The sequence below is a fragment of the Sphingopyxis macrogoltabida genome, assembly GCF_001314325.1.
Lineage (GTDB): Bacteria > Pseudomonadota > Alphaproteobacteria > Sphingomonadales > Sphingomonadaceae > Sphingopyxis > Sphingopyxis macrogoltabida.
Window position 1 is genome coordinate 1 of record NZ_CP009429.1, and the last position, 54,804, is coordinate 54,804.

General features: G+C 66.1%; 61 protein-coding genes (1 of these 61 only partly in view). 22 read left to right on the plus strand and 39 right to left on the minus strand.

Annotation, left to right across the window (positions count from 1 at the left end):
* Window positions 1–485 precede the first annotated feature (485 nt).
* Window positions 486–1,847 carry a chromosomal replication initiator protein DnaA gene (gene dnaA / locus LH19_RS00005; RefSeq protein ID WP_054723816.1) on the plus strand — a complete coding sequence of 454 codons (1,362 nt, stop codon included), beginning with the start codon at window positions 486–488 and terminating at the stop codon, window positions 1,845–1,847.
* 110 nt (window positions 1,848–1,957) lie between these two features.
* Here the strand turns inward: dnaA and LH19_RS00010 are convergent, their stop codons facing one another.
* The 4 genes from LH19_RS00010 to secB form a co-directional block, all read right to left on the minus strand.
* Complete coding sequence (locus tag LH19_RS00010; RefSeq protein ID WP_167346260.1) at window positions 1,958–2,641, minus strand: DUF4136 domain-containing protein; 684 nt, start codon at window positions 2,639–2,641, stop codon at window positions 1,958–1,960.
* Between the two features lie 127 nt (window positions 2,642–2,768).
* Entirely contained in the window at window positions 2,769–3,785 is a 1,017-nt protein-coding gene (trpS, locus tag LH19_RS00015; protein WP_054723818.1) for a tryptophan--tRNA ligase, read from the minus strand.
* A gap of 3 nt (window positions 3,786–3,788) precedes the next feature.
* Window positions 3,789–5,396: a murein biosynthesis integral membrane protein MurJ gene (gene murJ, locus LH19_RS00020; protein ID WP_054723820.1), complete on the minus strand. Its 1,608-nt coding sequence runs from the start codon at window positions 5,394–5,396 to the stop codon at window positions 3,789–3,791.
* A 27-nt stretch (window positions 5,397–5,423) separates the two neighbouring features.
* Complete coding sequence (gene secB / locus LH19_RS00025) at window positions 5,424–5,942, minus strand: protein-export chaperone SecB (RefSeq protein ID WP_054586353.1); 519 nt, start codon at window positions 5,940–5,942, stop codon at window positions 5,424–5,426.
* A gap of 266 nt (window positions 5,943–6,208) precedes the next feature.
* On the opposite strand from secB, the gene LH19_RS00030 reads away from it, so the two are divergent.
* The 3 genes from LH19_RS00030 to LH19_RS00040 are packed head-to-tail and all read left to right on the plus strand — an operon-like array spanning window position 6,209 to window position 8,822.
* The gene (locus LH19_RS00030; protein ID WP_145923304.1) at window positions 6,209–6,877 is read left to right on the plus strand and encodes a Tim44/TimA family putative adaptor protein; all 669 of its coding nucleotides are present in this window, start codon (window positions 6,209–6,211) and stop codon (window positions 6,875–6,877) included.
* Window positions 6,878–6,896: 19 nt separating this feature from the next.
* Complete coding sequence (locus LH19_RS00035; protein ID WP_054723822.1) at window positions 6,897–8,240, plus strand: murein transglycosylase A; 1,344 nt, start codon at window positions 6,897–6,899, stop codon at window positions 8,238–8,240.
* Window positions 8,241–8,246: 6 nt separating this feature from the next.
* Entirely contained in the window at window positions 8,247–8,822 is a 576-nt protein-coding gene (locus LH19_RS00040) for a Smr/MutS family protein (protein WP_054723824.1), read from the plus strand.
* A gap of 9 nt (window positions 8,823–8,831) precedes the next feature.
* Here LH19_RS00040 and dapE read toward each other — a convergent pair whose 3' ends face one another.
* On the minus strand, window positions 8,832–9,965 hold the full coding sequence (gene dapE / locus LH19_RS00045; protein ID WP_054723826.1) for a succinyl-diaminopimelate desuccinylase: 1,134 nt from the start codon (window positions 9,963–9,965) through the stop codon (window positions 8,832–8,834).
* 96 nt (window positions 9,966–10,061) lie between these two features.
* On the opposite strand from dapE, the gene LH19_RS00050 reads away from it, so the two are divergent.
* Window positions 10,062–10,529: a cupin domain-containing protein gene (locus LH19_RS00050; protein ID WP_054723828.1), complete on the plus strand. Its 468-nt coding sequence runs from the start codon at window positions 10,062–10,064 to the stop codon at window positions 10,527–10,529.
* Between the two features lie 6 nt (window positions 10,530–10,535).
* Here the strand turns inward: LH19_RS00050 and LH19_RS00055 are convergent, their stop codons facing one another.
* The 25 genes from LH19_RS00055 to LH19_RS29605 form a co-directional block, all read right to left on the minus strand.
* Complete coding sequence (locus LH19_RS00055) at window positions 10,536–11,180, minus strand: hypothetical protein (protein ID WP_054723830.1); 645 nt, start codon at window positions 11,178–11,180, stop codon at window positions 10,536–10,538.
* A gap of 73 nt (window positions 11,181–11,253) precedes the next feature.
* Window positions 11,254–11,925, minus strand: coding sequence for a glutathione S-transferase family protein (locus LH19_RS00060; RefSeq protein WP_054723832.1), 672 nt, complete (start codon window positions 11,923–11,925; stop codon window positions 11,254–11,256).
* Between the two features lie 46 nt (window positions 11,926–11,971).
* Window positions 11,972–12,616, minus strand: coding sequence for a ribosome biogenesis GTP-binding protein YihA/YsxC (yihA, locus tag LH19_RS00065; RefSeq protein WP_054723834.1), 645 nt, complete (start codon window positions 12,614–12,616; stop codon window positions 11,972–11,974).
* A 105-nt stretch (window positions 12,617–12,721) separates the two neighbouring features.
* Window positions 12,722–14,479, minus strand: a complete 1,758-nt coding sequence (gene yidC, locus LH19_RS00070; protein ID WP_054723835.1) for a membrane protein insertase YidC — start codon at window positions 14,477–14,479, stop codon at window positions 12,722–12,724.
* Between the two features lie 41 nt (window positions 14,480–14,520).
* Window positions 14,521–14,733 (minus strand): membrane protein insertion efficiency factor YidD, encoded by a 213-nt coding sequence (gene yidD / locus LH19_RS00075; protein WP_054723837.1) that lies wholly within the window; start codon window positions 14,731–14,733, stop codon window positions 14,521–14,523.
* A complete protein-coding gene (gene rnpA, locus LH19_RS00080; protein WP_082395348.1) occupies window positions 14,730–15,077 on the minus strand; it encodes a ribonuclease P protein component in 348 nt (115 codons plus the stop codon). The genes yidD and rnpA overlap by 4 nt, the downstream gene beginning before the upstream one ends.
* A gap of 29 nt (window positions 15,078–15,106) precedes the next feature.
* The gene (gene rpmH / locus LH19_RS00085; RefSeq protein WP_054586364.1) at window positions 15,107–15,241 is read right to left on the minus strand and encodes a 50S ribosomal protein L34; all 135 of its coding nucleotides are present in this window, start codon (window positions 15,239–15,241) and stop codon (window positions 15,107–15,109) included.
* 101 nt (window positions 15,242–15,342) lie between these two features.
* Window positions 15,343–15,654, minus strand: a complete 312-nt coding sequence (locus LH19_RS00090) for a PGPGW domain-containing protein (protein WP_234716034.1) — start codon at window positions 15,652–15,654, stop codon at window positions 15,343–15,345.
* Window positions 15,655–15,830: 176 nt separating this feature from the next.
* The gene (locus LH19_RS27595; protein WP_145923598.1) at window positions 15,831–15,965 is read right to left on the minus strand and encodes an entericidin A/B family lipoprotein; all 135 of its coding nucleotides are present in this window, start codon (window positions 15,963–15,965) and stop codon (window positions 15,831–15,833) included.
* Window positions 15,966–16,109: 144 nt separating this feature from the next.
* Window positions 16,110–16,901, minus strand: coding sequence for a hypothetical protein (locus tag LH19_RS00095; RefSeq protein ID WP_054723840.1), 792 nt, complete (start codon window positions 16,899–16,901; stop codon window positions 16,110–16,112).
* A gap of 95 nt (window positions 16,902–16,996) precedes the next feature.
* A complete protein-coding gene (locus LH19_RS00100; protein ID WP_201258400.1) occupies window positions 16,997–17,650 on the minus strand; it encodes a glutathione S-transferase family protein in 654 nt (217 codons plus the stop codon).
* Window positions 17,650–18,102: a hypothetical protein gene (locus tag LH19_RS00105; RefSeq protein WP_054723842.1), complete on the minus strand. Its 453-nt coding sequence runs from the start codon at window positions 18,100–18,102 to the stop codon at window positions 17,650–17,652. Before LH19_RS00105 ends, LH19_RS00100 begins: the two co-directional genes overlap by 1 nt.
* Complete coding sequence (locus tag LH19_RS00110) at window positions 18,089–18,586, minus strand: VOC family protein (RefSeq protein WP_054732750.1); 498 nt, start codon at window positions 18,584–18,586, stop codon at window positions 18,089–18,091. Before LH19_RS00110 ends, LH19_RS00105 begins: the two co-directional genes overlap by 14 nt.
* Window positions 18,586–18,999, minus strand: a complete 414-nt coding sequence (locus tag LH19_RS00115) for a VOC family protein (RefSeq protein WP_054723844.1) — start codon at window positions 18,997–18,999, stop codon at window positions 18,586–18,588. Before LH19_RS00115 ends, LH19_RS00110 begins: the two co-directional genes overlap by 1 nt.
* A 23-nt stretch (window positions 19,000–19,022) precedes the next feature.
* Window positions 19,023–19,730, minus strand: coding sequence for a DUF899 family protein (locus LH19_RS00120; RefSeq protein ID WP_054723846.1), 708 nt, complete (start codon window positions 19,728–19,730; stop codon window positions 19,023–19,025).
* A 34-nt stretch (window positions 19,731–19,764) separates the two neighbouring features.
* Entirely contained in the window at window positions 19,765–20,574 is an 810-nt protein-coding gene (locus LH19_RS00125; RefSeq protein ID WP_054723848.1) for a VOC family protein, read from the minus strand.
* Window positions 20,571–21,296 carry a DUF899 family protein gene (locus LH19_RS00130; RefSeq protein WP_054723850.1) on the minus strand — a complete coding sequence of 242 codons (726 nt, stop codon included), beginning with the start codon at window positions 21,294–21,296 and terminating at the stop codon, window positions 20,571–20,573. Before LH19_RS00130 ends, LH19_RS00125 begins: the two co-directional genes overlap by 4 nt.
* A 21-nt stretch (window positions 21,297–21,317) precedes the next feature.
* Window positions 21,318–21,878 carry a GFA family protein gene (locus LH19_RS00135; RefSeq protein ID WP_054723851.1) on the minus strand — a complete coding sequence of 187 codons (561 nt, stop codon included), beginning with the start codon at window positions 21,876–21,878 and terminating at the stop codon, window positions 21,318–21,320.
* Window positions 21,879–21,992: 114 nt separating this feature from the next.
* Window positions 21,993–22,712 (minus strand): DUF1428 domain-containing protein, encoded by a 720-nt coding sequence (locus LH19_RS29905; RefSeq protein WP_054723853.1) that lies wholly within the window; start codon window positions 22,710–22,712, stop codon window positions 21,993–21,995.
* Window positions 22,713–22,744: 32 nt separating this feature from the next.
* On the minus strand, window positions 22,745–23,419 hold the full coding sequence (locus tag LH19_RS00145; RefSeq protein WP_054723855.1) for a glutathione S-transferase family protein: 675 nt from the start codon (window positions 23,417–23,419) through the stop codon (window positions 22,745–22,747).
* A 39-nt stretch (window positions 23,420–23,458) separates the two neighbouring features.
* Window positions 23,459–24,133, minus strand: a complete 675-nt coding sequence (locus LH19_RS00150) for a glutathione S-transferase family protein (RefSeq protein WP_054723857.1) — start codon at window positions 24,131–24,133, stop codon at window positions 23,459–23,461.
* 2 nt (window positions 24,134–24,135) lie between these two features.
* Window positions 24,136–24,354, minus strand: coding sequence for a DUF4287 domain-containing protein (locus LH19_RS00155; RefSeq protein ID WP_054723859.1), 219 nt, complete (start codon window positions 24,352–24,354; stop codon window positions 24,136–24,138).
* Complete coding sequence (locus tag LH19_RS00160; protein WP_054723860.1) at window positions 24,351–24,767, minus strand: DoxX family protein; 417 nt, start codon at window positions 24,765–24,767, stop codon at window positions 24,351–24,353. The genes LH19_RS00155 and LH19_RS00160 overlap by 4 nt, the downstream gene beginning before the upstream one ends.
* 23 nt (window positions 24,768–24,790) lie before the next feature.
* Window positions 24,791–25,234: a VOC family protein gene (locus tag LH19_RS00165; RefSeq protein WP_054723862.1), complete on the minus strand. Its 444-nt coding sequence runs from the start codon at window positions 25,232–25,234 to the stop codon at window positions 24,791–24,793.
* 42 nt (window positions 25,235–25,276) lie between these two features.
* Window positions 25,277–25,978, minus strand: a complete 702-nt coding sequence (locus LH19_RS29605; protein ID WP_082395349.1) for a TetR/AcrR family transcriptional regulator — start codon at window positions 25,976–25,978, stop codon at window positions 25,277–25,279.
* A gap of 174 nt (window positions 25,979–26,152) precedes the next feature.
* On the opposite strand from LH19_RS29605, the gene LH19_RS00175 reads away from it, so the two are divergent.
* Together LH19_RS00175 and LH19_RS00180 are read left to right on the plus strand one after the other, a co-directional pair.
* Window positions 26,153–27,661, plus strand: coding sequence for a YifB family Mg chelatase-like AAA ATPase (locus LH19_RS00175; RefSeq protein ID WP_054723864.1), 1,509 nt, complete (start codon window positions 26,153–26,155; stop codon window positions 27,659–27,661).
* Window positions 27,662–27,666: 5 nt separating this feature from the next.
* Complete coding sequence (locus LH19_RS00180; protein ID WP_054723866.1) at window positions 27,667–27,960, plus strand: DUF1905 domain-containing protein; 294 nt, start codon at window positions 27,667–27,669, stop codon at window positions 27,958–27,960.
* Between the two features lie 191 nt (window positions 27,961–28,151).
* On the opposite strand, the gene LH19_RS00185 is transcribed toward LH19_RS00180, so the two are convergent.
* Both LH19_RS00185 and LH19_RS00190 read right to left on the minus strand, forming a co-directional pair.
* On the minus strand, window positions 28,152–28,550 hold the full coding sequence (locus tag LH19_RS00185; RefSeq protein WP_054723868.1) for a bactofilin family protein: 399 nt from the start codon (window positions 28,548–28,550) through the stop codon (window positions 28,152–28,154).
* Between the two features lies 1 nt (window position 28,551).
* Window positions 28,552–29,754 carry a M23 family metallopeptidase gene (locus tag LH19_RS00190; protein WP_054723869.1) on the minus strand — a complete coding sequence of 401 codons (1,203 nt, stop codon included), beginning with the start codon at window positions 29,752–29,754 and terminating at the stop codon, window positions 28,552–28,554.
* A gap of 241 nt (window positions 29,755–29,995) precedes the next feature.
* Between LH19_RS00190 and LH19_RS00195 the strand changes: the two genes are divergently transcribed.
* Complete coding sequence (locus LH19_RS00195; RefSeq protein ID WP_145923599.1) at window positions 29,996–31,408, plus strand: methyltransferase family protein; 1,413 nt, start codon at window positions 29,996–29,998, stop codon at window positions 31,406–31,408.
* Window positions 31,409–31,511: 103 nt separating this feature from the next.
* Here the strand turns inward: LH19_RS00195 and LH19_RS00200 are convergent, their stop codons facing one another.
* Window positions 31,512–33,788, minus strand: coding sequence for a TonB-dependent receptor (locus LH19_RS00200; RefSeq protein WP_054723871.1), 2,277 nt, complete (start codon window positions 33,786–33,788; stop codon window positions 31,512–31,514).
* 260 nt (window positions 33,789–34,048) lie between these two features.
* Here LH19_RS00200 and LH19_RS00205 point away from each other — a divergent pair, with 260 nt between their 5' ends.
* The 4 genes from LH19_RS00205 (at window position 34,049) to LH19_RS00220 (ending at window position 37,854) form a co-directional block, all read left to right on the plus strand.
* On the plus strand, window positions 34,049–35,641 hold the full coding sequence (locus tag LH19_RS00205; RefSeq protein ID WP_054723873.1) for a helicase HerA-like domain-containing protein: 1,593 nt from the start codon (window positions 34,049–34,051) through the stop codon (window positions 35,639–35,641).
* Between the two features lie 7 nt (window positions 35,642–35,648).
* Window positions 35,649–36,098, plus strand: coding sequence for a hypothetical protein (locus LH19_RS00210; RefSeq protein WP_054723875.1), 450 nt, complete (start codon window positions 35,649–35,651; stop codon window positions 36,096–36,098).
* 67 nt (window positions 36,099–36,165) lie between these two features.
* Complete coding sequence (locus LH19_RS00215) at window positions 36,166–37,452, plus strand: cytochrome P450 (RefSeq protein WP_054732763.1); 1,287 nt, start codon at window positions 36,166–36,168, stop codon at window positions 37,450–37,452.
* A gap of 168 nt (window positions 37,453–37,620) precedes the next feature.
* Window positions 37,621–37,854 (plus strand): hypothetical protein, encoded by a 234-nt coding sequence (locus LH19_RS00220; RefSeq protein WP_145923305.1) that lies wholly within the window; start codon window positions 37,621–37,623, stop codon window positions 37,852–37,854.
* 75 nt (window positions 37,855–37,929) lie between these two features.
* Here the strand turns inward: LH19_RS00220 and LH19_RS00225 are convergent, their stop codons facing one another.
* Both LH19_RS00225 and queF read right to left on the minus strand, forming a co-directional pair.
* A complete protein-coding gene (locus tag LH19_RS00225; RefSeq protein WP_054723879.1) occupies window positions 37,930–38,340 on the minus strand; it encodes an acyl-CoA thioesterase in 411 nt (136 codons plus the stop codon).
* Window positions 38,341–38,410: 70 nt separating this feature from the next.
* Window positions 38,411–38,881: a preQ(1) synthase gene (queF, locus tag LH19_RS00230; RefSeq protein ID WP_054723881.1), complete on the minus strand. Its 471-nt coding sequence runs from the start codon at window positions 38,879–38,881 to the stop codon at window positions 38,411–38,413.
* A gap of 405 nt (window positions 38,882–39,286) precedes the next feature.
* Here queF and LH19_RS00235 point away from each other — a divergent pair, with 405 nt between their 5' ends.
* The 4 genes from LH19_RS00235 (at window position 39,287) to LH19_RS00250 (ending at window position 43,862) form a co-directional block, all read left to right on the plus strand.
* Window positions 39,287–40,615 (plus strand): hypothetical protein, encoded by a 1,329-nt coding sequence (locus LH19_RS00235; protein ID WP_234716035.1) that lies wholly within the window; start codon window positions 39,287–39,289, stop codon window positions 40,613–40,615.
* Window positions 40,616–40,815: 200 nt separating this feature from the next.
* Entirely contained in the window at window positions 40,816–41,658 is an 843-nt protein-coding gene (sseA, locus tag LH19_RS00240) for a 3-mercaptopyruvate sulfurtransferase (RefSeq protein WP_054723884.1), read from the plus strand.
* A gap of 60 nt (window positions 41,659–41,718) precedes the next feature.
* Complete coding sequence (metC, locus tag LH19_RS00245) at window positions 41,719–42,924, plus strand: cystathionine beta-lyase (protein ID WP_054723886.1); 1,206 nt, start codon at window positions 41,719–41,721, stop codon at window positions 42,922–42,924.
* Complete coding sequence (locus LH19_RS00250; RefSeq protein ID WP_082395350.1) at window positions 42,921–43,862, plus strand: mechanosensitive ion channel family protein; 942 nt, start codon at window positions 42,921–42,923, stop codon at window positions 43,860–43,862. The genes metC and LH19_RS00250 overlap by 4 nt, the downstream gene beginning before the upstream one ends.
* On the opposite strand, the gene ppa is transcribed toward LH19_RS00250, so the two are convergent.
* The 3 genes from ppa to LH19_RS00265 all read right to left on the minus strand — a co-directional run bounded on the left by ppa (window position 43,859) and on the right by LH19_RS00265 (window position 47,186).
* Window positions 43,859–44,395 (minus strand): inorganic diphosphatase, encoded by a 537-nt coding sequence (gene ppa, locus LH19_RS00255; protein WP_054723890.1) that lies wholly within the window; start codon window positions 44,393–44,395, stop codon window positions 43,859–43,861. The genes LH19_RS00250 and ppa overlap by 4 nt on opposite strands.
* A 134-nt stretch (window positions 44,396–44,529) precedes the next feature.
* Window positions 44,530–46,455 carry a M61 family metallopeptidase gene (locus LH19_RS00260; RefSeq protein WP_054723892.1) on the minus strand — a complete coding sequence of 642 codons (1,926 nt, stop codon included), beginning with the start codon at window positions 46,453–46,455 and terminating at the stop codon, window positions 44,530–44,532.
* 92 nt (window positions 46,456–46,547) lie between these two features.
* Window positions 46,548–47,186, minus strand: a complete 639-nt coding sequence (locus LH19_RS00265; RefSeq protein WP_054723894.1) for a DUF1345 domain-containing protein — start codon at window positions 47,184–47,186, stop codon at window positions 46,548–46,550.
* A gap of 77 nt (window positions 47,187–47,263) precedes the next feature.
* On the opposite strand from LH19_RS00265, the gene hisS reads away from it, so the two are divergent.
* The 6 genes from hisS to LH19_RS00295 all read left to right on the plus strand — a co-directional run bounded on the left by hisS (window position 47,264) and on the right by LH19_RS00295 (window position 54,753).
* Window positions 47,264–48,511 carry a histidine--tRNA ligase gene (gene hisS, locus LH19_RS00270; protein WP_054723896.1) on the plus strand — a complete coding sequence of 416 codons (1,248 nt, stop codon included), beginning with the start codon at window positions 47,264–47,266 and terminating at the stop codon, window positions 48,509–48,511.
* Window positions 48,511–49,578: a peptide chain release factor 1 gene (gene prfA, locus LH19_RS00275; protein WP_054723898.1), complete on the plus strand. Its 1,068-nt coding sequence runs from the start codon at window positions 48,511–48,513 to the stop codon at window positions 49,576–49,578. Before hisS ends, prfA begins: the two co-directional genes overlap by 1 nt.
* Before the next feature lie 96 nt (window positions 49,579–49,674).
* Window positions 49,675–50,508, plus strand: coding sequence for a peptide chain release factor N(5)-glutamine methyltransferase (gene prmC, locus LH19_RS00280; RefSeq protein WP_054723900.1), 834 nt, complete (start codon window positions 49,675–49,677; stop codon window positions 50,506–50,508).
* Between the two features lie 270 nt (window positions 50,509–50,778).
* A complete protein-coding gene (locus LH19_RS00285) occupies window positions 50,779–51,654 on the plus strand; it encodes a DUF4167 domain-containing protein (protein WP_407696748.1) in 876 nt (291 codons plus the stop codon).
* A 76-nt stretch (window positions 51,655–51,730) separates the two neighbouring features.
* A complete protein-coding gene (locus LH19_RS00290) occupies window positions 51,731–53,164 on the plus strand; it encodes a DUF4139 domain-containing protein (RefSeq protein ID WP_082395352.1) in 1,434 nt (477 codons plus the stop codon).
* Between the two features lie 11 nt (window positions 53,165–53,175).
* Complete coding sequence (locus tag LH19_RS00295) at window positions 53,176–54,753, plus strand: DUF4139 domain-containing protein (RefSeq protein WP_054723906.1); 1,578 nt, start codon at window positions 53,176–53,178, stop codon at window positions 54,751–54,753.
* On the opposite strand, the gene LH19_RS00300 is transcribed toward LH19_RS00295, so the two are convergent.
* Window positions 54,750–54,804 carry the 3' portion of an acyl-CoA thioesterase gene (locus LH19_RS00300; protein ID WP_054723908.1) on the minus strand. It continues 332 nt past the right edge of the window, so only the last 55 of its 387 coding nucleotides appear in the window; its start codon lies beyond the right edge, outside the window — the gene reads right to left on this strand; it ends in the stop codon at window positions 54,750–54,752. The two genes, LH19_RS00295 and LH19_RS00300, sit on opposite strands and share 4 nt — an antisense overlap.

The window sequence follows — 54,804 nt, forward strand, 5'->3', positions numbered from 1 at the left end:
CAAAGGACCCGCCGGCATCGTCCGGCGGGTCTTTTTTGCGTCCGCAGCGCGCGCGCGATTGTGACGCGGTCATGGCAATAGTGTTGCAGCGCGGTAAGTGACGGATTTACGGCGATTCGTTTCCTTGGGCTCCGACTGTCATAAATAAGGCACTGAAATAAAAGGATTAAATGACCCTTCGGCGATTTTCTGAGGGGTCAGGTGAGTCAAGATTTTTATTTCAGTATTTTTACACGGCCGACCCTTGATCGACTCGCGGCGCCCTGACTAGACAGGGGTGTCGTCGGCCTTCGCCGGTGGCCGCCACATCGACATGATTCGCATTTTTTCGGGCCCGTTGCCCGGGAAAGGATGCTTGCGCCTTGCCGCAGGCGCCGAATCGGCATGTGCCGGCCGCCCGCGCTGTTTGATGACCGGGGGATTCGGGGGCGGTACGGCGTGACACAAAAGGGAATCGGCATGGTATCGACGCGGGAGCAAGGGCGATGAGCGGCGATGCCGCAACGCTCTGGCCGCGCGTCGCCGAAGGGCTGCGCCGCGACCTTGGCGCGCGTACCTTCGACCATTGGCTGAAGCCGGTGCGCTTCGCCGATTATTGCAGCCTGTCGGGGGTGGTGACGCTCGAGACGGCGAGCCGCTTTTCGGCGAACTGGATCAACGAACGCTTCGGCGACCGGCTCGAACTCGCGTGGCGGCAGCATCTGCCCGCGGTGCGCAGCGTCGCGGTGCGCGGCGGGGCCGCCGCAGCCGACCGCGCCGCGATTCTCGCCCAGCCGCCGCTGCCCGCTTTCGAAGCGCCGCAGGCGCCGGCGGCGAATCCGGCGCTGCTGAACTTCGATCCGCGCCTGTCGTTCGACCGCTTCGTCGTCGCGCGCTCGAACATCCTCGCCGCCAACGCCGCGCGCCGCATGGCGATGGCCGAAGCGCCGCAATTCAACCCGCTCTACCTTTGCTCCGGCACCGGGCAGGGCAAGACGCACCTGCTCCACGCGATCGCGCAGGCCTATGCGCTGATCCATCCGACCGCGAACATCATCCTGATGTCGGCGGAAAAATTCATGCTCGAATTCGTCGGCGCGATGCGCGGCGGCGACATGATGGCGTTCAAGGCGCGGCTGCGCGCCGCCGACCTGCTGCTGCTCGACGATCTGCAGTTCGTGATCGGCAAGAATTCGACGCAGGAGGAATTGCTCCACACGATCGACGACCTGATGACTGCGGGCAAGCGCCTCGTCGTCACCGCCGACCGTCCGCCGACGATGCTCGACGGGGTGGAGGCGCGGCTGCTGTCGCGGCTGGCCGGCGGGCTGGTCGCCGATATCGAGGCGCCCGAGGATGACCTCCGCGAACGGATCATCCGCCAGCGGCTCGCCGCGATGCCGATGGTCGAGGTGCCCGACGACGTCGTCGCCTATCTGGTCAAGCATTTCACCCGCAACATCCGCGAGCTCGAAGGCGCGCTCAACAAGCTGCTCGCCTATGCGGCGCTCACCGGCGCGCGGCTCGACCTCGCGCTGGCCGAGGACCGGCTGGCCGAAAATGTCCGGAGCGCACGGCCGCGGATCACGGTCGACGAGATCCAGCGCGCGGTGTGCGCGCATTACCGGCTCGACAAGAGCGAGATGGCGTCGAAGCGCCGCGTCCGCGCGATCGCGCGCCCGCGTCAGGTCGCGATGTATCTCGCCAAGGAACTGACCCCGCGCTCCTATCCCGAAATCGGGCGGCGCTTCGGCGGCCGCGACCATTCGACCGTGATCCACGCGGTGCGCACGGTCGAGGCGCTGCGCGTCAGCGACAGCGAACTCGACGCCGAGATCGCGGCAATCCGGCGCGCGCTCAACAGTTGATCCACAGGCTTCTGCCGGACTTATCCCCGGACTTGTCCACACGTCGGCGCCGGGCATGAAAAAGTCCGCCTTCCTGTCGGAGGGCGGGCTTTTCGCTTTCTGCGGGTGGCTCAGCCCTTTTCGGGCGGTGCCACCGTGATGCGCACCCGTTCGCCCGAATTGCCGGGGAAGTTGGTGAACATCGCCTCGATCAGGTTCGGGACGATCTGCTGCAGATTATTGTCGCGCGACTGCGCCTCGGCGCGGCCCTCGAACAGGCGGTAGCCGTCCGACGCGCGGTTGATCTGCAACTGCATGCCGCTGGTATAGACGGTGTAGCTGCTGACGTCGTTATAGCCCCAGCCGGGGCCCCACATGAACGGGTCGCTCCAGCCATAGACATAGCGGCGGCCGCGCGGCCCGCGGACGATCACCGGGCGATAGAAGCCGCCGCCGTAATAGCCGCCCCAGGGGCCGCCGAAGCCGGGGCTCGAGACCACCCGCTCGCGGCCCTTGTCGACGCCATAGTCCATCCGCACCAGCATATCGGGCCGTTCGCCCGACGCGGCCGGGCGATAGCCATAACGCGTCAGTTCGCCGGCGACGATGCTCGCATATTGATTGAATTCGATCCCGCCCTGCAACGCGGGGTCGCTCGATTCGATCGCGAAGCTCTGGCCCTGCGGGGCGGGAAGCTGCGTCTGGAAACGCGCCACATCGGCTTTGAACGGCGTTGCGCACCCGGCCAGCGCCAGTGCCGCGCCCGTCATGGCGGCAAGGCCTAGCCGCCGGAGGTTCATCTTGCTCATCTTCATGCTCCGTGATTCGATGCGCATATGTATCGCACTCATATAGCATGACTACGCCGATGCGACTTAACCTTGGTTGAACCCGTTTCGTCGCAACTTCGTTCCCGGCCGGTTCTCCGTCGCCGCTGTCATTTCAGCGACATAGGCCGAGTATGCCATAAGTGGCGTCGAGCGTCGGTTTTGCAAGGGCGCGCGCCTTGCCGGCGCCCTTTTCCAATATCGCGTCGAGCGTCGCATGATCGTCCTTGAGCGCGACGAAGCGCGCGTTGATCGGCCCTAGCTTTTCGACCAGCAATTCGCCGAGTGCGGGTTTGAACGCGCCGAAGCCCTTGCCCGCGAAATCGCCGAGCACTGCATCGACCGAAACATCGGCGAAGGTCGCATAAATGCCGACGAGATTCTTCGCCTCGGGCCGTCCCTCCAGCCCCGCCGCTTCGGACGGCAGCGGCTCGGGGTCGGTCTTCGCTTTGCGCACCTTCTGCATCATCGTGTCGGCGTCGTCGGTCAGGTTGATCCGGCTCATGTCCGACGGGTCCGATTTCGACATTTTCGCCGATCCGTCGCGCAGGCTCATGATCCGCGCCGCGCCCGGCGGGATGATCGGTTCGGGCAGGGTGAAGACCGGCGCCTCGGGGCTTGCGTAATCGTTGTTGAACTTCTGTGCGATGTCGCGCGCGAGCTCAAGATGCTGCTTCTGGTCTTCGCCGACCGGGACATGCGTCGCCTGATAGAGCAGCACGTCGGCTGCCTGCAGCACGGGATAGGTATAGAGCGCCGCCGACGCGCTTTCGCGATTCTTGCCCGACTTGTCCTTGAACTGCGTCATCCGGTTGAGCCAGCCGAGCCGCGCGGTGCCGTTGAGCAGCCATTGCAGTTCGGCATGCGCCGGCACGCGTGCCTGGTTGAACAGCGTCGAACGATCGGGATCGATCCCGCAGGCGACGAGCGCCGCAGTCATCGCGCGGGTGTTCGCGGTCAGGTCGGCGGGGACATGCGGCATCGACAGCGCGTGAAGGTCGGCAAGGAAGAACAGGCAGTCGCCGCCGCCCTCCGCGACCTCGTCCTGCATCCGCACCCAGTTGCGGATCGCGCCCAGATAATTGCCAAGGTGCAAATTTCCGGTGGGCTGGATGCCCGATACGATCCGCATGGTCTACTCCTGTTCTGGCGCCGATACTTTCGCGCGCCGCCGCGTGAGCATGGCGAGGAGATCCTTGTCAAGCGCGCCGACGAGGAAGGCGGCGGCGAAAAAGGCCGCGCCGCCCGCGGCGACGAGCGCCCCGAGCGACCAGATGCGGTCGAACACCCCGGCGCCATAATAAGGCGCGAGCCTCGGCATCATCCACCACAGCAGCGCCGACATGGCGGCCACGGCGACGATCTGGCGTGCAATCTTGCCCGCGAGTTTCGTGGTGAAATGGAACCAGCCGCGGCGGTGGAGGACGGTGTAGAGCAAGAGGCAGTTGATGCTCGCCGACACCGCGGTCGCCGCGGCGAGCCCGACGATGCCGTACCGCTCGACGACATAGAGGTTGATCGCGATGTTGATGATCAGCGAGGCGAGCGCGGTCCACACCGGCGTGCGCATATCCTCGCGCGCGAAAAAGCCGGGGTTGAGGATCTTGACGATGACATAGGCGGGCAGCCCGGCGACCAGCGCGACGACGATGTTCGCCATGATCGCGCCGTCGGCGGCGGTGAACTTGCCACCGACGAAGAAGGCGGCGGTGAAGGCGGGGGCGCAGATCGCGAGCGCCGCGGCGGCGGGCAGGGTCAGCAGCGTCGCCATCTCGAACGCATTGCCCTGCAATCGCTGCGCCTCGGCGGCATCGCCCGAATGGATATGGCGCGACAGCATCGGCAGGATCGCGGTGCCGAGCGCGATGCCGACGATGCCGAGCGGCATCTGGTTCAGCCGGTCGGCGAGCTTGAGCAGGGTCAGCGATCCCTGCGGCAGGCTGGTCGCGAAGAAGGTGTCGACGAACTGGCTGATCTGATAGATGCCGGCGCCGAAGGTCGCGGGCAGGATCAGCAGGCCGAGCTTCTTCACCTCGGGCGTGAAGCGCGGCAGGCGCCAGTGGAGGCGGAGCCCGGCGCGGCGCACCGACCAGATCAGATAGGTGAGCTGTGCCACCCCGGCGAGGCTGACCGACACGGCGAGCGCGATCGCGACGATGCGGTCGTCATGCCCCGGCCCGCGCAGCCACGCGCCGGTCAATATGCCGCCGATCAGCACGATGTTGAGCAGCACCGGCGCAAAGGCGCCCGGTGCGAAGCGCGACCGCGCGTTGAGCAGGCCCGACAGCATCGCGACGAGGCTGACCAGCGCCAGATAGGGAAAGGTCAGGCGGCTCAGGAGCACCGCGAGGTCGAACTTGCCCGGCACCTCCTGGAAATCGCGCGCGAGGATCCACACGATGCCCGGCATCGCGATCATCATCAGCCCCGAAAAGGCGAGCAATACCCAGAGGAACACCGACAAGACGTCATCGGCGAATTTCGCCGCGGCCTCCTCGCCGCCGCCCTCGCTCTCGGCCTTGTGCAGCGCGCGGCTGTACATCGGCACGAAGGCGACCGAGAAGGCGCCCTCGGCGAACAGGCGGCGAAAGGTGTTGGGGAGGGTGAAGGCGAGCTGGAAGGCGTCGGCGGCCAGCCCGGCACCCAGCACGCGGGCGAGCAGCATGTCGCGCGCAAAGCCGAAGATGCGGCTGACCAAGGTCAGCCCGCCGATCGTCCCGACGCTTTTGACCAGGCTGGTCAAGCCGCGCGCCCGCCCCGCAGGATCGCTTTAGGCTTCGCCGACCGGCGCCGGGATGTCGGCCTGACCTTCGCCCTGCGCCTGAACCTGCTGCATGAACAGGCCGTGGAAATCGATCGGTTCGAGGAGCAACGGCGGGAAACCGCCGTCGCGGACCGCATCGGCGATCACGCGGCGCGCGAAGGGAAACAGGATGCGCGGCGCTTCGGCGAGGAAGAAGGGCTGGAGCTGGTCGTCGGGCACGTTGCGGACGCCGAACAGGCCGGCATATTTGAGATCGACGACGAACGCCGTGCCCTCGTCGCCCTTCGACGTCACATCGACCTTCAGCGCGACTTCGTACAGATTGTCGCCGACGCCTTCGGCGCTGATGTTGAACTGGACGTCGAGCTGCGGTGCCGACTGCCACTGATAGACGGCGGGCGCGTTCGGGTTTTCGAACGACATGTCCTTCACATATTGCGAAATCAGGCCGATCGCGGGGCTCGTATCCTCGCCGTTGGGCTGCAGGGCGGGGTTATTGAGGTCGCTGCTGGTCTCTTCGGCCATGGTCAAGTCTTTCGTCTGGAAATCGAAGGAAGGATCGGCACCGTCAGCCGGATGGCCCCGCCGCCGGAAAGTTGCGGCGGCGCTTAGCAGCGCCGCGCGACCAGCACAATGGGCGTCCGTCCGGGGCAGTCCGGGCGCTTGCCCGCAACCGTCGGGCGCGCCAGACGTTGACCTGTCGCGCGCGCCAAGTCATGGAGATTTGAAACATTGGCGCGCATCGCCTATGTTAAGCCCGATTATTCTATCGCCGCATTGGACATTTGCCCGTGACCGCTTTTTCGATCGTCTTGCTCGCCATGATTGCCGCCTTTCTCGGCATGCGGCTTTATTCGGTGCTCGGCAAGCGCACGGGGCACGAACAGGAACCCGTGCTGCCGCGCCGCGACGACCGTGCGGCGCCCGCTCCGGTCCGTCTCGACGACGGCGATGCGCCGGCGACGACGCAGGGTGGCGCGGCCGATACTTCGGGGCTCGTCTATGAGCCTGCCGCCGAAACCGGGCTGCGCGCGCTGCTCGCCGCCGACCGCCATTTCGACGCCGGCCGCTTCATGGAAGGCGCCGAATCGGCCTATCGCATGATCCTCGAAGCCTATTGGAGCGGCGACCGTGACACGCTGCGCGACCTGTGCGACGACGACAGCTACGAAGCGTTCGCCGAAGCGATCGCGGCGCGCGAGGCACGCGGCGAAAAGCTCGACAACCGCCTGATCGGGATCGATTCGGCCAAGATCACTGCCGTCGACCTGCATCGCAACGAAGCGCGGGTCACCGTGCGTTATCGTGCCGACATCAGCGCGATCACCCGCGATGCCGACGGCCGGATGATCGCCGGGTCGATGAGCGATGCGTCGGCGACCGACGATCTGTGGACTTTCCGCCGCACGATCGGCAGCAGCGACCCCAACTGGCTGCTCGACGAAGCCGAAGCAGCCTGAGCCGGTGCCCGTAGCGGTGATGGCGCGACGCGCGCGCGCTTTCGGATTCGCATCCTTGCTGGCGCTGCCGCTGCTCGCCGGCTGTGCATCGATTGTTCCCGATGCCGGGGCGGGCCCGGTTGCCGCCAATCCGCCGCCTGCGAGCGGCAAACCGGCGCCGACTCCGACATCGACTCAAGCGCCGACCGGCCCGGTTCGCCCCTATCAACCGCGTCCGTCCGAAAGCGGCGTCGTCGCGGCGAAGCCGATCCCGGCGACGCCCAATCCCGCGCTCCCCGCGGCGCCGGTCCCCGTCGGTGCGACGACCGCTGCGACGAGCGGCGTCATTGCCGGGCCGGCGTTCGACAAGCTCGGTGTGTCGGCGGCGCAGGCGAAGGCCGCGCTCGCCGCCTTCCGGCTGAGCTGTCCGTCGGCGCAGCGCCGCGCCGACGCCAGCGGGCTGACGCAAAATGCCGACTGGGCCGAAAGCTGCAACGCGGCGAAGGGCTGGGCCGACGATGACGCGAGCGCCTTTTTCGCGCGCTATTTCGGTACCGTGCAGGTCGGCGCGGGTGCTGCTTTCGTCACTGGCTATTACGAACCCGAAATCGCCGGATCGCGAACGAAGCGCGCGGGATACGACGTGCCGATCTATCGCCGTCCGAACGATCTGGTCGACGTCGATCTCGGCCAGTTTTCGGCCGACCTCAAGGGGAAGAAGATCCGCGGCCGCGTCGAGGGTACGAATTTCGTCCCCTATTACGACCGCACGACGATCGAACGCGGCGCGCTCGAAGGGCGCGGGCTCGAGATCGCCTGGGCGGCCGACGCGGCCGAATTTTTCTTCCTGCAGGTGCAGGGTTCGGGCCGCCTGCGCCTCCCCGACGGCGGCGTGATGCGCATCGGTTACGACAGCCAGAACGGCCGCGACTATGTCGGGATCGGCAAGCTGCTGCTCGACCGCGGCGAACTGCAAAGCGGGCAGGCGTCGATGCAGGGCATCCTTGCCTATCTGCGCGCCGATCCGGTGCGCGGCGCGGCGGTGATGAACGAGAATCCGAGCTGGGTCTTCTTCCGCGAGATCACCGGCCCGGGACCGCTCGGAGCGCTCGGGGTTCCGGTGACCGGCCGGGCGAGCGTCGCCGCCGATCCCAAATATGTGCCGCTCGGCGCTCCGGTCTTCCTGTCGCTCGACCGCGCCGAACCCAATGGGCTGTGGATCGCGCAGGATACCGGCGGCGCGATCAAGGGCGCCAACCGCTTCGACAGCTTCTGGGGCGCGGGCGACGAAGCGCGCGCGATTGCCGGCGGCATGTCGGGGCGCGGTTCGGCGCTGCTGCTGTTGCCGCGCGCCAGCATCGCGCGGCTGATCCCCGCGCGCTGACGCGCCATGGGACGGCGGCTCGCTCCCGAAGAAAACGCGCTCTGGAAAAAGGTCGCCGCGACGGTCGAACCGCTGCGCAAACGCGCGCCGGTACTCGATCCCGCCGCGCCGCCGACCGTGCGCCCGCCGAAGGTGTCGCCCCGCACCCCGGTCACTCCCGCCGCCGCGCCGCGTCCGGCACCGAAGCTGCCGCCGCCGCGCCGTACGCATCAGACCGCAACGCTCGACGGCCATTGGGACCGGCGGCTGCGCAAGGGGCTTGTTCGCCCCGACATGAGCATCGACCTGCACGGGCACACGCTCGCGTCGGCGCAGGCGCTGCTCGACGATGCGATCGGCCGCGCGCTGCTGCGCGGCGCGCGCGTGCTGCTCGTCGTCGCGGGCCGCCTCCGCCCCGGCGCCGACCGCTTGCCGACGATGCACGGCGATCCGCGTCCGCGCGGCGCGATCCGCGCTTCGCTGCCCGACTGGCTCGCTTATTCGCCTTATGCCGACGCGATCGTCGCGCTGCGCCCCGCGCACATCAGCCACGGCGGCGCGGGGGCGGTTTATGTGATCCTGCGGCGCGCCAGGGAAGATTAGGCGCCAGGACTAAAGAAAAGCGCGCATCAATATGCCGCGATAGATGGCGGTCAGCGTGTGGAGGTCATCGACGGCGACCGCCTCGTCGAGCTTGTGCATCGTCGCATTGGTCAGCCCGAATTCGACCACCGGGCACAGCGCCGACAGGAAGCGCGCGTCCGATGTGCCGCCCGTCGTCGAAAATTCGGGCTGTATGTCGGTCTCGGCATGGATAGCCTCGGCGACCAGCGCCGACAGGTCGCCCGGCGGGGTCAGGAAAGCCTCGCCTGAAATCTTGCCGAGGACCTTCGCATTCGGTTCGACCGCATGCGCGATGCGTTCGATCATCGCGACCAGATCGGCGCCCCGGTGCTGGTCGTTGAAGCGGATCGACAGCCGCGCGCGCGCCGACGCCGGAATGACGTTGGTCGCGCCGTTGCCGACCTCGATATCGGTGAATTCGATGTTCGACGGCTGGAACCAGTCGTTGCCCTCGTCGAGTACGACCGCGTCGATTGCTGCTGCGATCCTGACCAGCTTGGGGATCGGATTGTCGGCGAGGTGAGGATAGGCGACATGGCCCTGCGTTCCGGGCACGTCGATCCAGATGTTGACCGACCCGCGCCGCCCGATCTTCACCATGTCGCCGAGCCGGTTGACCGAGGTCGGCTCGCCAACGACGATCATGTCGGGGCGGACGCCGCGCCCCTCCATATGCTCCATCAGCGCCCGGGTGCCGAAGATTGCCGGGCCTTCCTCATCGCCGGTGATGATCAGGCTGATCGTGCCTGCTTCGACCGGCGTCGCGGCGGCAGCGGCCACGAAGGCGGCGATCGAACCCTTCATGTCGACCGCGCCGCGGCCGTAGAGCAGGTCGCCGCGGACCTCGGGAACGAAGGCGTCGCCGGTCCAGCCGACGCCCGGCGGCACGACGTCGAGATGCCCGGCAAAGCCGAAATGCTTCGGACCCTTGCCGGCGCGCACCGCGAGCAGATTCTCGACCGGCCCGTCGGGCTCGATGCCGTCGATGAAGCGTTCGACGGTGAAACCGAGCGATACCAGCGCCGCCTCGAGTACGTCGAATACCGCGCCGGTGGCGGGGGTGACGCTGGGCGCGGCGATCAGGGCTTGTGCCAGTTGGACGGGGTCGATGCCTTGGGTCATGCCGCTCCCTTACGCCCTGCACCGGTCGTAAGTCGAGGCTTTGCATCGCGGCGCGATTATGCGAAACAAAGGAAGAACAAATGCCAGAGGACTGCCATGCCCAAGCTCGATCTCGATGCCATCCCGCAGACCAACGCGACCGGCTATCCGGCGCCCTACAGCGAACGCGTGCAGGGGCGCTGGTACCGCCGCCTCGCCCCGGTGACCGGGCTCGACGATTTCGCCGCCAGCCATGTGGTGCTCAAACCCGGCGCCTGGTCGTCGCAGCGCCACTGGCACGCCGGCGAGGACGAGATGCTGGTGATGATCGCCGGCGAGGCGGTGCTGGTCGAGGACGAGGGCCGCTGGCCGATGCGGCCCGGCGATATCGCGGTGTGGCCGAAGGGCAGCACCAACGGCCATCACCTGATCAACGAATCGGATGCCGACTGTGTGTTCGTCGCGCTGGGCGGCGGCAAGAAGCACGACACCGGCGGCGGCTATTCGGACATCGACATGCTGTTCACGCCCGATGGCTATTTCCACAAGGACGGCACGCCCTATCCGACAGCGCGGCTTCCGTGAGCGGCGCTAAAGGATCTGGAAACTCAGCAGGGTGAACCGGGCGGGAGCGGTGGCGAAGACGCCATGTCCCCGCCGTCCCGACGACCCGAATACCAGGCCGATGCGATCGATATCGGCCAACGCATCGTCGATCGCTCCGGGCGCGGATGCCGGCTTGCGTCCGTTGACCGACGTCCAGTTCGGGTCGTCGAACCGGATGCTGACCTCCTGCTCGCCGGGTGCGATCCGGCGAACCGTGGCGGACGGCGCGTACCAGCGATAATATTGGAAACTACCTTGTCCATTCCAATTGTCGCCGCGCCGCTGGAAATAGACCGAGACGGTTGCGGGGACGTCGGGCGTCTCCTGCGGCACGAAGCGCGTGTCCGGCGCGGCATCGACCCGGTAGCGCACGACGATGCGCGATTTGCCGGCGATCGGCCCCGGCCGGAAGGTGACATAATGGACATGCCCCGCCGCGGCATCGGGTGCGGGAAAATCAAAGGACCAGCCATTGTGCGCCGGTTCCGGATTGCGCGGCATGCCCTGCGAATAATTTTTGCCCCGGATGACCGGGCCGATTTCCCAATGCCGAGCGGGCGGCGACGCCGCGCAGGCGGCGGTAGTCAGGGTCGCGGCGACGACCGCGGAGGCGAATATCTTGCTGTACATGCAGCGGAAATAGCACCGTGGCGGCTACCTGTCCTGAACGGAGCATTCAGCCGCGGTTGGTTCGGAATCGAATCTAACCCTCGACCGGCCCCTCGAACTTCTCGATCACCCAGTCTTCGGCCTGCGCGCCGCCGATCCATTCCTGCATGTGCGGGTGGCTGATCACCGCCTGGCAATAGGGCAGGGCAAAGCGCGGCAGCGGGATCGAGTAGGTGACGAACCGCGTGACCACCGGCGCGAACATGATGTCGGCCGCCGACCATTCGCCGAACAGAAAATCGCCTTCGCCGCCGAAGCGGGCGCGGGCCTCGGCCCAGATCTGGAGGATGCGGATGACGTCAGCCTGCACCTCGGGCAGCAGTTCGGCCGCCGGATAGATGCGGCGGATGTTCATGCTGTGGTTGCGACGCAGCGCGGCGAAGCTCGAATGCATTTCGGCGGCCATCGACCGTGCCATCGCGCGCGCCGCCATGTCGTCGGGCCAGTATCCGCGCGTGCCGCCGGTCTTTTCGTTCAGATAGTCGATGATCGCGAGGCTATCCCAGACGACGATGTCGTCGCCGTCCCACAGGATCGGGACCTTGCCGCCCGACGGCGCGAATTCGTCGCCCTCGCGCCGGTTCGACCATTCCTCGTCATAAAGCGGGACGGTGACTTCCTCGAACGGCAGGCCGCTATGCCTGGCGGCGAGCCAGCCGCGCAGGCTCCAGCTCGAATAGGCCTTGTTGCCGAGGAAGAGTTTCATGCGTTGTCCTTTGCTCCCTCCCGCTTGCGGGAGCGGAGCGCGTCCGTCAACTTTCGACCGCTTCCAGCACTGCGGTGCGCAGCTCGGCGATCCCCATGCCCTTTTCGCTGCTCGTCGCGATCACCTGCGGATGCGCCGCCGGATGCTTGCGCGCTTCGGCCTCGGTCGCGGCCTGCACCGCGGCAAGGTCGCTCGCCTTCACCTTGTCGGTCTTGGTGAGCACGAGCCGGTAGCTGACCGCCGCGAGGTCGAGCATTTCGAGCACCTCGCGGTCGACATCCTTGATGCCGTGACGGCTGTCGATCAGCACAAGGGTGCGTTTCAGCACCGCGCGGCCGCGGAGGTAGTCGTTGACGAGGAAGCGCCACTTTTTGACGACATCCTTCGGCGCCTTCGCAAAGCCATAGCCCGGCATGTCGACGAGGCGGAACACCAGAGGCGATCCGACGTCGAAATAGTTGAGCTCCTGCGTCCGCCCCGGCGTCACCGACGTGCGCGCGAGCCCGTTGCGGTTGGTCAGCGCGTTGAGCAGCGACGATTTGCCGACGTTCGAGCGGCCGGCAAAGGCGATCTCGGGCACGCCGGGCGCGGGCAGGTGCTGCAGCGCCGGTGCCGATTTCAGGAAGGCAATCGGCCCCGCAAACAGCTTCCGCGCGCGTTCGGTCAGAAGGGGGTCGTCACTATCCATCATTGTCATCCCCGCGAAAGCGGGGATCCAGCGTGCTGCCGCCGAAGTCTCCGCTTTCACGCTCTGGGTTCCCGCTTTCGCGGGAATGACAAGAAAAGGTGCGAATCGTCACTTCGCTATCGCTGTCTTCAGCTCGGGGAACTTGCGGTACATCCACTGCTGCTGCGCAATCGACAGGCAGTTGTTGGTGATCCAGTAGAGCAGCAGCCCCGCCGCGAACGGCGCCATGATGAACATGAACATCCACGGCATGATCTTGAACACCTGCTGCTGCACCGGATCGGTCGACTGCGGGTTCAGGCGGAACTGCAGCCACATGGTGATACCGAGGATCAGCGCGAGGATGCCGATGCTGAGCAGCGACGGCGGCGTGAACGGCAAAAGGCCGAACAGGTTCAGGATATGCAGCGGATCGGGCGCCGACAGATCCTTGATCCACAGGATGAACGGCTGGTGGCGCATTTCGATCGTCAGCATCAGCACCTTGTACAGCGCATAGAAGATCGGGATCTGCAGCACGATCGGCAGACAGCCGGCGAGCGGATTGATCTTCTCGTCCTTGTAGAGCTTCATCAACTCCTGCTGCATCTTCGGCTTGTCGTCCTTGTACCGTTCCTGCAGCGCCTTCATCTTCGGCTGGACGAGGCGCATCTGCGCCATCGAACCGAACTGGCGCTGCGCGATCGGGAACATCAGGGTGCGGATGATCAGTGTCAGGATCATGATCGCGACACCGAAATTGCCGACCTGGCGGAACAGCCAGTCGAGCAGTTTGAAGATCGGCACCTCGAAAAATTCGAACCAGCCCCAGTCGATCGCGTTCGACAGGCGCGTGATGCCCTGGTCGTCCTGATATTTCGACAGGATGCTGACTTCCTTCGCGCCGGCGAAAATGCGGCTGTTCGTCGTCACCTGCGTGCCCGGTGCAACCTGGCGGAAATCGCGCGCGAAGAGGGTCTGGTAATTGTTCGCCGCGGGCGAACTGATCGCGGCGGTGACGCGCTCGCCCTTTGCCGGGACGATCGCGGCGAGCCAATATTTATCGGTGAAGCCGAGCCAGCCCGCCGAATTATAGCGGACGGCGCGATTCGGCGCTTCTTCGACATCGTCATAATCGACGTCGAACACCGACTTGCCGCCAAGGTAGCCGGTCGGGCCGATGTGGATCGTCCAGCTATCCTTCTCGTGCGGATCGGTCGGCTTGCCGAGGCGGTCGATCAGCGCAAAGCTGCTGGCGCTGATCGGCGCGGTTCCGGTGTTGGCGATCGTCTGCTTCGCGGTGATCAGATAATTGGCGTCGATGCTATATTCGATGCGGAAGGTCTGGCCGGCGCCATTGGCCCAGCTCAGCGTGACCGGCGTCGTCGGGGTCAGCTTGGCGCCCGTGGCGGTCCAGACGGTGTTGGGCCCCGGCACCTGCACGCCCTGTGCCGACCAGCCGATGCTGGCGAAATAGGCGGCTGCGGTGCCGCCGGGTGCGAACAGGCGGACCGGCGGCGAATCCTTCTGGATCGTCTGGCGATATTTGGTGAGCGTGATGTCGTCGATGCGCGCGCCGACAAGGTTGATCGAGCCCGACAGCGCCGGGGTCTCGATCGGGATGCGCTGTCCTTCGCGGAGCACCGTCTCGATCGGGCGGATCGCGGCGGGCGCCGACGCGGCGGCAGGGGCGCCCGGGGTCGGCAGCGCCGACGGCTGGCCCTGCGCCGCCGGGGTGGCGGCGGGCGCGCCGCCCGTGCCCGCGACGGTCTTCGTCACGTCGGGCTTGGCGGGCGTCGGGAAGAATTTCTCGGCGACGAAGTTCCAGCCCAGGAGGATGGCCACCGACAACAGGATTGCCGCGATCAGGTTACGTTTGTCGTCCACGCTCGTTGGTCTCTCTTCGTCTCGATGTCGGGATAGATTTATTACGGCACCGGGTCGTAACCGTGCCCGCCCCATGGATGGCAGCGCAATAGCCGCTTTGTCGCCATCCAGCCACCCTTGATCGCACCATGGCGTTTCAGCGCGACGATCGCATATTCGCTGCACGATGGCGCATAACGGCACGTCGGCGGCAGGATACGCGACGGGCCAAGCTGCCAGCCGCGCGCGATCAGGATGAGCAGCTTCGCGATCATGGCGCCTTTGTCGCCAGCTTCTTTGCGGCGCGCGCTAGCGCCGAATCGAGCTGCTCGCCCAGCTCGGCAAAGACGATGTCGTTGCCGCCCGGTCGGCCGATCAGCACATGATCGGCGCCGGCGATGCCCGATTCGGGCAGCGCGGCGCGGCAGAGCGCGCGCAGCCGGCGCTTCATCCGGTTGCGCGTGACGGCGTTGCCGACCTTCTTGCTGACGGTGTAGCCGATGCCCCGCGCGTCATCGCCGTCGCCGCGCGGGCGGACGAGCAGGACGAAGCCGGGCATAGGAAAGCGAAGGCCGCGGTTCGCGGCCAGAAATTCGCTACGTTTTGAAAGCGTTCGCACCAGCGGAACTGGCGCAGAAGCGTCAGCGATCAGGCCGACAGCTTCTTGCGGCCCTGCGCGCGGCGGTTGGCGAGAACCTTGCGGCCGCCGACAGTCGCCTTGCGGGCGCGGAAACCGTGACGGCGCTTGCGCACGAGGCGGCTCGGTTGATAGGTGCGCTTCATCGCGGTATCCCCAAATTCTCTTTAAAGGCTCTAACAGAAAAGGGCCGCCAAACGTGGGCGGCCACCGATGGAGGCGCGGATAAGCGAGAGTCGGCGCAAAGTCAATCGTCATCCATGACGCTTTCGAGCCGCGCCCGTGCTCGCCGCCGCGCGGCGCTGACCCGGCGCATCACCCGGTCGGCCCAGTCGCCGTAGCGCGGATGGCGCCATTTGAAGCGGACATAGACGCGCTTCGCCCAGGCGCTGTTCTGCAAGCACAGCATCAACCCCACGGGAAAGACGATCAGGAAGCCGGGGCCCGGCAGCGGCCCGATGATCACCGCGACGATCATCAGCAGCACGCCAAGGCAGAAGAGCCCCGAACGCACCTGCGCATTCGACCGCATCCGCTGATAGAGGCTTCGTTTCGCCATAGCGGACGATGTGGGAAAGGCGGCGGCGTGTTACAAGGCTAAAGCAGTCGGCGCACAACGCCGGTCACTCTTAAGGGCGAGAGTCGTTCTGCTTCGAGGACAGCCTTCAGGCCATCGCAGTTAATCGTCAACGCCGGTTCACGCCGATCCGTCAACGCCGCTCACGACCCCGAACTCTAGCAGTTTCCTTTGACACCATCCACGCAGTCGCCAGCCGATTCGACGTCCTTACCAGCACCTTCAACGGTGTTGCAGGCCGACAGAAGCAGCATCGAGCTGCCAATTGCGAAAATTGTCAGAAGCTTCTTCATCATCTCTCTCCGACGATGAGGATCGGGCGATCCTCCATCTGATGCGAACGGCTGCTCGCAACGATTGTTCCGTTGCACCGGCGTCGCGCTAGCCGAAGCGTTCGAAATGACGGTCGGGGAGAAGAAGGGGCGTGGCGACGCTATTCAGTCGAGCGTCACGAATCGCGCCATATCGTCGCGCGTCAGGTAACGGACGTCGTCGAACGGGGTGCTGTTGGTCAGCGCATAGAATTGGCGGGCTTTCTCGGGCGCCATGCCCATTTCGCGATAGAGCCCCAGATATTCGGCATGGACCGGATCGTTCGCGGGATAGTCCTTTGCCTCGCGGCCATATTCGTCGGCCCAGCTATGGACGCCGAATTCGGCGTCGGGGGCGGCGCTGCGTTTCGCGCCGGCAAGCCACAGCTCGACCGCGCCCGACCGCACCGATCCGCCTGCGGGGACGACGGTTTCGAGCCCGGCGCGGCGGATCGCACGCGCGAGGATCAGATTGGCTTCCTCGTCGAGGCTGCCCGGGCAATCGACCATCTCGATCCGCCGGATCGTCGGGAAGGCCGCGAGCATCGCCGCGAACTGGCGCGGCGTCGCGCCATCGACATCGCCCGCCATGCGGACGGTCGAACCGTCGATCACCGCGAAGGGACCGAAATGCGCCTTGGCGTGCCCGAGCGTCGCGAGCGCGGCGCTGGGTGCGTAGCGGCGGGTCGCGCCCCCAAAGGCTTCGACGCCGGCGTCGCTGGCCAGCGCCTCGTCGTCGAGCAGCGCTTCGTCCTCGTCGATGGTGCTGCCTTCGTCGGCATCCGCATCGTCATAGCTCCACGTCACCGTCGTCGTGGTGACGGTGAACGCCTGCTGCGCATGCACCGGCGCGAACGCGATCACCGCCGCGAACAGCGCGGCGATCAGCGTGCGGACAATGGCGCTCGGCGAAACCATGAGGCCGCCTTCGCGCGCGCGGGGCTACCAAATGGCAAAGCGGCAATGTCAGCGGCGCGTTAACCGCATTATGGGACGCCGGACGACGGGGCGCTTCAATCGCGGTCGGGCGCGCCGAGCGGGAAATAGGCGCGGTACGGCCGCGCCTCCTCGACGCAGCGTGCGATCGACGGATACGCGAGCAGGCGGGCGCGATAGGCGCGCAGATTCTCGAAGGCCTCGGGGATCGGATGCACCCAGTCGGCGTAGAAGAGCGACGGCCCCGCGGCACAGTCGGCAAGGCTGAAGCCGTAGGGCGTCGCCCAGCCGCCGCCCGCCAGTTCCTTGTCGAGCCAGCCATAGACGGTCTCAAGCGCCGCCTTCGACTGGTCGACGATCATCGGCACATGATTGTCGGGGCCGCGGATCGCATCGGCGACCACCGACTGCATCCGGCCCATCACATGATTGTCGAAGACGCGGTCGAACAGCCGCACCTTCAGCGCCGCGTCGAACTCTGCCGGGATCAGCCGCGGTTCGGGAACCAGATGGTCGAGATATTCGATGATCACCGACGATTCGAAATAGGGCGTCCCGTCATGGACGATCAGCGGGAACTGGCCGACCGGCCAATGCGCCCGCAGTTCGGGCATATGATCGGGAAAGGCGGGGTCGACCGAACGATAGTCGAAATCGATCCCCTTCTCGTACAGCGCGATCAGCGCCTTCCATGTGTAGGAGGAAAAGGGGTGGCCATAGAAGGTCAGCATCAGCGGGCGTCCTTGCGGGTCAGCCAGGCGCACGGCCAGCCGACGAAGAAGATATGCGGGAAGAGCGCGACCGCGCCCTTGACGAGGTCGACCGGCGGGAAAGGCGAGCCGAAGCGCAGCGGCAGCACGATCCCGTTCATAATGTAATAGAGGAGCAGACCATAAAAGGTGCCGGTCAGCCACCATGGCCACGCCGTCAGCGCGGCCCAGCGCCGTGCGACGAAGAACCACGCCGCGACCATCGCGCCCATGATCGCATAATGCGTCGCGAGCCCTGCAATGTCGCCGCCGATGCCCCAGTTACGCGCGCCGTCGCCGAACGGGCCGCTGGCGACGGCGTGCAGCATCGACGAGACGGTGCCGCCCTGCACGAGGCTCGACACCGCCGCATAGACGATATCGAGCGTGCCGCAGAGGGCCCATGCGAAGAGCGCCGGGCTACGCCGCGCCAACGGCTTCGCCCCGGATCGCGGCCTCGATCGTGGCGATGTCGATCTTCTTCATCGCCATCATCGCATCGAACGCGCGCTTGGCCGCTGCCTTGTCGGGGTTGGTCATCACGTCGGTCAGGACGCGCGGGGTGATCTGCCAGTTGACCCCCCATTTGTCCTTGCACCAGCCGCACATGCTTTCGGCGCCGCCGTTATCGACGATCGCGTTCCACAGCCGGTCGGTCTCCTCCTGCGTGTCGGTGTGGACCTGGAAGGAAAAGGCCTCGTTGTGCTGGAAGGCGGGGCCGCCGTTGAGGCCGATGCACGGAAAGCCGAGCACGGTGAAATCGACGGTCAGCACATCGCCCTCCTTGCCGCTCGGGTTGTCGCCGGGCGCGCGGTGGGTCGCCCCGACCTTGCTGTCGGGAAAGGTCGCGGCATAGAAGTTCGCCGCTTCCTCGGCGTCCTTGTCGTACCACAGGCACAGCGTAGCTTTACCGGACATCATTTCTCTCCTTTTACCGGGCAGCCGATCGACCATGTGTGGCCGAACGGATCCTTGATCTGACCATAGCGGTCGCCCCAGAACATGTTGTCGAGCGGCATGATCACCGCCGCGCCGGCGGCGACCGCGCGGTCGAACCACGCGTCGGCGTCGTCGACCTGCAGGTGCAGCGTCACGCCGTTGGGGGGCGAGCTTTCGTTATCGACATATTCGGGGAATTCGTCGTGGAGCATCAGCGATGCGCCGTTGACGGTCAGATGCGCATGCATCAGCCGCACCCCGTCGTCGGCGGGCATGCGCATATTCTCGGTCGCGCCGAACGCCTCGACGTAGAAGTCGATCGCTTGCGTCCCGCGCTTGTCGGCGATCGCCAGATGCGGCGTCAAGCCGGTCGTCGGTCCCTGATTTTCCATCGTCTCTCTCCTTTCTTCCGCTGTCACGGATAGCTCAGGCTGGGGTACCAGTCGGTGCCGCGACCCTCGGGGGTCAGGTCGAGCAGGTTCCACAGCGAATTGGGGTCGGGCGCGCCGTGCGGGTCCTGCCCCGGGTCGGCGATTTCGGGGCCGCCCTCGACGCTCCAGAAATGGCGGATCGTCCCATCCTTGCGGGTGAAGACGCTGTACCCCGCCATGTCGTCGTCGCGGGTCTCGCCGATATAATCCTGCCAGAAATCGCCGCTCGGGTCCGAATAGAGCTTCAGATGATCCCAGCCGTGTTCGCGCGCGAAGGCGGCGAGGCGCGGGTAGGGCGAGCGCGCGACGACCGCGAAACCGATCCGCTGTTCGAGATGCGGTACCTCGGGGTCCCAGTTCGCGACCGTCGCGGTGCACATCGGGCACGCCTGCTGGCGTTCGGGGCCGTACATCATGCCGTATAGGAAAAGCGTGTCGTGGCCGCCGAACAATTCGGCAAGGCCGACCTCGCCCTCGGCGCCGACGAAGCGATAGTCATGGGTCACCGCGCCGCCGGGGGGCAGCGTGCGCCGCTGCGCCGCGACGCGCGCGAGGTGGCGGCGCAGCTCGATCTCCTCGACCAGCAGCGCATCGCGCGCGGCGCGATATTCGGCACTCTCGTTCGGCAGCGGCCGGCGCGTGCTACGCCGGACCAGCTCTTCTGCGGGGACGAGTTTCGGGTTGTCGGTCATCTCGGCTTTCCTTTCTGCCCCCGAAGATTTCGCCCTATTTGCGCGGGCCGACGAGGCCGAACGACGCGCCCTGCGGGTCGATGCCGTTCATCGCATATTCGCCGCCGGGGATTTCCATCGGTTCGTTGGTGACGGTGCCGCCGTTCGCGGTCACCGCCGCTGCTGCGCGGTCGATGTCGTCGACGCCGATGTAGAAGCTCCAGATCGGGGCGGGATAGCCCTCCAGCAATGGCATCACCGCGCCCAGTCCGACATCGCCGCGCTGGATGAAGCGATAGGCGCCATGGTCGCCCATCGGCATCTCGCCCTGCTGTCCCCAGCCGAAATGCTTCTTGTAAAAGGCGATGGCGGCGTCGGGATCGCTCGTCGCCAGCTCGTTCCAGCGCATATGCTGCACTTCGGTAACCGAGAAGACGTCGCTTTCCATCCCCTCCATGCCCGGCGGCGGGACGGGGTCCATGATATAGAAGGGCGCGCCCTGCGGGTCGGTGACCATCGCGATGCGCCCGACCGGAATGTCCATCGCGCCCATCTGTATGCTGCCGCCGTCGGCTTCGATCGCCGCGACCGCCGCATCGACGTCCGCGACATGCAGATAGCCGAGCCAGATCGGCCGCGCGCCGCCGGCGAGCATGTCGGCGTCGAGCGCGAGCACCCCGCCGGCATTGCCGCCGTCGCTGCGCCCGATCATGCGATAATCGACCCCGCCCGCGGTCGCCTCGCCCTGCGCCGCGATGGTCCAGCCGACCACCGCGCCGTAAAAGCTCGCCGCGCCGGCGGGATCGCTCGTCATCAGTTCGTACCAGATGAAATTCGCTGCCCCATTTTCCTTGTTCTGGCTCATTGCTTTCCTCCTTCGACGGTCGGAAAATAATCCCCGCGACCTTCGGGGGTCATGTCGAGCAGCCCCCACAGCGCATCGACGAGGTCGCCCGCGCGGTGGTGCTGACCGGGATCCTCGGGCGCGAACGCCATCTCGCTCCCCCAGTGATGCCGGATGATGTCGCCGTCCTTGCGGAAGCTGTTGAAGATCGTCTCGTCCCATTCCTCGCCGGGCCCGAGCTTGCGGTCCGCGCGCATCGACGGCGGGAATTTGCGCGTGTCGCCGAAATAATCGGCCGAATAGCGCGTGGTGACGTCGGACAGAAAGGTCAGATGTTTCCAGCCGCGCACCCGCGCCCATTCGACCAGCCGCGCGATCGGCGACTTGGCGACGACATAGAGCGGGGTGCGGTCGTCGACATAGCGGGCGCCGCCGTCGATCGAATCGAGCATATGGGTGCAGCCCGAACAGGGGACGTCGCGCTCGGGCCCGAACATGAAGCTTTGCAGGATGATGCTTTGTTTGTCGCCGAACAGCTCGGATAACCGCACCGTCTCGGGGCGCTGGAACTTGCCGATCCGTTCGAAGACATAATCCTCGGGAATCTCGCCGCCGGGCGGCAGCGCGCGGCGCTGCGCCGCGACCGCCTCGATCTGGCGGCGAAGCGCGATCTCGGCATCGAGCAGTTCGTTGCGCGCCGCGCGATAGTCGGCGCTCTCATTGGGGTAGGTTATATGATCCATCGTCCTTTTCCTTTTCCCCCGCTAGTGCGTCCAGCCTTCGGTCTTTTCGATGGGCGGCGCGCGAAAGCCCATCGCGGCCCAGGCGGTGAGCAGCCGCCACATGAATTTGCCGGACGGTGTCCGGTAATTGGGGATATCGCCGGGCAGCTCGACGCCGGCGGGCCGGTCGCCGACGATCGTCCGCATCTCCGGCGCCGGGCGTTCGGCTTCGGGAAGCCGCGCCGAATAGACGCTCAGCCAATGCCCCTTGGTGAATTCGAGCGCGACCGGCGCATTGCAGCATCGCGCCACGAAACGCCGCGTCGGCGAATCGGGGGTCAGTCGATGCTCCTGCAACTGCTGCGCACCCGATTGCCAGACGAGCCGGTCCTTTCGCATCAGCACATAGGGTGTGCCGCCGTCGGCGCCGACCACCGGCGAGGCTCCGGGAAGCGCCGCGAAGGCCGCGCCCGCCCGCTGGCAGCTCTGGCAGTAACAGGTCGCCGCGACGATCGGCTTGCCGACGAGTTCGAGCGTCACCGCGCCGCACTGGCACGATGCGATGCGACGCTGCACCTGTTGGCTTTCGTCTGACAGTGTCATCGACCCTCTCCCATTGGTCATCCCCGCGAAGGCCGGGATCTCAACGTAGATTTTGAACGCGAGGTCGAGATCCCGGCCTTCGCCGGGATGACGAGCTAAATTCGCGCGACGATCCTAGGCCATCACGATCGGCTCGAAGCCGCCATAGATCATGCGCTTGCCGTCGAAGGTCTGGTCGTTCGGATCATGCTGCATCCGCTCGTCCTTCATCATCTTTTCCCAGCCGGCGGTGCGCGTTTCCTTGTCGGGCCATTCGACCCAGCTATAGACGACGGTCTCGCCGTCCTGCTTGTGCGCGGCGCGGTTGAAGTCGGTGACCTTGCCGTCGGCTACATCGTCGCCCCACGCCTCGACGACGCGCGTCGCGCCATAGTCGCGGAACACCTGCGATGCCTTTTGCGCCATCGCGCGATAGGCTTCCTTGTTGCCGTCGGGGACGGGCACGACATAGCCGTCGGCATAGCCGGTCGCCCCCTCCGCGCGGTCGTCGACGATCGAATCGAAGCCGCCGACGATCATACGCTTGCCGTCGAACGGCATCTCGCCGCCCATCGCCGCCATGCGCGGGTCGTTCATCATCTTTTCGGTCGCGGCGTCGCGCGTCGCCTTGTCGGGATATTCGAACCAGCTGAACACGACGGTCTCGTCGGGTTTCGCCTGCACCGCGCCCTTGAAGTCGTTGACCTTGCCGTCGGGCACGTCGTCGCCCCAGCATTCGACCATCCGCGCGACGCCGAATTCCCGGAACAGCGGCGCCGCGTCGGCGGCATGCTTGCGATAGGCTTCCTTGTTGGCGGTCGGTACTGCGACCACAAATCCTTCTACATAGGTCATCGTCTCTCTCCTTGGGGGCGGAAATCGGGGGGTCAGGCGGCGGGCGGTCCCGCTTCTTCTCTGAACGCGGCAAGCTGCGCATCGAGCGCGCGCCGGAAGGCGGGCCGTACAAGGCATCGGTCGAGATACGCCTGCAACCGCGGCTGCTCGGCGATCAGCCCGGCCTCGACGCCTTCGCGCAGCACGGTCGCCATCGCGATATCGGCGACGGTGAATTCGCCGGTGAGATAATGTTTGTCGCCGATCGCATCGTCGAGGCGGCCGAGCCGGCCCTGGATGAACTCGATCAGGCTCGGCCGGCGCAGCTTCGCCCATTCCTCGTCCTTCGCGAAGATGTCGACATTGCCGAGTTCGAACAGCATCGGTTCGACACTGTTATAGGCGGCGAACAGCCAGGCGAGCGTGTTGGCACGCCCCTGCGGGTCGCGCGGCAGCAGCCGTTCGTCCTTCTCGGCAAGGTGGAGCAGGATCGCGCCGCTCTCGAACAGGCGGACGCCGCCGTCGTTCAGCACCGGCACCTGTCCCCACGGCTGGAACAGGAAATGGTCGGCGGGGCGGTTGATCGCGCTGATCAGATGTTCGGCATAATCGAGTCCGATTTCCTCGCACGCCCAGCGCGGGCGCAGGTCGCGGACATAGCCGCGGGCGAAATCGGGGACCCAGTCGAAGGCGGTGACTTCGAGTTTGCTGTCGGGGTTCACGGGCATGGCGGCGTCTCCTCGGTTGGGGATTCAGGGGTTGGGGGTTCAGGCAGGCAGCGGTTCGCCGACCGCGCAGTCGGCCAGATGCGCCGCCATGGCGCTCTGAAAGGCCGGGCGGGCTTTGCCGCGCGCGACATAGGCGGTCAGATTGGGATGCGGCGCCAGCAATTCGGGATTTGCGTTGCGGAGCACATCGATCATCACGATGTCGCCGATCGAAAAATGCTCCTCCAGCCAGTCGCGGTCGCCGAGCGCCTGCGACAAGCGGGACAATCGCTGTTCGGCAAAGGGTTTCGCCGCGCCGATGGCACCGGCCAGCCAGTCGGTGCCCTGTCCCTTAACGGTCAGCACGACCAGCGTCTGGATCATCGGTTCGACGCTGTTGAGCGCGGCGATCATCCAGCTGATCGCGCGCCCGCGCCCTTTCGCATCGCGCGGCAACAGGCGCTCGTCGGCGTCGCCGATGTGGATCAGGATCGACCCCGTTTCGAACAGGGTCACATCGCCGTCCTTATAGACCGGAACCTGCCCGAACGGCTGGTCGTGAAGATAGGCCGGTGCCTTGTCCTCGAAAATGCCGCCGATCAGCCGTGTGCGATAGGGCCGGCCGATTTCGTCGAGCGCCCAGCGGACGCGGATGTCCTTGATGCGGCCATAGGCAAAATCCGGCACCGACCGGTAGGCGGTGATTTCGGGAACGGCTTCGGTCGGGGCGGACATGATCAGTTCCTCTTCCCTTTGATATAAGCGACGATCGACATCGCGTGGCCGTGGCCAAGGTCGAAATCGCGCTTCAGCCAGTCGACGATCGCGGTGGCCTTGACGCCCGGCGCGAGGCCGCCGTCGTCGGCGAGGCCTTTTTCGATCGCGATGACCTTCAGTTCGGCGGCCGATTTGCCGGTCTTCGCTTCGACATTGTCGAGATAGGCCTGAAAGCTCATTGTGCGGCTCCCGACCGGAGCGGGATCAGCGCCCGGATGCGCGGGTCGCGCAGCCACAGCCCGCCCCACAGCATCACGCCAAGGTAGGCGCCGAACAGGATATGGCTGAACAGCGGACTGCCGATGCGGACATGGGTGGCGACCGCGCCGCCGAGATAGGCGGTGATCAGGATCGCGCCGAGGATTGCGGTGCGCGGCCAGATGTAGAGCAGGGTCGGGATCAGCAGCAGGAGCCCGAGCATCGTCATCGTCGGAACGTCGAGCGGCCATCCAAGGCCCGGCGGGCTGTATTTGATCGCGGTTCCGGGCGACACCAGCTTGAGCCCGGCGTCGAAGAGGAGGAAGGCGATAACGAGGCCGCTTAAGCTCCGTCCGGCGATCAGCGCCTTTTTCGAGGGGAGAGTTTCGGTCATCGCCTTCCTCCTGTCGGCTAGGGTCAGGCTTCGGCTTCGGCGGGGAATTCGCCGCTGGCCGCCGCGGGATCCATCCACATCACTTCCCAGATATGGCCGTCGGGATCTTCGTAGCTGCGGCCGTACATGAAGCCATAATCCTGCGTCGGGGTCGGATCGCCCTTGCCGCCTGCGGCAACCGCCTTGTCGACCAGCCCGTCGACATCCTCGCGGCTGTCGGCCGAGATGCAGAGCAGCACCTGCGCCGTCGTCCGGGCGTCGGGGATCGCCTTCGACGTGAAGGTCGCCCATTTTTCATGGGTCAGCAGCATGACGTGGATCGACCCTTCGGCGACCACCATGCACGCGGCGGTCTCGTCGGTGAAGGCGGGGTTGTTGGCCGCGCCGACGGCTTCGTAAAAGGCCTTCGACGCATCGAGATCGGTGACCGGCAGGTTCACGAAGATCATCTTGGGGGCATTGGACATGGGGAACTTCCTCTCTTCTCTCTTCTTGGGGGGATGGGTGGTTCAGCCTCTGCCGAACAGCATGAGGATGTAACGCTTCAGGTGGGTGACGCTGTCGCGCGCGATCGCGGGATCGTCGGTGGTCTTCGCCATGATGAAGGCGCCCTGCAGCACCGCTTGGACGTGACGCGCGATGCTCATCGCGCTGACGCCCTGCGAAATGCCGTGGCGCGCGATCGCCGCCTCGATGTCGGGGGCCAGCGCCTCGCAATAGGCGTTGATGCTCGCCTCGCACGCCGCGCGGATCGCCGGATTGGTACCATAGGCTTCCTGCACCATCGTGCCGACGAAGCAGGTGAAATCCTCGACCGGGCCGTCGAGCATCGAAAAGCGGAAGTCGATATGGCCGAGCAGGCGGTCGAGCGGGTCGACCAGCCTGGTGTGCGGCGGCAGTTCGAACATCGGGCGGGCACGCTCGGTCCAGCCTTCGGCGGCGGCGATCGCCAGCGCTTCCTTCGATTCGAAGTGGTGGAAGAAGGCGCCCTTGGTGACGCCCGCCGCGGCGCAGATCTCGTCGACCGTCGTTGCGGCATAACCCTTACGGCGCACCGTCGCATGCGCCGCGGCGATCAGCTTGTCGCGCGCGCTGCCGCGCGGCGCCCGGCCCGCGTCGACCGGGATGCCGCCGCCCGCCGGGGGGACATCGCGGGCGGCGGCGGGGCGCGGGGTGCGCCGGGGCGCGGCAGGAGGCTGATTCGTCGTCATGCGAATCTACATACCGACTAGTTGGTATGTTGTCAAATCTGCAACGACGGTTGCGCTGCGCGGCACCTTCGACAACTTTCGAAAAGACTCGACGTTCCGTCCGCTTGCCGTAAAGAGGCATGGGGAACAAAGCAGGCACATCGCGTGCCGCGAGGACGGGCAGCGGGGGATTTCATGGTCGCGATCGTTTCCACCGTCGCCTATCTCGGGCTCGAGGCGCGCGGGGTCGAGGTGCAGTGCCAGATCACGCCGGGCGTTCCCCGGTTCGTCGTCGTCGGGCTGCCCGACAAGGCGGTCGGCGAAAGCCGTGAGCGGGTGCGCGCCGCGATCGCCGCGATCGGCCTGTCGCTGCCGCCCAAGGTCATCACCGTCAACCTGTCGCCCGCCGACCTGCCCAAGGAAGGCTCGCACTACGACCTGCCGATCGCGCTGGCGCTGCTCGGCGCGATGGGGGTGGTCGATGCCGAAACGCTCGCTTCGTACGTGGTCGTCGGCGAACTCGGGCTCGACGGGCGCGTTGCGGCATCGCCCGGCGTCCTCCTCGCCGCGCTGCATGCGGGCAGCGTCGAGCGCGGGCTGATCTGCCCCGCCGCACAGGGACCCGAAGCGGCGTGGGCGGGCCATGTCGAGGTGCTCGGCGCGCCCGACCTCCTGTCGCTGCTCGGCCATTTCAAGGGCAGCGCGCTGCTCGCGGCGCCGATGCCGGGCGAGGTCGAAATGCCGGCGCGCGGCGCCGATTTGGCGCAGGTAAAGGGGCAGGAAACCGCGAAGCGCGCGCTCGAAATCGCCGCGGCCGGGGCGCATAATCTGATGATGTCGGGGCCGCCGGGGTCGGGCAAGTCGCTGATGGCCGCCTGCATGCCCGGCATCTTGCCCGAGCTGACCCCCGGCGAAGCGCTCGAAGTCTCGATGATCGCCTCGGTCGCCGGAACCCTCGAAGGCGGGCGGCTCGTCCGCGCGCGGCCGTTCCGCGCGCCGCATCATTCGGCGTCGATGCCGGCGCTCGTCGGCGGGGGCCTCCGCGTCCGGCCGGGCGAGGTCAGCCTCGCGCATCTCGGCGTGCTCTTCCTCGACGAGCTGCCCGAGTTCCAGCGCGGCGTGCTCGATTCGCTGCGCCAGCCGCTCGAAACGGGCGAGGTCAGCGTCGCGCGCGCCAATGCGCATGTGACCTTCCCGGCGCGCGTCCAGCTCGTTGCGGCGATGAACCCGTGCCGCTGCGGCCATCTCGGCGACCCGGCGCTCGCGTGCAGCCGCGCGCCGCGCTGTGCCGCCGATTATCAGGCAAAGCTGTCGGGCCCGCTGCTCGACCGCATCGACCTGCATGTCGAAGTGCAGGCCGTCAGCGCCGCCGACCTTGTCCTGCCGCCACCCACCGAAGGCAGTGCGGAGGTTGCGGCGCGCGTCGCGGCGGCGCGCGATATCCAGACGCGGCGCTATGCGGACCACAAGGCGCGCACCAATGCGGAGATCGACGGCGAACTGCTCGAAGCGGTCGCAACCCCCGACGAGCCGGGCCGCCAGTTGCTCGCACAGGCGGCCGAGGCGATGCGGCTGTCGGCGCGCGGCTATACGCGGATGCTGCGCGTCGCGCGGACGATCGCCGACCTCGCGGGCGCCGAAACCGTCGGCCGCATCCATATCGCCGAGGCGCTGAGCTACCGGCGGCAGGCGCCGCGGAACTGATCGCGGTGGAAGAGATCGCTTTCGATGCCGAGATTATCGAATGGCGCGGCCCGGCGCCGTTCCTGTTTGCCGCCATCCCCGATGCGCATGTTGGCGCGATCCGCTACGCGGCGCTGTCGGAAAGCTATGGCTGGGGTGTCGTGCCGGTTGTTGCGCGGATCGGGGCGAGCGATTTCACGACCTCGCTGTTCCCGCGCGACGGCGGCTATCTTCTACCGGTGAAGGTCGCGGTGCAGCGGGCCGAGGGTGTCAGGCTAGGCGACCGGGTGGCGGTGTCGTTGCGGGTCGGGCGAATGTAACAATGCTGGCGAGGGACAGCGATGGCCGGTTGCGGCCGGTTGTGGACCTTTTCCATTCGTCATCCCGGACTTGATCCGGGATCCATAGCTGCACCGTCGTCATGGATCCCGGATCAAGTCCGGGATGACGAAAGCGGGGGGAGGTAACGACAGCTTTCCACCCCTAAGCCGCCATTCCGGCAGCCGTGCAATCAGATTCCCAAAGCCGACTTGTTCTCGACCACTTCCAACGGCGGCGGCGCCTTGGCGGCGCCCGCGCCATGACGGCGATGGCTGAGTTTGCCGTCGACCTTGCCGCCATTCTCGATCGTGATGTTTTCGTAGATCACGTCGCCGGTGATCCGTGCGGTCGCATGAACGATCAGCGTCTTCGCCTCGATCGATCCGTCGAGCAGGCCCGCGATCTTGGCGGTCTCGGCGACCACCGCGCCCTTGATCTCGCTCGCCTCGCCCTGGACGAGGTTGGCGCATTTCAGGTCGCCGTCGATCTTGCCGTCGACGTGCAGGTCGACGCTGGCGGCAACATTGCCGGTGACGACGACGTCCGACCCGAGGATCGAAAAGGTCGTATGACGGGCGCCGGTCGCCATCTTAGCGGGCACCGCCGGTGCCGGCTGCGAGGGCGCCGACTCGCTGTCGTGCGTCGGCTTTGACTTCGAGAACATCGGCTTTGGCCTCCAGGAAGCGGCGCGGATTGACCGCGGCGCCGTTCAGACGGACTTCGAAATGCAGGTGACTGCCGGTCGAGCGGCCGGTCGAACCCATTTTAGCGATCTGCTGGCCCGCGGCAACCGCGCTGCCGACCCGCGTCGTGAAACCCGAAAGATGGGCGTAGCGGGTCAGGATGCCCTGACCGTGATCGACTTCGACGACATTGCCGTAACCCGACTTCTGGCCGACGAAAACGACCTTGCCGGGCGCGGCCGCGAGGATCGGGCTACCGATCGGGCCAGGGAAATCGAGCCCCGAGTGCATCGCGCCGGCGCCGGTGAAGGGGTCGCTGCGATAGCCGTAGCTCGACGAGAGCATCAGCACATTGGCGGGCTGTCCCGAGGGGATCGCGACGAGCGTGCGTTCGAGCACTTCCATTCGGAACAGCGCACCTTCGAGCGCGGCAAAGCCCTTGCCGAGTTCGCCCGCACGGCCGAGGCGGCCGCGATAGGGAATGAAGGGACCACCGCGGCCGGCCGCAGCGCTGCGCACCAGCGAAGCGGGGTCGAGGCCGAGCTTGGCAACCGCGCTTTCGGCTTTCGCGGCGCGCGCGCTGACCGCTGCGAGCAGGCGCGCCGAAAAGGCTTCCTGTCGCGCCTCGATCCGCGCCAGCGCCTGCGCTTCGGGCGGCAGATTGGGGTCGATGGCGCTGGTCTTCAGCGGCGCGGGTTTCGCTTCGGCACCGGTTGCCGCGGCTTCGCCCGGGATCGCGGGCTCGTCGCCGAAATAGCTCTTCTGCCATTCGTCGAGCTGGTTCTGCCGCTCTTCGAGGTCGGCAGCGGTTTCGGCGACGCGGTCGCGATATTTGGCGATGCGCGCCTCGGCCGCTGCGGCGGCGGCCTGCTTCTGCGCGACTTCGGCGCGTTCGCCGGAGCTGAGCAACTGGTTGACGAGCACGGCGAGCGTGGCACCGGCCCAGGCGAGCAGGACGAGCCCGGCGATCAGCGCGACGCGCTTTTGCCAGACCGCGCTGACGCGCAGGAAGCGCACGTGACCGTGCGTGCGAACGAAGATTTCATGGTCCTGAAACAGCGCAGAAACGCGCTCGCGCCACTGGCGCAGACCCGTCGATAACGAAGACAAGTGGCGACCCCATCTTGGTGTTCTTGTGGAGCCCTCCGCCCCGACTTGATGGCGCCCTTAACAGCGCAGAAGCAGCCGCGCGAATCTTTGCGGCGCGACTCGCGCCGAGTCGAACATGACTCGCGGTGAACGGTGTCAGATGCGGCAAATACTGCCATTTTGGCAGAAAATCGCTTGCGAATCGCGCGGTAATATTGACGGCTTGCTTACCATTTTTGGTTAGGGGTACGGCGTGAACCAGATGTCCAGCCTTACCCCTTCAGGTGGCGGCAATCCCGCCTCCGTTCTGCCCGCCGTCAGTCCTGTGCGGCCGCGCTCGGCGGTCAGCGCCGGGGTCGGAATCGTCGGCCTGCTCGGGCTGTTTTCCTATTTGATCCTCGCGCGTTACGCGCCCGAGATCGCGGGTTTCCTTGGCATCGACTGGGGCGACCGCGGGCGGATGGACGGCCCCAATTCGGCGATCGCCAGCGTGCTCGCCTGCGGTCTGCCGATGGTGCTGTGGTCGGTTTTCGTCGACAAGGTGCACCGCAATCCGTCGACCGGAATCGACTGGTCGCTGCGCCGCCCGTGGCGCGAGACGGTCGATATCAGCCTGACCAAGCTTGCCGGGCTGTGGGCAACCTGGGCGCTGATCGCGCTGACCTATGCGACAATGCGCTATTATTGGGAGGGCAATTACGCCTTTTCGATGGACCTGCTCGAACGCGTCGCGCCGTGGCTGCTCGGGATATCGGTCGTCTATATGCTGTGGCTCGACCGCCGCCTCGTCGAACCGCGCGATGGCTGCTGGCAATTCGGACACTGGCTGATCGCAGGCCATAAAACAGGGGGCGGCCAGCCGGTCGATAGCCGCGCAATCTGGCATCATCTGCGCGCGTGGACGGTGAAGGGCTTTTTCACCGCCTTCATGCTGTCGATCGTGCCGGGCAATTTCTCGTCGCTCGTCGCGGTGCCGATGAGCGAGGTGCTCGCCAACCCGTTCACGGTCGGGCTGTGGACGATCAACCTCCTCTACCTCGTCGACGTCCATATCGCGACGGTAGGCTATATCCTGACGATGAAGCCGCTCGATTCGCACATCCGGACGGCGAACCCCTATGGCATGGCGTGGGTCGCGGCGCTGATCTGCTATCCGCCCTTCATCCTGATGAACGGCGGCCCGCTCGACTATCAGGTCGGCGGCGCCGACTGGGGTTACTGGCTGCAGGGTCATGAGACGCTGACGGCGATCTGGGGCGTCGTGCTCGTCGCGCTTATCTCGATCTACGCCTGGGCGACGATGGCGTTCGGCATCCGCTTTTCCAATCTGACGCATCGCGGGGTCATTACGCACGGGCCGTACAGCTTCACGCGGCACCCCGCTTATATTTCGAAGAATCTGAGCTGGTGGGTCGGGTCGATGCCTTTCCTCGTCACCACCGGCGGCTGGATCGAGGCGGCACGCAACGTCATCCTGCTCGGGCTGGTCAGCGGCGTCTATTACTGGCGTGCGAAGACCGAGGAGAAGCACCTCTTCGCCGATCCCGCCTATCAGGCCTATTGGAACTGGGCGCAGCACCATGCCCTTGTCCCGCGCCTGTTCGCGAAGCTCAGTGGCCGGACGCAGCCGCTGATCCGGCTGGAACCCGACCCGCGCGTCGGCCCGGTCGCCTGACCTGACATGAAAAAAAAGGGCGCGCTGCGATGGCGGCGCGCCCTTTTTTTGTTGCTTCGATCGGGCCGGACTGTCCCGGCCCGATCGTCGAATTATGTTCGCATCAGAACTTCACGCCCGCCTCGACGCCCCAGATGCGGGGTTCGTTGACGTAGCTGGTGATGTTGTTGAAATCGATGCCGCCGGTCGGCGACGCATCGTTGGTGATGTTGCGCACGAAGCCCGCGATGTCGAAGCGGTCGGTGCGATAACCGACGCGCAGCCCGCCCTCGAGCATCTTGTCGTCCGAGAATTCGACCGACTGATAGAGGAAGAACTGGATCTTCGAGCGGTAATACCAGTCGGTGAACGCATAGATCGCGCCATTGCCGACTGGGAATTCATAACCCGCGGTCCAGTTCACCGTCCACTTCGGCGACTGCGGCAACTGGTTGCCGTCGATCGAATAGATGCCGGGGCTGCCCGGACGCTGCGGGTCGAGCACGGTGCACGGCGTGGCCGAGCCGCAGCCGGCGACGAAGGCATTGGCATCGTCGATCTTGGCGATGTTCCAGGCGCCGCCGACCGAGAAGGTCAGCCCCGTTACCGGGGCTGCCTGCAGTTCGGCCTCGATGCCATGGCCCTTCGCATCGACGTTGAGCAGGCTGGCGACGTTCGAGGTGCCGCCGACCGCAGTGAGCTGCAGGTCCTTGGTGTCGAAGTAATAGCCGGTCAGGTTGAAGCGGACGCGGTTGTCGAGGAAGGAGGTCTTGATCCCCGCCTCATACGACATCGTCTCTTCCTGATCGGCGGTCGAAATGACGCGCGAGAAGGTCAGGCGGCCCTGCACCGACGGCGCGCGATAGCCGCGCGCGACGCGCGCATAGATGTTGAAGCCGTCGGTCGCTTCCCAGGTCGCGCTGGCGTCCCACGTCAGCAGTTTGCCCTTCACGGTCGCCGCCTGCGGCGGAACCGGCGTGTTCGGGTTGACGACGAAGATCGGGCGCGTTTCGACCGGACGCGACGCGACGAAATCGCGCGTGTCATGGTTGTAGCGCGCGCCGGCCTGCAGCTTCAGCCCATTGTCGAACGCATAGTTGACCGAACCGAAGATGCCATAGGCTTCGCTTTCCTGACGCTGAACCGCGATCGCCGACGGCGTCGCGTCGGTCGGGCCGCCGAACTCGAAGCTCGAGATGTCGAGGTCTTCATTGAAGTAGAAGGCGCCGAACTGATAGCCGAGCCCGCCGCTGTTGTTCGACGCGATGCGGATTTCCTGCGTGAACTGGTCGAGGCTCGGCACATTGTCCTGGCTCTGCGCCTGGAACGGGATCAGGCCCGGACCCGATTCGGGCAGGAACACGGCGCCGAAGCCGCCGTCGATGTCGCCGCGGCTGCGGAAATTGCCGTTCCAGTAGGAGGTGATCGAGTAAGCGGTCACCGGCCCGAAATCATATTCGAGGTTCAGCCCGACATTATAGGTGTTGAGCTTCTGGAAGTTGAGCCCGTCCTGCCACACCTTGTCGCGCTCGAACTTGGTGCCGGCGCCGCCGAGGCCGACCAGCTTGTTGCTGCCCGGGACCTGCGTGTTGGCGCGGAAGATGATCGCCGAACCGTCGTAGACGCGGACTTGACCGGTCAGGCGGCCGGTGAAGGGACCGCTTTCATACTGAAGCTGGAGGCGCGCGGCGATGTCGTCATAGCCGCCAAGGTCCTTGTTCTTCGTCGTCGCGACATTGTCGACCCAGTCGTCGCGGTGCTGATAGAGGCCCGACAGGCGGACCGAGAAGCCATTGTCGTCGGCGGCGCCTGCCGCCACTTCAACTTGGCTGTTGCCATAACGGCCATAGCTGACGCGCGCATAGCCGCCGGTCTTGCCGGGCTTGACGGTGTCGAACTTGACGATGCCGGCCGGGGTGTTGCGGCCGAACAGCGTGCCCTGCGGCCCGCGCAGCACTTCGACGCGGTCGAGGTCGAAGATCGGGAAGCCCTTGAGGATCGGGTTTTCGAGGACGACGTCGTCATAGACGAGGCTGACCGGCTGCGACGCGTTGAGGTCGAAGTCGGTGTTGCCGAGGCCGCGGATATAGAAGCGCGGGAAGGTGCGGCCGAACGAGCTTTCGATGTTCAGGCTGGGAACGCGGCCCGCGAGCACGCGCACGTCGCTGCCCGACGAGGTGATGGCATCGAGCGTGCCGCCCGACAGCACGCTGACCGAAACCGGCACGTCCTGCAGGCTTTCCTCGCGGCGCTGCGCGGTGACGATGATGTCGCCGAGGCCGCTGTCTTCGGCGACGGGTGCGGCGGACGCGTCCTGTGCGGCGGCGGGGGCTGCCCAGCCGGCGGCGGCGAGCGCGACCAGAACGGGGGCTATAGCGGTAGCGGAAGGAAAGTGGCGCATGGGCAAGCTTCCTGAAACAGAGTTGACGATGGGAGAGACGTTAAAAACGATTTGCCCGTTGGCGTGCGGCGCGGGCCGGGTCAATTGCGGAAGCTCTTGCGGCTGACGTTCATGTCAGCAGTGTTGCGCAATTGCTGCACTTTTGTGGCAAATTTGGGCAAATGGGACGGTGACACCCGGCTGCAGGCGCATGCTGGTCGCTTGATTTCCTGCCTCTCCACTCTAGACCGAGGGCAGGTTCCCGAGCGGAGGAAAGCGAAGTGAGCGACGGCGCAGCAGGTGAAATCTATATCGGCCTCGGTGGCGGCGGCGCAAAGGACGGGCCGCGCCAGTCGCTGGTCCTGAAGCGCGCGAACCGGCACGGGCTGATCGCCGGTGCGACGGGCACCGGCAAGACGGTGACGTTGCAAGGATTGGCCGAGGGATTTTCGGCGGTCGGCGTTCCGGTGTTCGTCGCCGATGTGAAGGGCGACCTTGCCGGCATGGCGATGGCGGGCAGCCCGACGTCGAAGATGCACGAGATTTTCGCCGCGCGGGCGGCCGAGATCGGCGACAGCGAGTGGGCGTATCGCGACAATCCGGTGATCTTCTGGGACCTGTTCGGCGAACAGGGCCACCCGATCCGCACGACGATCTCGGAAATGGGGCCGTTGCTGCTCGCGCGGTTGATGGGTCTCAACGAAGTCCAGGAAGGCGTGCTCGCGATCGCTTTCCGCGTCGCCGACGAACAGAATCTGCTCCTGCTCGACATGGGCGACCTGCAGGCGATGCTCGCCTGGTGCGCCGAGAATGCCGACGAGCTGACCACCAGATATGGCAATGTGTCGAAGGCGACCGTCGGGACGATCCAGCGGCAATTGCTGACGCTGGAAAGCCAGGGCGGCGATCATTTCTTCGGCGAACCCGCGCTCGACATCATGGACATGATCCGCACCGACGAGAACGGCCGCGGCTATGTGAATATCCTCGCCGCCGACAAGTTGATGGCGAGCCCCAAGCTTTATGCGACTTTCCTACTCTGGCTCTTGAGCGAGATGTTCGAGACGCTTCCCGAGGTCGGCGATCCCGACAAGCCCAAGCTGGTCTTCTTCTTCGACGAAGCGCACCTGCTGTTCGACGACGCGCCGCCCGCGCTCGCGGAGAAGATCGAACAGGTCGTGCGCCTGATCCGTTCGAAGGGCGTCGGCGTCTATTTCGTCACCCAGAACCCGATCGACATTCCCGAGGACGTGGCGGGCCAGCTCGGCAATCGCGTCCAGCATGCGCTCCGCGCCTTCACCCCGCGCGACCAGAAGGCGGTCAAGGCGGCCGCCGAAACCTTCCGCCCCAATCCCAAGGTCGACGTCGCGCGCGAGATCACCGAACTGAAGGTCGGTGAGGCGCTGGTGTCGTTGCTGATGGCCGACGGCGCGCCGTCGCCGGTCGAGCGTACTTTGATCAAGCCGCCCTGCTCGCGTGCCGGGCCGCTGGAGGCCAAGGAACGCGCGATTATCAAGTCGATCTCCCCGGTCGAGGGCAAGTACGATACGGTCGTCGACCGCGAAAGCGCCGAGGAACTGCTCGCCGCGAAAGCCGAGCAGGCGCAGGCGGCGGCGGTAGAAGCGAAGGCGCAGGCCGAAGCCGACAAGCAGGCCGCGATCGCTGCGAAGGAAGAGGCGAAACGCAAGGTTGCCGAGGAAAAGGAACGGCTGCGGCAGGAAAAGGCGGCAGCGCGCGAGGCGGCGAAGCCGAGCTTTGCCGAAAAGATGGTGCAATCGGCGGCGCGCTCGGCCGCGACCAATCTCGGCCGGCAGGTCGCCGGCAAGTTCGGCGGCCAGTTGATGCGCGGCATATTGGGCAGCCTGTTCAAGTGAGCGCGCGGTGACCGGAGGCGATGCCGCGCTGATGGAGGCCGCGCTGATTGCGGTCGCCGACGCCGGCATCGACATCCGTCACGCGCTGTTCGAGCGCTTCTTCGCCGCTTATCCCGAACGGCGGGCGAGCTTCATCTCGGTCGATGCCGCGTCGCGGCGGATGACCGACGAGACGCTGCAGATGATGTTCGGGCTGGCAAAGGGCGAGGCGTGGGTCTGGCCGCTGGTCGCCGAACTGGTCTTCACCCATCGCAGCTATGGCGCATTGCCGATCGGCGAATATGACGCCTTTATCGACATGACTCTCGCCGAACTCGGTGCCGCCGCAGGCGCCGCTTGGGATGACGCGACTGCGGCCGCGTGGCAGCGGCATGCCGATGCGCTGAAAGCGATGATCCGCAAGGCGCGGGCCCAATGGGCGGATGCGATGCCGGCGGGGGCGCCGCAGATCGCCTGAAACGGAGCGGCCTGTCCCGATGTTTACCCGCTCGACAAATGCGCCGAATCGCGGCAGCTTTGGTTGCATGACAAAACCTATATTACCTGGAGAGGTAGCCGCTGCGGTCATCAACCCCGTCGCTTACGGGCAGTGGGAACCGCTTCACGAACAATTGGCGTGGGCCCGCGCCAACGCCCCGCTCGCGGTCGCGGAAAATCCCAATCACGACCCGTTCTGGCTCGTCACCCGCCACGCCGACATCATGGCGATCAGCCGCGATCCGCAGCGTTTCGCCAACGGCATCCGGCCGACCGTGCTCACCGACCGTGACGGCGAGGCGCTGGCGCGCGCCGCGACGCCGAACAATGACGGGCACCTCATCCGTTCGCTCGTCCAGATGGATGCGCCCGACCATATGAAATACCGGCTGCTGACGCAGAGCTGGTTCATGCCCAAGAATCTGAAGATCGTCGAGGAACGCATCCGCGAAATCGCACGCGACACGGTCGATCATATGCTGGAGGCCGGCGGCGAATGCGACTTCGCGCGCGATGTCGCCGCGCATTATCCGCTCCGCGTCATCATGGACATTCTGGGCGTCCCGCCGGAAGACGAGCCGCGGATGCTGATGCTCACGCAGCAATTATTCGGTCCGACCGATCCCGAACTGAACCGCAGCCGTGAGGCGATCACCAGCGCCGAACAGGCGATCGCGATGCTCAACTATGTCATCGCCGACTTCGAGAATTATTTCGGCGCGCTCACCGCCGACCGGCGCGCCAACCCGCGCGAGGATATCGCGACGGTGATCGCCAATGCGATGGTGGGCGGTGAGCAGATTCCCGACCGCGAGCTTGCCGGCTATTATATGATCATCGCGACCGCCGGGCACGACACGACGAGCGCCTCGACCGCCGGCGCAATGATGGAGCTGGCGAAGAACCCGGCGCTGTTCGAGCGCTTCCGCAGCGCCGAAAGCGACAAGGCGGGACTGATCGAGGAAGCGATCCGCTGGACGACACCGGTTCAGCATTTCATGCGTAGCGCCAAGGAAGACGTCGAGATCGGCGGCCAGACGATCCACGCGGGCGACTGGCTGATGCTGAACTATGTCTCGGGCAACCGCGATGAGGAAGTCTTCACCGATCCCTTCGCCTTCGATCCCGACCGCGTAAAGAACCAGCAGATCGCTTTCGGCTTTGGTGCGCATGTCTGCCTTGGCCAGCATCTGGCGCGCATGGAGATGCGGATCCTGATGGAGGAATTGTTGCCGCGGCTGAAAAGCCTCGAACTGGCGGGCGAGCCCGCGCGGGTCGAATCGGTGTTTGTCGGCGGGCTCAAACGGTTGCCGCTGCATTTCCGGACTCATTAGCTCGATCTGGCGGTTCTGCGTCCTGACCGGCGTTGCGGCACGTTTCGCCTTGTTTTGTCGCAAGTCGCCCGAACAGGACGGAACCGTAGCGCGAATTCGTCGGTAGCAGGCCGAATGGAGCTTGGCGCGTGTGGCGCCGGCTTCGCTATGCTGTCGATGGAGTTTGTGATGACTATGTTCAAAAAGGCTGCGGTCTCGATCGCTGCCGCTTCGATGATCCTTTCGCCGGTCGCCGCATCGGCCGCGCCTGCTTTCGATGCTGCGCGTGCGACGAGCGCCTCCGACGGCACGAATGAGTTGGAAGGTTCGAGCTGGCTTCCCGCAGTGCTGGCGCTGCTCATAGTTGCCGGCGGCATCTGGCTTGCGATCGACAACGACGACGACGCTCCGGTCAGCCCGTAACGCGCATTGCCCGGACGACCGATGTGGAAGGCCCGCCCGAAACGGCGGGCCTTTTGCTATTCCCCAAATGCTTTCCTATGCTTTTTCGGCGGGAAAGAAGCGCGCGATCACGTCGCTGGCGAGCCTTGCGGGGCGCAGCGTTTCGGCGTCGATGCAGCACCAGCTCGATTTGACTTCGGCGAGCACGTCCTCGCCGCGCTTGATGACCGTCTCGTAGAAGGCGCGCGCGCCCTGAACCTTTTCGAGGATCACGGTGGCGATGACCTGATCGTCGAGGAAGGCGGGACGGCGATAGGTGATCTCGTGCTTCAGCGCGACCCACAGATGCGCCGCGACCGCATCGGGCGGGGCGATCTTGCGCCAGTGCGACAGCACCGCTTCCTGCACCCAGCTCAGATAATGGGCATTGTTGACGTGCCCCATGAAATCGATCTGGTCGGCGCCGACGGCGATGGCATGGTCATGCGGATGCGAGACGGAGGTCATATCGTTGACACTAGTGTCAACAAATGATGACGGAAAGATGAAATCCGACAATTTTCGTTGAAAATCGCCATCAACCGCGTCCCCGGTAGGATGCGACGCCCTGATCGGGCAGCCATAGTCCCGCCGGAGGGGGACCGGACTGCCAGAAGACATCGATGGGGATGCCGCCGCGCGGGTACCAGTAACCGCCGATGCGCAGCCATTGGGGCTGCATCTCGTTGAACAGGCGGCGGCCGATACCGACGGTGCAATCCTCGTGGAAACCCGCGTGATTGCGGAAACTGCCGAGAAAGAGCTTCAGGCTTTTCGATTCGACGATCGTTTCGCCGGGGGCGTAATCGATGACGATGTGCGCGAAATCGGGCTGGCCGGTCACCGGGCAGAGCGAGGTGAATTCGGGGGCGGCGAAGCGGACCAGATACAGCTCGTTCGCCCGCGGATTGGGCACATAATCGAGGGTCGCGGCTTCGGGCGAGGCGGGAAGGTCGCTGGATCGGCCCAAATGCTTCGGGGCGAGCGGGGGATGGCTGGAATCACTCATGGCTTTCGTCTAGTGCGCAGCGCGGCCGATGTCATCGTTCACTTGATCGACGGCGGCCTGCAAACGCCACATGGTTCAGCGCCAATTCAGCGGTGCGGACAAGACTGAGGGTCAGGACCCATTGATTTGCCGTTCGAGGTTTGAAGCGATTTTGTTCAGGGCGAGGAGAAAAGGCGTAGGAATATGGATATATTTCAAGGCTTTTCGACGACGCCATGGACAAAATCGGTCAAATCCCGAAGGGACGCCGAAATGGCTTCGATCTCAGGTCCGCGCGGCCTTGCGGGTAGCGATGCTACCCGCGGCACCCGCCCGAACCCGATATCTTCGCCATTTCGACGCCTCGAACGGCAAATTAATGGGTCCTGACCCTAAGACAATCGGGGTCGCAAAGACGGCATGAAGATGAAGCGGATCGGGCACGAACGAACGGCGGCGGGTGCGTCGCTGGCCGCGCTGGCGCTGGTGCTCGCGGGCGCCGGAGTCGTGCCCGTCTCGGCGCAGCAGACCGAAACGCCGACCCCGGCGCCATCATCCGGTCGTTCGATCGATTTCCGCCTGCCGCCGGCCGACGAGGGGCGTACGCCGGGGGTCCAGGGGCCTTCGGACAATGGCTTGCCCCCCGTCGCCCCCGGCGAACGGCGCGGCGCGCCGACGCCGACGCCCGCCCCGCAACCGGCGCCGCCGCGCGTGACGCCGACGCAGCCGTCGACCCCGGCGCGTCCGGCCGCGGGCACGGCTGCCCCGGCGCCCACTCCGTCGCGGCGCGATACGCCCGCTGCTTCGACCTCGCGTTCGGCGGCGAACGACCAGCCCGCCGCTGCGGTCGAACCGCCCGCTTCGGACAATGCCGCTCCGTCGCTTCCGCCGGTAACGTCGGGGCCAACGGATAGCGCGGCGTCGGTGGCGCCGCCGCCCGCAGACGATGGGGCATCGGTCGCGGTGCCGAAGCGCGAAGGAAGCGGGACACCGCTCTGGGCGTGGCTACTCGCCGGGCTCGCGGCGCTTGGGGCCGGAATCTGGTACTGGCGGCGCCGTCCGCTGCCGGCTGGCGCCGCGCCTGCCGAATATGTTCCGCCCGTCGAGCCCGCCGCGCCTCGGCCCACGCCCCGTGCGGCCGCGCCGGCCCGCGCGCCGACGCCCCCGGCTCCGGCCGCGCGTCCCTCGGCGCCGGCCGGGCGGACTGCCGCGCCGCTGGTCACCCGGCCCGCCGACGAGCAGCGCGCGATGGTCGCGATGGCGCTCGAAATCCGGGACATCCGCATGACGGCGGATCAGGTCGTCGTCTCGCTCGCCCTCAACCTCGCCAACCAGGGCCCGGTCGCCGCGACCGGGCTGATGGTGCGCATCGCGCTCGGGCAGGGGTCGGCGATGCCCGAGGCCGTCCTCGCGCGCTTCTTCGACGGCGCCGGCGGCAGCGTGCTGCGCGACGATATCGCGATCGAACCCGGCGCGGGCGAGCAGATCTCGACCGAGGTGATGTTGCCGCGCGCTGCAATCGAACCGCTGATGATCGCCGGGCGCCCGATGCTGATCCCGGTGGCTGCGTTCGACGTCACCTATCATTGGGATGGCCCCGGCGAGGCCTTTGGCCAGAATGCCGGCAGCTTCGTGCTCGGCCGTGAACAGGGAGGAGCGAGCAGCGAGAAGCTGGCGCCGCTGCCCCTCGATCGCGCGCAGCATCGCGTCGATCGCCCCGGTGCGCGCGCCACGGCGATGCGCCGCGCGCAATAGCCGCGAAAGCGACATATTTCGCCTGCTTTCGAATGGTTTTTTGTTGCGGCGCACCATCGACTGGGGCAGGACGCCACTGCGCTTGAAAAAGCGCAGGTGGGGGCATAGGCTACATGTCCCCGGAAAGATAACAGAGCGCAGCAGGATGGCCGGCGAGGGACAGGCATCAAGGTTCCCGATGGTCGCAACAGGAGCATGACATGGACGCCTTGGTCTCAACCGACTGGCTGGAACGCGAACTGGGGGCATCGGACCTGCGGGTCGTCGATGCGACGAAATTTCTTGCCGATGCCGGCCGCGACGCGCGCGCCGAATATGAGGCGGGGCACATCCCCGGCGCGGTGTTCATGGATCTGGCCGAACTGACCGACGCGTCGAACGCAGTCGAGAATATGGCGCCGCCCGCCGAAAAATTCGCCAGCCGCATGCAGTCGCTCGGCCTCGGCGACGGCAGCCGCATCGTACTCTATGACGACAGCCCGCTGAAAAGCGCGGCACGCGCGTGGTGGCTGCTCAAGCTGTTCGGCGCCCACGACGTCGCATTGCTCGACGGCGGGCTCGCCAAGTGGAAGGCCGAAGGCCGCGCGCTCGAAATGGGCAAGCAGACGCTCCGCCACCGCCACTTCACCGTCTGGCGCGACGCCAAGGCCGTGCGCACCAAGGAACAGCTGCTCGCCAATGTGGCGAGCAACGCCGAACAGGTCGTCGACGCGCGTTCGGCGGCGCGTTTTACCGGCGAAGAGCGCGATCCGCGCCCCGGCCTCGCGCCCGGCCACATCCCCGGCTCGCGTAGCCTGCCTTATGGCGAATTGTTCAACGCCGACGGCACCTGGAAGCAGGGCGACGAGCTGAAGGCCGCCTTCGATGCCGCCGGCATCGATCTCGACAAGCCGCTCGTCACGACCTGCGGCAGCGGCATGACCGCCACCGTCGTGGCTTTTGGCGCGCACCTGCTCGGCAAGGACGATGTCGCGGTGTACGACGGCAGCTGGACCGAATGGGGCGCCGATCCGGCGACGCCCAAGGCGACCGGCGCCGCCTGAACCGGACCGGCCAGGCGTGCCGCTGCTGGATTTTGGCGAGCGGCACGCTAACACGACTGGATGAACGACAGCGACGACGACAATCTCCGCCCGGCCACGAAACTCGTACAGGGCGGAAGGCGGCCCGAATGGACCGGCGACCCGCGGCTTGGCGGCGGGGTCGTCAATCCGCCGGTATGGCGGGCGTCGACGATCCTTTACGACAATATCGCCGACCTGAAGGCGCGAGGCCACGCCACCCACGACAAGCTTTATTACGGCCGGCGCGGGACGCCGACGGTGTGGGCGCTCGCCGACGCGCTGACGCAGATGGAGCCGGGGGGCGAGGGCACCTTGCTCTATCCCTCGGGGGTCGCCGCCAATTCGGCGGGGCTGCTGGCGCTGCTCGCGCCGGGCGACCATCTGTTGATGGTCGACAGCGCCTATGAGCCGACGCGATCGTTCTGCAATGGCTTGCTCAAGCGCTATGGCGTGACGACGACCTATTATGATCCGCTCGTCGGTGCGGGAATCGCCGAACTGATCACCCCCGAAACCAGGCTGATCTTCCTCGAATCGCCGGGCAGCCTGACCTTCGAAGTGCAGGATATTCCCGCGATTACCGCGGTGGCGCGCGAACGCGGCGTGCTGACGATGCTCGACAACACCTGGGCGACGCCCTTGCTCTTCCCGGCGCTAAAGCAGGGCATCGACGTGACGATGATGAGCCTGACCAAATATGTCGGCGGCCACAGCGATGCGATGATGGGGTCGCTCACCGCGAGCAAGGCCGTGTGGTCGAAATTGCGGAGCGCCGCCTATCAGCTCGGCCAGTCGGTCTCGCCCGACGACTGCGCGCTGATGCTGCGCGGGCTGCGCACGCTCGACGTGCGGATGCAGCGGCACGGCGAAAACGGGCTGGCGGTGGCGAACTGGCTCGCGGCGCGGCCCGAGGTGGGGCGCGTGCTCCATCCGGCGCTGGTGGGCGACCCCGGCCATGCGATCTGGGCGCGCGATTTCACCGGCACCAGCGGGCTGTTCGGCTTCACGCTCAAGGGTGCCGACACGGCGTCGCGAACGCGCTTCATCGACGCGCTGGCGCATTTCGGCATCGGCTTCAGCTGGGGCGGTTACGAAAGCCTCGTCGTCCCCAGCGATCCCGCGGAGATTCGCACCGCGACGCGCTGGGACGATCCCGATGCGCTCGTCCGCCTGTCGATCGGGCTCGAGGATCCCGCCGACCTGATCGCCGACCTCGCACGCGGCTTTGCGGCGATGCCGGCATGAGTGCGATGGAGCGTTTGCGCGACGGCGCAACGCGCACGGTCGAGGCGATGCAGGCGATCGGCATCGACGTCGGCTCGTACCGCCTGTCGCTTTATGGCCTTTTCTCGACGATCATCGTCGCGGTGCTGCTCTATGTCGCGGTGCGCGTTACCCTGCGCTCGATCAAATGGTTGCTGCGCCGCAACACCCAGATCGACGCGACGCAGCGGCTGCTCGCCGAAAAGCTGATCGCGATCGCGCTGTTCGTTTTCGCGATGCTGTTCGGCATCGACCTGCTCGGCATCGACCTGACCGCGCTCGCGGTCTTTTCAGGCGCCGCCGGCCTTGCGATCGGTTTCGGGCTGCAGAAGACGGTCGGCAATCTGATTGCGGGAATCATCCTGCTGATGGACCGCTCGATCAAGCCGGGCGATATCATCGTCGTCGGCGACGGCAGTTCGATGGGCGGCTCGGCGCTTCCCGCCGGGGTGCCCAATGTCGGACGCGTCGCCAAGATCGGCGTGCGCGCGGTCAACGTCATCACCCGCGACGGCAAGAAGCATCTGATCCCGAACGAACTCTTGATGACGCAGCCGGTCGAGAACTGGAGCTACGCCAGCCCCGAGGTGCGGGTGCGGATGCGCATTCCGGTGCCCTACGACGCCGACCTCCGGCTCGCGCAGCGGCTGATCGTCGAGACCGCGCAGCAGAATCCGCGCATCCTGAACGAGCCCGAGCCGGCGGTGTGGATCACCGCCTTCGGCGAACGCGCGGTCGACCACGAACTGCGCTACTGGATTTCGGACCCCGAGGCGGGGCTCGGCAATATCCAGGGCGAGGTGTTTCTGGGAATATGGGACCGCTTCAAGGAAGCGGGTATCCACATTCCCTATCCGCGCACCGATGTGCGGCTGGTCGGGGCGCCGGACGAAGGCTCGGCGCCCGGCGACGCGAACTAGAAGCCGATCTTCTTTGCGCGTTCGACGCTTTCGACGATGATGCGCTTTGCCTCGTCGACGTCGCCCCAGCCGTTGAGCTTCGCCCATTTGCCGGGTTCGAGATCCTTGTAGTGGGTGAAGAAATGCTCGATCTGCTGGAGCACGATTTCGGGCATGTCCTTGTAGGTCGCGACCTTGTCGTAATAGGGAAAGGTCTTGTTGACGGGGACACAGAGCAATTTCTCGTCGCCGCCGGCATCGTCTTCCATGAGCAGCACGCCGATCGGACGGCATTTGACCACCGCGCCCGCGACGATCGGCGAGCGCGCGACGACGAGGGCGTCGAGCGGATCGCCATCGTCGCCCAGCGTGTGCGGAATGAAGCCGTAATTGGCGGGATAGCGCATCGGCGTGTGCAGGAACCGGTCGACAAACAGCGCGCCCGACGCCTTGTCGAACTCATATTTCACCGGTTCGCCGCCGATCGGCACTTCGATCAGCACGTTGAGGCTGTCGGGGGGGCTGTCGCCGGCGGGGATCAGGTCGATGCGCATGGGAGATGCAGTCCTTTATTATGTGATTCGGACGCCCCTTAGCCGCTCGCATCGAGCGAAGTCGAGATGCCGTGAGGGCGGGATCTGCCGTTGGGTGTCTCGACTTCGCTCGACACGAGCGGATTTGATCGATCTTACAGCGCCCGGCGCGGGGCCAGCAGGCGGTCGAACCAGTCGGCGCCGCCGCCGACCTTTTCGAGGTGCGGCCAGCGCAGCCCGCTATGATAGTCGAGATCGATGTTGCGATAGCGCCCGCCGCGCTCGACGAGCAGGCGGACGGGGGTCTTGCCGTCGGTCGCGGTGCGCACCGCGGCTTCGATCCGCTCGCGGCTGTACGCCATGCCGTCGACGGCGACGATCTTCGTGCCGTTCACGATATCGGCGCGAAAGGCTGGCCCGTCCCATAATATGCCGCTCGCGATGCCGTCCTTGTCGATGACCATCCCCAGCGAATGGGTCAGGTCGGCATTCTTCGCCTGCGCCATCCGGTCGCGGTCGTAGATATTGGGCGCATCGCGCCAGACGAGGCGATATCCGGCGCGTTCGATGCCGCCGACCGGCGCGGGCTGGTCCGGGGTTTGCAGCCGGTCGCGCAGGAATTTCGCCCAGTCATAGGGATGAACCGCGTTCAGCGCCGCGACGACATCGTCGAAATTATAAGTGTCCTGCCCCCAGTCGCCCTCGCGCCCACCGAAAAAGGCGCGCGCGAAATCGTCGAGGCTTTTGGCGTTGTTCGTCGAGGTGCGGATCAGCATGTCGGCCTCGAGCCAGGTCAGCGACCCTTCGTTGTAATAATCCTCGGTGCGCGACCAGCTGGGGAAGGGCTTGGGCTTGCGCGCTGCGACAATCGGGTCGAGCGTCGTGTCATCGACCGAGCGCCATTCGCGACCCGCCTGCGCGCTGTAGAAGCCGGCGTTGGTTGCCCATTCGGCGAGGATCATCTCCTTCGACTGCAGCCCCGAGCGACCGGCAAGGACGAGGTCCCAGAAGCTCGTCTGGCCTTCGTAAACCCACAGCAGATTGTCCTGCATCGGGGTGCGGAAATCGGGGGTCCACATCTTGTCGGGGCGGCGGTACTTGCCGTTCCAGCTATGCGTCAGCTCGTGCGGCAACAGCCCGCGTTCGCTGTCGTTGTCGTTCCATCGGGTGAAATAGTCGGGGTTGCGGCTGTTCTCGCTCGACCGGTGATGTTCGAGCCCGATGCCGCCCAGCTCTTCGCTGAGCGCGAGGAGAAATTCGTAGCGGTCGAAATGGCGTACGCCGAACAGCGCGACCGCCTCCGACACCAGCGCCGCGTGGCGCGCGATATGGTCGGGGCTGGCTTCGAGATATTTGGCTTCGTCGGCAACGACGTTGAGCGTCACCCGGTTGCCGAGGTCCCATTTGCGGAAATATTTCCCCGCGAACATCGGGCTGTCGACGAGCACCTCGTAATTCGTCGGGGCATAGCTGTAGCGGTTGCCCGATATCTTGAGACCGTCGAGCGCGGCGGCGCCGGTCCATCCCTCGGGCAGCGTCACGTCGAGCTGCACCGGAATCTGGCGGGTGAAATAGCCGGCGGGATAGAGGCTGACCTGCTCCCATTGCAGGTTCATCATCGCCGGCGTGACGACGACGCGGCCTTCGCTCGTCCGCGTCGGCGACAGGAAATCGAAGGCGACGTCGATACTCTTCACCCCCGCCGGCACCTCGATATCGAAGGCGTAAACGTCGGTCGGCTGGCGCGTCCAGACGAGCGGCTTGCCGCCGGCGCTGGGCTTGAAACCGGCGAGTTCGGCGATCGCGCCGCGCGGCGCATGCTTGCCGGGCAGCCATTCGGGATAAAGCAGGGTCAACTTGCCCGCCTTCGCCACCGGGATCGTCTGGCGGATATGAAAGATGCCGCGCGCGACGTCGGTCGCATCGACCTTGAGCGTCATGGTGCCGGGATAGGGCTTGTCGGCGGGCAGCGGGATGGTCAGCGGCTGAACGACCGGCTGCGGGCGGCTGTTGCCGTCCTGCGCCTGGGCGGGCGCGACGAAGGCGATCAGGGCGGCTGCGACGAACGGTGCTTTTTTCATGCCGTTTATCTGCGACGAAATGGCGATGAGGTCCAGCGGGCGCTCTGCCAGCGTGCCGTGGGGTTCGACGAAACCGGCGATTGCCCGCTCGCTCAGCTTCCGGCGATCATGTTGATCGAAAAGGCGAGGATGCCGATGTTGAAGATGAAGGCCTCGAGGCAATGCCAGGTCGACACGCGGCGGATCGCGCGGCTGGTGATGTCGATATCGGCGGTCTGAAAGGTCATGCCGAGGATCAGCGCGAAGTGGAGAAAGTCGAAATAGTCGGGCGCCGGGCTGCTCGGCACCGAAAGCCCGCCCGCATGGCCGCCGTGCGCCTTGTCGGGGGTGTAATAGAGATGCGCGTAGTGGATGGCGTAAACGGTGTTGGCGAAGAACCAGGCGAGCGCCAGCGTCACGATCACCAGCGGCTTCGAATATTGGCCGGTGCCCGAAACGAGCTGTGCCAGCGCGCCGAGCACGACGGCGCTCACCGCCACCGAAATGACGAGCAGCGCCACCCGGTTCGCGTCATTCTCGACCGCATGCCGCTTCAGGACCTGCGGATCGCGGGTTCGGAACAGCGGGATGGTCGACAAAAGGAAGAGCGCGGTGACGATGTCGAAACCGATCAGAAAGTCCTGCAGCGCCGATCGATCCTGCATGATTGCCCATGCCGCGACGAAAACCAGCCCCGCCGCATAAGCGACGAAGCGGGGCGGGGCGATGCGATTGCCGATCGTGCGGGCCATGACGCCAGCCTAGCTGCGCGCGAAGCCCGCGCAAGCCCGCTTTGCCTTTCGCCGAAAAGCGATTAGACGCGCGGCCCATGAGCAAGGACAAATCCGCCAGGATCCCCACCCCGCAGCCCGTCCGCGGTACGCAGGACATGCTCGGCGATTTCGCCGACCGTTTCGCTTATGTCGTCGAGACGTTCGAGCGGGTGCGCCGCCTTTACGGCTTCAAGCGCGTCGAGGTGCCGGTGATCGAGCCGACCGCGGTGTTCGCCCGCTCGCTCGGTGAGACGACCGACGTCGTGTCGAAGGAAATGTACTCGTTCGAGGATCGCGGCGGCGAAGGGATCACGCTGCGCCCCGAATTTACCGCCGGGATCGCGCGCGCCTATGTCACCAACGGCTGGCAGCAGTTCGCGCCGCTGAAGGTTGCGACGCACGGGCCGCTGTTCCGTTACGAGCGGCCGCAAAAGGGTCGCTATCGCCAGTTCCACCAACTCGATGCCGAAGTGTTGGGCAGCGACAGCCCGCTTGCGGACGCCGAATTGCTTGTCTTCGCCGACCAGTTGCTCAAGGAACTGGGCATATCCGAAGGCGTGACGCTGACGCTCAACACGCTCGGCGACGCGGCGAGCCGCGATGCATGGCGCGCGGCGCTGGTCGAGCATTTCGAGGGTCATCGCGGCGACCTCAGCGAAGACAGCCTCGCGCGGCTCGACAAGAATCCGCTGCGCATCCTCGACAGCAAGGATCCGAAAGACCGCCCGATCGCCGACGGCGCACCCGATATCGACGCCTTCCTGACGAGCGAGGCGCAGGATTTCTTCGGCGCCGTCACCGCCGGCCTCGATGCCGCGGGCGTCGCGTGGGAGCGCAACGCGCGGCTGGTGCGCGGGCTCGACTATTATCGCCATACCGCGTTCGAGTTCGTCACCGACCGGCTCGGCGCGCAGGGCACCGTGCTCGGCGGCGGGCGCTATGACGGGCTCATCGAAAATCTCGGCGGACCGCCGACCCCGGCGGTCGGCTGGGCGGCCGGGATCGAGCGGCTGGCGATGCTGCTTGCCGACGATATCATCGACAATCGTCTCGACGCCGTGATCGCGGTCGAGGACGACAGCCAGCTCGCGCTGGCGATGCGGGCGCTGGCGGTGCTTCGCAGCAGCGGCTTCGCGACCGAGATCGTCGCCAGCGGATCGCCGCGCAAGCGCTTCGACAAGGCGGCGAAGATTCCGGCGCACGCGCTGATCTCTGTCGGTACGCGCGACGGTGCACCGCATATCAATATCCGCGGTGGCAGCGATCGCGCGAAGCAGGCTGAAGCGGTCGTTCGGGCCCTTTGATGACCAGCGTTTCCGCCAAACAGATCGACGCCATCATCGAACGCCACGCTGCCTTGCAGGCGCGGATGGCGACGGGCGACATGGCGCCCGCCGATTTCGTCGCGGCGTCGAAGGAGTTCGCCGAACTCGAACCGGTGGCCCGGGCGGCGGCCGAAGTCACGCGGCTGCGCGGCGAACTGGCGGCGCTGAACGAAATGCTCGGCGATCCCGAGATGAAGGCGATGGCGGAGGAGGAAATCGCGGCGGTCGAAGAGGCGCTGCCTGCCGCCGAGCACGACCTCGCGATCAAGCTGCTGCCGAAGGACGTTGCCGACGAACGCGCCGCGATGCTCGAAATCCGCGCGGGCACCGGCGGCGACGAGGCGGCGCTGTTCGCGGGCGACCTGCTGCGCATGTACAGCCGCTATGCCGATACGCAGGGCTGGAAGGTCGAAATCATCTCGGCGAACGAGGCCGAGGTCGGCGGCTACAAGGAAGTCGTCGCGTCGGTCAGCGGGCAGGGGGTGTTCGCCAAGCTCAAGTTCGAAAGCGGCGTGCACCGCGTCCAGCGCGTCCCCGTCACCGAAAGCGGCGGGCGCATCCACACCAGCGCCGCGACCGTCGCGGTGCTGCCCGAGGCCGAGGAGGTCGACGTCGCGATCAACGACAGCGACCTCAAGATCGACATCTATCGCGCGTCGGGCGCGGGCGGCCAGCACGTCAACACGACCGATTCGGCGATCCGTATCACGCATATCCCGACCGGGCTCGTCGTGATCCAGCAGGACCAGCGCAGCCAGCACAAGAATCGCGCCAAGGCGATGCAAGTGCTGCGCGCGCGGCTCTATGATCTCGAGCGCGAGAAGATCCACAGCGCCGAGGCGTCGGCGCGCAAGTCGATGGTCGGTTCGGGCGACCGCTCCGAACGCATCCGCACCTATAATTTCCCGCAGGGCCGGGTGACCGACCATCGCATCAACCTGACGCTCCACCGCCTGCCCGAGATATTGGAGGGCGCGATGGACGAGCTGATCGACGCGCTGATCGCCGAGGATCAGGCGCAGCGGCTGGCGGGGCTGGGTGAATAAAACGCGACAAAACCGTTCGCATCGAGCGCAGTCGAGATGCACATCGGGGTTGCGCAGCGTCGAGGGGTGTCTCGACTGCGCTCGACACGAACGGACTTGAGTGTGGAGGACGGGAAGCAGGCTCTTCGCGACGCTGCGGAAAGACTTGCGGCGGTGTCGGACACCCCGCGCCTCGACGCCGAACTGTTGATGGCGCATGCGCTGGGGATCGAACGGCAGGCGCTGCTCCTCGATCCGGCGCGCTTCGCCGTACCCGGCGATTTCGCTGCGCTGATCGATCGCCGGATGGCGCACGAGCCGGTCGCCTATATCGTCGGCTATCGCGATTTCTGGACGATCCGCGTTGCGGTGGGCCCGGGTGTGCTGATTCCGCGTCCCGACAGCGAGACGCTGGTCGAGGCGGCGCTGGCGCACGTCGAGGATCGCGAGGCGTCGCTGCATATCCTTGACCTTGGAACCGGGCCGGGCACGCTGTTGCTGGCCTTGTTGTCCGAATTGCCCGAAGCGGCCGGGCTCGGTGTCGATGTATCGGCGGAGGCGCTGGCGTTCGCGCGCCGGAACGCGGGCGAATTGCAAATTCAAGATCGGGCAATATTCCGCGAAGGCGACTGGACCGACGGCGTTGCCGGGCAATTCGACCTGATCCTGTGCAATCCACCCTATATCGCCGATTGCGAGCAACTGATGCCCGATGTCGCGGACCATGAGCCCGCCGGAGCGCTTTTCGCCGGGCCCGACGGGCTCGACGATTATCGCCGGATTATTCCCGATCTGCCGCGCCTGCTGGCGCCCGGCGGCGTGGCGATCCTTGAAATCGGAGCCTCGCAGCTTATATCGGTTTCCGCTCTTGCCGAAGCGGCGGGCTTTACCATCCGGTGCCGCCGCGACCTCGGCGGCCGTGACAGGGCGCTTTTGCTGACCCGCACCTGAGCGCCGCCGCAATTATTCGCTTGGTTTACGCCGCAAAGCGCGGTAGGGGCGGCTCTAGGACTGATCGGACCCCATTGGCGATGCTTGGCATCGATACTGGCCCGGCAGGACTGCTTCCCACTTACGATGCTGGTCCGGGACGTGGGTCCCGTTCAAGCGGTAAAGGGTAAAGCCGCGCAGGGAGCGCGGGCGCGACGCGCAAATGGCGCGGTCGGCCAAAAGGGGTTGGCATAGCTTATTTGGCTTTTCGACAGGATGTCTCAGTTGAACATGAACAACCGGCAGAGCGGTCGCCGTCGCGGCCGCAACAACAACAGCAACAACAATGGTCGCCCGCAGTCGGGCGGACGCGGGGGCGTCGACCAGGCCAACCGCATCGACAGCCGCGCCCGCGGCAACGGCGCCCAGATGATCGAGAAATACCGCAACCTTGCGCGTGACGCGCAGCTTGCCGGCGACCGGGTCCAGACCGAATATTATCTGCAGTTCGCCGATCACTATTTCCGTGTCGTGAGCGATTTCCGCGCCCGGCAGGAAGAAAAGAACGCCCAGAACGGCCAGGAACGCAGCCACGACCGCAGCCGCGAGATTCGCGGCGTCGAGGATTTCGACGGCCATGACGATACCGACAGCGATATCGACACCGACGGCGGCCGCGACGACGATGGCGACGACCGTGGCGAGCGCAATGATCGCAATGATCGCAGCGACCGCGGCCAGCGCGACAATCGCGGCAACCGCGAAGCGCGCGGCACTCGCGACGATCAGGGCGACGACAATCGCGGCAATCGCCAGCAGGGTCGCGGCCGCGCCAACCGCAACCGCGACGACGACAGCGCCGGTCGCGGCGAACAGGACGAGCGCGACGACCGCAACGATGCGCAGGCAGAGGCTGTCGAAGCCGAAGAGGCTCCGCGCCCCGCACGCCGCCCGGCGCGCCGTCCGCGCAAGGACGAGAGCGCCGGTGACGACAATGGCAATGCCGGCATCGATACGGCCGTGCTGCCGCCGGCGATCGGCCGCCCCGAACGGAGCGCAGACGCCGATGCCGGCGCGGATGGCGGCGACGAAGCCCCTGCCGCCAAGCCGCGCCGCACGCGTCGTACGCTGGCAGCGCGGAGCAGCGGCGTCGAGGCCGCCGAGTAAAGTCATTATTTCACGCTGGTTTTTGACCGGCACATAACATAGCCTCCCCGCCAGACTGTTGGCGGGGAGGTTTTTTATGCGCGTTTTGGCAAGGACTTGCGCTTCGGTTGCCGCCGTCGCGGCAGTGGTTTCATTCCCCGCCGCCGCGCAGGATCCGACGCAGGGCAATGCGCAGGGCGACCTTGCCGTCACCATCTATAACGGCGGGCAGTCGCTGGTGCAGGATATCCGCCAGATCGCTTTCCCCGCCGGGCGCTCGCGGCAGGAGTTTCCCGACGTTTCGGCACAGATCCGGCCGCAGACCGTCTCCTTCGCCGCGGACGGGACGGCGATCGTCGAGCAGAATTTCGACTATGACCTCCTCTCGCCCGACGCGCTGATGCAGAAGGCGGTGGGCGAGACGGTGACCTTGCTCCGGATCAATCCCGCCACCGGGGCCGAAACGCGCGAGCGTGCCAAGGTGCTCGCGGTCAACGGCGGCGTCGTGCTGCAGATCGGCCCGCGGATCGAGATCTTGCGCGACGACGGCCTGCCGGTCCGGGTCATCTTCGACAAGATCCCGCCCAATTTGCGTGCCAAGCCGACACTGTCGATCACCGTCGAGAGCAAGGGCGCCGGGACGCGGCCGGCGACGCTTTCCTATCTGACGAACGGCCTCGGCTGGTCCGCCGACTATGTGTCGCTCTACGATGAAAAGGCGGGGACGATCGACGTCCAGGGCTGGGTGACATTGAGCAACAACACCGGCACGACCTTCGACAATGCCAAGACCTTGCTCGTCGCAGGGACGCCCTCGGCGGGCGGCATGGCCGCTTACGGTCAGTCGTACCGCTATCGCTCGCAGCCGTCGGCGCCGGGCGAACTCCGCCGCGCCGGCACCGAGACCGCGCCGCGCGAGCAGCTTGGCGACTATTATCTCTATCCGCTCGCCGAACGCACGACGATCGCCAATGCGCAGACCAAGCAGGTGAGCTTTCTCGACGTCGCCAAGGTGCCGGCGCAGAAAATCTATGAGTTCACCGTCGACGGCTTCAACAACATGACCGAACCGGCGAGCGCGGCGAGCGTGATCAAATTCACCTCGAGCCGCGACGGCGGCCTCGGCGACGCGCTGCCCGCCGGGACGGTGCGCTTTTACCAGCGCGACCTGCGCGGCGATCCGCAGTTTATCGGCGAGAACCAGATCGGCCACACGCCGATGGGCAGCGAACTGGGGCTGAAGACCGGCGATGCCTTTGATGTGAAAGTGAAGGCGACCGTCGTGTCGCGCGAAAAACGCGGGACCTATGTCTGGCGCTCGTCGATGTCCTATCTGCTGACCAACGCCCGGTCGGAGCCCGTCACGCTCGATCTCCGGCAGCGCGGGCTCGACTGGTACTGGTCGGAAACGAAGATCATCACCGAAAGCCAGAAGAGCGAAAGGCTCGATTCGGACGGCACGCAGTGGCGGGTGACCGTACCCGCGAACGGCGAGGCGACGATCACCGCCACCTTCGAAACGCGTTATTGATCCGCGGACCGATGCGCCGCGCCGCATCCCCCCTGTCGATGTTTTCGCTGCTGCTGTTCGCGGCGTCGCCTGCGGCGGCGCAGTCGGTGGTCACCTCGACTGCGGTCGACCAGGTTGCGGTCAGCGTCTTTCGAGATCCCGACCGCGCCGAAGGCGGCGAGATCAACCGCGACTGGCTGAACGGCTTCGCTTTGATTTCCGAAACCCGGACGGTGGATTTGCCGGCGGGCGAATCGGTGCTGCGCTTCGAGGGCGTCTCCGAAGGCATGGTCGCGGTGTCGGCGATCGTCACCGGCTTGCCGGGCGGCGTCGTGCAGAAGAATCGCGATGCGGCGCTGCTGTCGCCCGCCAGTCTGCTCGACGGTTCGCTCGGCAATCGTGTCCATCTCCGCCGCACCGACCGCGCGACCGGAAAGGTGACCGAGGAAGAGGCGGTCATCCGCTCGGGTCCCGAGGGCGCCGTCATCCTGCAAACTTCGGCGGGTTATGAAGCGCTGCGCTGCACGGGACTTCCCGAAACCATCGTCTATGACGGGGTGCCTGAAGGATTGACCGCCAAGCCGACGCTGTCGGTGACGACGCGCAGCCCGGCGGCGCAGCGCGCGACAGTGACGCTGACCTATTTGTCGACCGGTTTCGACTGGGCGAGCAATTATGTCGCGCGCGTTCGCGAAGACGGCAAGACGCTCGACCTGTTCGCCTGGCTGACCGTCGCCAACAGCAATGGCGAAAGCTTTGCCGACGCGAACATGTCGGTGCTGGCGGGCACGCTCAACGTCACGAGCGATTTCGATTCGCTCGTCGAGGCACCGCCGCCGCCGCAACTGAGCCTGCGCTGCTTTCCGACCGGCAGCGGCCGCTACGGTCCGCCACCCCCGCCTCCTCCCCCGCCCGCGCCGCCGCCGCCGCCGATGGCGGAGGGGATGGATATCGTCGTTACGGGGGCACGCCGCCGGGAAATGGCGATGGCGGCGCCGATAGCGGTGGTCGATACCGCGAAGCTCGAGGATCTGGGCGATCTCAAGCTCTATCGCGTGCCTTTTCCGGTCACCGTCGCGGCGAACGGGCAGAAGCAGGTGGCGCTGCTGATCAAGGACGGGGTGCCGTTCGAGCCGATCTATCGCTTGCGGGCGAGTCCGGGGGACGAGGAGACGGCGGCGACGACCGAAATATTGCTGCGCATGCAGAACAAGGAAGCCGCCCGGCTCGGCGTACCGCTGCCGAGCGGGCAGGTCGCGGTGTTCGAACAGGCGGCGGGCCGCGAACTGCTGGCGGGCGAGGGGATGATGCGCGACCATGCGGTCGGCGAAAAGGTCGATCTGGTGATCGGCGAAAGCAGCCAGGTCCGCGTCGACATGGAAAATTACGTGCCGCCGAAGAACCGCGAGAATGAGTATCGGGTCACGGTGTCGAACGCCAATCCCTTTGCGGTGACGTTCGAGCTCGGCTTCCAGGTCTATGACACTGGCACGCTCGATTCGCGGCTGCGCAAGCTGCCGCGCAAGGACGGCCTGCCGACCTGGACGGTGCGCGTGCCGGCGAATTCGGCGCGCAGTTTCGAGTACCGGACGCCCAAGAGCGAGGATTAGGGCGCCGGCAGCGGCCGCGGGCGGTGATTCTCGTCAAGCGCGACGAAGGTG

Bases quoted from the DNA above. Each gene is read 5' to 3' on its own strand.
- LH19_RS00110 (WP_054732750.1), bottom strand. From the start codon at position 18,586: ATGTCCGGTAAAGCTACGCTGTGCCTGTGGTACGACAAGGACGCCGAG.
- LH19_RS00060 (WP_054723832.1), bottom strand. From the start codon at position 11,925: ATGAAACTCTTCCTCGGCAACAAGGCCTATTCGAGCTGGAGCCTGCGC.
- LH19_RS00115 (WP_054723844.1), bottom strand. From the start codon at position 18,999: ATGGAAAATCAGGGACCGACGACCGGCTTGACGCCGCATCTGGCGATC.
- dapE (WP_054723826.1), bottom strand. From the start codon at position 9,965: ATGACCCAAGGCATCGACCCCGTCCAACTGGCACAAGCCCTGATCGCC.
- sseA (WP_054723884.1), top strand. From the start codon at position 40,816: ATGGACGCCTTGGTCTCAACCGACTGGCTGGAACGCGAACTGGGGGCA.
- LH19_RS00295 (WP_054723906.1), top strand. From the start codon at position 53,176: ATGCGCCGCGCCGCATCCCCCCTGTCGATGTTTTCGCTGCTGCTGTTC.
- LH19_RS00215 (WP_054732763.1), top strand. From the start codon at position 36,166: ATGACAAAACCTATATTACCTGGAGAGGTAGCCGCTGCGGTCATCAAC.
- LH19_RS00165 (WP_054723862.1), bottom strand. From the start codon at position 25,234: ATGTCCAATGCCCCCAAGATGATCTTCGTGAACCTGCCGGTCACCGAT.
- LH19_RS00050 (WP_054723828.1), top strand. From the start codon at position 10,062: ATGCCCAAGCTCGATCTCGATGCCATCCCGCAGACCAACGCGACCGGC.
- LH19_RS00100 (WP_201258400.1), bottom strand. From the start codon at position 17,650: ATGCTGACCTTCTATGGCCACCCCTTTTCCTCCTACACATGGAAGGCG.
- yihA (WP_054723834.1), bottom strand. From the start codon at position 12,616: ATGATGGATAGTGACGACCCCCTTCTGACCGAACGCGCGCGGAAGCTG.
- trpS (WP_054723818.1), bottom strand. From the start codon at position 3,785: ATGCGGATCGTATCGGGCATCCAGCCCACCGGAAATTTGCACCTTGGC.
- LH19_RS00160 (WP_054723860.1), bottom strand. From the start codon at position 24,767: ATGACCGAAACTCTCCCCTCGAAAAAGGCGCTGATCGCCGGACGGAGC.
- secB (WP_054586353.1), bottom strand. From the start codon at position 5,942: ATGGCCGAAGAGACCAGCAGCGACCTCAATAACCCCGCCCTGCAGCCC.
- LH19_RS00120 (WP_054723846.1), bottom strand. From the start codon at position 19,730: ATGACCGACAACCCGAAACTCGTCCCCGCAGAAGAGCTGGTCCGGCGT.
- hisS (WP_054723896.1), top strand. From the start codon at position 47,264: ATGAGCAAGGACAAATCCGCCAGGATCCCCACCCCGCAGCCCGTCCGC.
- LH19_RS00055 (WP_054723830.1), bottom strand. From the start codon at position 11,180: ATGTACAGCAAGATATTCGCCTCCGCGGTCGTCGCCGCGACCCTGACT.
- LH19_RS00150 (WP_054723857.1), bottom strand. From the start codon at position 24,133: ATGTCCGCCCCGACCGAAGCCGTTCCCGAAATCACCGCCTACCGGTCG.
- LH19_RS00040 (WP_054723824.1), top strand. From the start codon at position 8,247: ATGGGACGGCGGCTCGCTCCCGAAGAAAACGCGCTCTGGAAAAAGGTC.
- LH19_RS00175 (WP_054723864.1), top strand. From the start codon at position 26,153: ATGGTCGCGATCGTTTCCACCGTCGCCTATCTCGGGCTCGAGGCGCGC.
- LH19_RS00090 (WP_234716034.1), bottom strand. From the start codon at position 15,654: ATGGCGAAACGAAGCCTCTATCAGCGGATGCGGTCGAATGCGCAGGTG.
- LH19_RS00250 (WP_082395350.1), top strand. From the start codon at position 42,921: ATGAGTGCGATGGAGCGTTTGCGCGACGGCGCAACGCGCACGGTCGAG.
- dnaA (WP_054723816.1), top strand. From the start codon at position 486: ATGAGCGGCGATGCCGCAACGCTCTGGCCGCGCGTCGCCGAAGGGCTG.
- LH19_RS00290 (WP_082395352.1), top strand. From the start codon at position 51,731: ATGCGCGTTTTGGCAAGGACTTGCGCTTCGGTTGCCGCCGTCGCGGCA.
- metC (WP_054723886.1), top strand. From the start codon at position 41,719: ATGAACGACAGCGACGACGACAATCTCCGCCCGGCCACGAAACTCGTA.
- ppa (WP_054723890.1), bottom strand. From the start codon at position 44,395: ATGCGCATCGACCTGATCCCCGCCGGCGACAGCCCCCCCGACAGCCTC.
- LH19_RS00145 (WP_054723855.1), bottom strand. From the start codon at position 23,419: ATGCCCGTGAACCCCGACAGCAAACTCGAAGTCACCGCCTTCGACTGG.
- LH19_RS00135 (WP_054723851.1), bottom strand. From the start codon at position 21,878: ATGACACTGTCAGACGAAAGCCAACAGGTGCAGCGTCGCATCGCATCG.
- prfA (WP_054723898.1), top strand. From the start codon at position 48,511: ATGACCAGCGTTTCCGCCAAACAGATCGACGCCATCATCGAACGCCAC.
- LH19_RS00225 (WP_054723879.1), bottom strand. From the start codon at position 38,340: ATGACCTCCGTCTCGCATCCGCATGACCATGCCATCGCCGTCGGCGCC.
- LH19_RS00265 (WP_054723894.1), bottom strand. From the start codon at position 47,186: ATGGCCCGCACGATCGGCAATCGCATCGCCCCGCCCCGCTTCGTCGCT.
- LH19_RS29605 (WP_082395349.1), bottom strand. From the start codon at position 25,978: ATGACGACGAATCAGCCTCCTGCCGCGCCCCGGCGCACCCCGCGCCCC.
- LH19_RS00035 (WP_054723822.1), top strand. From the start codon at position 6,897: ATGGCGCGACGCGCGCGCGCTTTCGGATTCGCATCCTTGCTGGCGCTG.
- LH19_RS00095 (WP_054723840.1), bottom strand. From the start codon at position 16,901: ATGGTTTCGCCGAGCGCCATTGTCCGCACGCTGATCGCCGCGCTGTTC.
- rpmH (WP_054586364.1), bottom strand. From the start codon at position 15,241: ATGAAGCGCACCTATCAACCGAGCCGCCTCGTGCGCAAGCGCCGTCAC.
- LH19_RS00235 (WP_234716035.1), top strand. From the start codon at position 39,287: ATGAAGCGGATCGGGCACGAACGAACGGCGGCGGGTGCGTCGCTGGCC.
- LH19_RS00125 (WP_054723848.1), bottom strand. From the start codon at position 20,574: ATGAGCCAGAACAAGGAAAATGGGGCAGCGAATTTCATCTGGTACGAA.
- LH19_RS00260 (WP_054723892.1), bottom strand. From the start codon at position 46,455: ATGAAAAAAGCACCGTTCGTCGCAGCCGCCCTGATCGCCTTCGTCGCG.
- LH19_RS00185 (WP_054723868.1), bottom strand. From the start codon at position 28,550: ATGGCGACCGGCGCCCGTCATACGACCTTTTCGATCCTCGGGTCGGAC.
- LH19_RS00155 (WP_054723859.1), bottom strand. From the start codon at position 24,354: ATGAGCTTTCAGGCCTATCTCGACAATGTCGAAGCGAAGACCGGCAAA.
- LH19_RS29905 (WP_054723853.1), bottom strand. From the start codon at position 22,712: ATGACCTATGTAGAAGGATTTGTGGTCGCAGTACCGACCGCCAACAAG.
- LH19_RS00130 (WP_054723850.1), bottom strand. From the start codon at position 21,296: ATGGATCATATAACCTACCCCAATGAGAGCGCCGACTATCGCGCGGCG.
- LH19_RS00195 (WP_145923599.1), top strand. From the start codon at position 29,996: ATGTCCAGCCTTACCCCTTCAGGTGGCGGCAATCCCGCCTCCGTTCTG.
- LH19_RS00200 (WP_054723871.1), bottom strand. From the start codon at position 33,788: ATGCGCCACTTTCCTTCCGCTACCGCTATAGCCCCCGTTCTGGTCGCG.
- LH19_RS27595 (WP_145923598.1), bottom strand. From the start codon at position 15,965: ATGAAGAAGCTTCTGACAATTTTCGCAATTGGCAGCTCGATGCTGCTT.
- queF (WP_054723881.1), bottom strand. From the start codon at position 38,881: ATGAGTGATTCCAGCCATCCCCCGCTCGCCCCGAAGCATTTGGGCCGA.
- LH19_RS00220 (WP_145923305.1), top strand. From the start codon at position 37,621: ATGACTATGTTCAAAAAGGCTGCGGTCTCGATCGCTGCCGCTTCGATG.
- LH19_RS00010 (WP_167346260.1), bottom strand. From the start codon at position 2,641: ATGAAGATGAGCAAGATGAACCTCCGGCGGCTAGGCCTTGCCGCCATG.
- yidD (WP_054723837.1), bottom strand. From the start codon at position 14,733: ATGATCGCGAAGCTGCTCATCCTGATCGCGCGCGGCTGGCAGCTTGGC.
- LH19_RS00285 (WP_407696748.1), top strand. From the start codon at position 50,779: ATGAACAACCGGCAGAGCGGTCGCCGTCGCGGCCGCAACAACAACAGC.